Here is a 56,947-nt window from a genome sequence, read left to right as displayed (position 1 = left end):
TCTTCTACAAAAAAATTAAAACGCTGCATCTGGATTTTACCCCGCGCACGGCCATTAACACCGATGGAGCACAGATCCCGCTGGCAACGATGGTGCGGGTTTATCAGCTCAGGGATCGTAAAGCGGTTGATGCCGCTGATTACCAGACGTTGCTGCGCAGGGCCGATACGGTACTTAAGGACGACGTACTGGCGTCAAAGGAGCTGCTGGTGATGCCCAGTGGTAGCGTGACGCTCAATATGCCCATGGATGAAGAGGCGCAGTTCGTGGCTGTGGTGGGGCTGTTTAACCGCCCCGATCAGCAGGACAACCGCGGGCGCCTGGTACTGACCCGTGACGATCTTGACCCGGACAAACCGTTCACGATTGAGCTAGTGTAAAGATCCTAGTGAAAAGATCCTAGTGGTCCTGTTTCAATGATTATGGCTGCATATGGGAATACTATTATCCCAAAACACATGGATGGCTTATGGCTATTGAAGCAAATGATATTTTAATGAATGAGGTTTAAAGGGGAGAACTATATGCAATATAGTCTACTATTAAGTTTATGTACTTTATTATATACAGCTATCTCTATAGCAGAGAGACCTAAAATAGCAGAGAATGATTTTTTTACCATTAGTGTTAGTTGTAACGGTCAGAGAGAGTGTATCTACAATCGTCAGAGTGAAATACCTGTCGTTGTGAGCCTTCGAAATATTTATTCTAAAGGTTTCTATATATCTTTGGGGTATATTGAAAAGACAGGGCCTAGTGTCAAGTTAACTGACCGCGACAATAAAAAAACATGCCACTAAAGCCAAATCTTGTCAGTTGGGATTTAAAGAAAAGAATGGTTTATATCCCTGAAGGAAAAATGTTGAATTTACCTGGGCTCTATTGGATAGAGATATTTCACCATTTATAAATGATGGTGCCGTTAATGTTGATGCTGATTTTAAGATCAGAACTAAAATATATGACATCGAGGAAAATGAAATGGGTGAGTTTATTTCGTTATCAAGAATAATAATAAAGGGAAGTGATTTGAATGAAAATAAACGCTGAGCAATTCGCATTGTTAGATTCGTACTCTACATGATTTTTATGTTCGTAAACTAGTGGGATATTGCAAATCTATTTTTTCGTGGATATATTTGTCCTTGCGTGAAAAAAATCAAGAAATTATTTCTTAAGCAGATATGCTGAAAGATTGGCTAGGGAATTAGGTATTAAAACGCGTTATCTAAGTGTTATTGACTAAACTTTTTACTCTATCGGTTTGATGCGCTTCTTCCGAACAGTGAGCTATCGGGTCTGTTCGATAGTGCGGCATAATCGGTCCGTGGGGACGGACCCGGCACAACATTGCCACCGTGACCACACAGGATTACAACTACCAGAACGCCACCACACCGATGGGTGCCTCAGTATTTGTGCGTCATTATGCGGTCACCACAGAAGTCGTGGTTGCGTACAGCAACAGTAATATTGACCTGCCGTACATCGCGTATGCACTGCACGACTCTCCGGCGTAATGGATATCCTGACCACGTTAACCGGAATAACCACACCCGCCATGTCCTGCGCACACCGGCCACCAATAAGCTGAAAACGGAAGAAGTGATAATTTATCTGTCAGTTAATCATTGCGTATTCTCTGGCGAATCAGTTAATAACTGACAGGGAACAGAACCCCAAATAACGAAATACAACACGGATATGGAAATGAAAAAATTAATTCTTCTCTTGCTTTCAGGCATTTTGTTGACCACTCAGGCTGACGCTGCTCGTGGAAGAAAGCCCTGCTCCGGTTCAAAAGGCGGGATAGCGCATTGTACATCCGATGGCCGGTTTGTCTTTGTCTGTAATGACGGAAGCCTGAGTCAATCAAAGCGATTTTGCGCTGGATATGGTGATTCTGTAACTCGCGAGCGGGTTAAACCTTCCACCCCCTCCCATAAAACACGAATCAAAAAGGCGACAACAGCGAAAAAGCAAGAGCCACAACGCGTTATTGAAAGCGATGAGCCGGTCGAAACACCAGCCCGCCAGCCCACCTGTGCACCTCTTTATATGGCCAGTAAGCCCGGCTTTACCCATTTACCGATTTGTTCCGGAAATCAGTATTAACAGGGAGCGGAGCATCATTTTTCTGTTATTCCGCGTAATTCATCAAGATTAAAATAAAACAGGAAGTAAATATGGCACGAAGAAAAAAGGATGATAATGTTGCAATTCTCATTTTGGTCATTATAGGCGTGATGGTCTGGGGAGTTTATGTTGCGGTAAATGCATTAATCAATCTTAATGAGCGATTCATTGAATCCGTATCGAATCCGGCAGGCGTTATTGGTTTGTTCTTTGGGTTACTGCTAGCCATTGCACTGATAATACGGATTATTATTTATCGCGGCTTTAGAAAAAAAGCCGCAGACCTGGCAAAAAAAGAGAAAGCCTTTGACGAAGTCGTCAGTACCGAAGTGGCTTGCAAGCTGTATCAGGAAAAGCAACAGCTTGCCGGTCAGTGGGATGAATTTCGCAATGCCAGAAATAAAGCCTCCAGGGCATTGCAGCGTATTGTGGACTCCGCGTATAAATTCAAAGTCAAAACACTACTTTCCGGCACCACGGTAAATAACTGGCAAAGCAAATACGACCAGCTCAGGAAGGAGAGAGACGCTTACGCGGCCATTAGCGAGAAAATCACCTTTCTGGAACTTGAAGATAACGCCGACTGGGAAGGTGTAAAGCAGCAGTTTCTGGATAAGGTCGCCCTGCTGGAAAAAGCGCAGGAAGAAAAAGAGTATCAGGCTGAGCTTAAGCGTCAGATGCGGGAAGAAAAACAGCGTCAGGATGAACTGGAGCAGCAGCAGCGCGAAGCGGAAGAAGAGGAGCAACGCCTTGCTGAGCAGCAGCGTTTATTGGAGGAAGCCCTTCTCGCCGCTGAAGGCACACACCGGGAAGAGCTGGAAAGACAGCGTCTGGAGCTGGAGCAGAAAATCCAGGAAGTACATCAGCAGTATGAACGCGCCAAATCCATGGCCCAGCTCACCAGACAGGGACATGTGTATGTGATTTCGAATATCGGCTCCTTCGGTGAAAATGTCTTCAAAATTGGTATGACCCGACGGCTGGAACCTATGGAGCGAGTGAAAGAGCTAAGTGGAGCGGCGGTACCTTTTGATTTTGACGTCCATGCCATGATTTCCTGCGACGATGCCCCCGCACTGGAAAGAACGCTGCACGATCGCTTGGAAAATTATCGCATTAATAAAGTTAATCTGCGCAAGGAGTTTTTTCGGGTTGAGCTTAGTCGGATTATTGATGAAGTTGAGCGCCATCATGGTCAGGTTGAATATGTTGCCGACCCGATAGCATTGCAATATCTGCAGAGTCTTGAATATGCAGAAAGCGAAGCTGCATAAAATAGGAGGCTGGATAGTTACACGTGTGTGAAAGCGCTTTTGGCAGTGATGATATCATTTCCCGTAGCGACCGACTTGGCGTGGGAAGCAAAATGAACCCCATGAAAACACCGCTGTCTTAACCAGATAAGAGCGGAAAAAGGGCGAGGCGGAAGGACGATTGTAGATTGCAGGTAATGGCGATGTAACGCAACGGATGTCGATCGAGAGAGAAGATTATTGCGGCTGGGCATGGTGTCCCCTGCAGGAATCGAACCTGCAACTAGCCCTTAGGAGGGGCTCGTTATATCCATTTAACTAAGGGGACAAGGCGGTGCGAGTATAGCGTTTTTTGCCCGCCTGAGTAAGAGCCATACCGTCTGACTGCTTAAACCCTCGCCACTCACGGCGCTTTTTTTATGCCCGGTCGGCGTTTTTGGCTTTCTCCGCGGCCTGGGCGCGGGCTTCCGCTTTTCGCTTGCTGCTCATATCGTTACGGATCTGCGCATGGCTCAGCAGCGCGAAGATGAAGGTCCCGCCGCAGATATTTCCCGCCAGCGTCGGCAGGGCGAACGGCCAGATAAAGTCGCTCCAGGGCAGGCTTCCGTTAAACACCAGATAAAGGATCTCGACCGATCCCACCACGATATGAGTCGTATCCGCCAGGGCGATAAGCCAGGTCATGAGAATAATCACCACGATCTTGGCCGCACCGGCGACAGGAAACATCCAGACCATGGTGGCGACCAGCCATCCGGAAATAATCGCATTAGCGAACATCTCCGTCGGGCTGTTTTTCATTACATCTTCGGCGATGCTGACAAAGGCCTGACGAGTTGGTTCATCAAAGACGGGCATAAAATTGAAGGCCCATGCGGCCACTGCGGTACCGATGAGGTTGCCAGCCAGCACCACCGACCACAACCGCATCAGCAAACCGATGTTACCTGGGGTGGGATTGTGCATCACCGGCAGAACGGCGGTAACCGTATTTTCCGTGAACAGCTGCTGGCGGGCCATGATCACGATAATAAAGCCGAAGGTATACCCGAGATTTTCCAGTAAAAACCCGCCCGGGATCCCCTCCAGTTTGACGTGAAAAATCCCTTTTGCCAGCAGGGAGGCGCCCATCGACAGACCGGCCGCAATGGCTGACCACAGCAAGGCCAGCGCATCGCGTTCCATCTCTTTTTCCCCTTCCTGGCGAATATGTTCATGGATGGCCATCGCCCGCGAGGGCAGGCGATCTTCATCCACTTCTATTTCCTCTCCGCGCTGTTTTTCTTCACTTTCGACTTCTCGCTCGTCATCCGCTGGTTTTAATTTGTTATTGTCTAGTTCATCCATTTCGTGGCCCTCGCTATCAATCTATATAGATATAGCGTAGCGGCTTTCCCTGCCGTCTGGCTGGGCATACTCTGAAATCGCAAAAATGGTAACGTCAGATTTTTGTTGCTCCGGTAGAATAGGAGTCCCGCGATCTCGTTATTCCCAGGCTATGATCAAATCAACAACTTGGGTGATATAGACATCGTTCAACGTGCTGTTACAATCGCTCACATCTATACGGGCGGAAACGTTGTCTTTCCGTCATGGATGGCAACTCGCGATAGCCATAAAAACCAGGGAGACACCTATGAATTATCGCCTGTCGGCGCTTGCGCTTGGCGCCACATTGCTGGTGGGATGTGCCAGTTCCAGCTCTGGCGATCAGCCGCAGGGGCGTTCAGACCCGTTAGAAGGGTTTAACCGCACGATGTTCAATTTCAACTTTAACGTGGTTGATCCTTACGTGCTTCGCCCGGTGGCGGTGGCATGGCGTGACTACGTCCCGCAGCCGGCGCGCAATGGTTTGAGCAACTTCACCAGCAACCTTGAAGAGCCGGCGGTAATGGTGAACTCCTTCCTGCAGGGCGACCCCTATAAAGGTATGGTGCACTTTACCCGTTTCTTCCTGAACACCATCCTCGGGATGGGCGGTCTGATCGATGTCGCGGGCATGGCGAATCCGCAGCTGCAGCGCGTTGAACCGCATCGTTTCGGCAGCACGCTCGGCCATTATGGCGTCGGCTATGGTCCATATGTGCAACTGCCATTCTACGGTAGCTTTACGCTGCGCGATGAAGGCGGTGATATGGCCGATGGCCTCTACCCGGTACTCTCCTGGTTGACCTGGCCGATGTCGATTGGTAAATGGGCTGTCGAAGGGATTGAAACGCGTGCTCAACTGCTGGATTCCGACGGCCTGCTCCGTCAGTCTTCCGATCCTTACATTTTGGTGCGTGAAGCTTATTTCCAGCGCCATGACTTTATCGCCAACGGCGGTAAGCTGACCCCGGCGGACAACCCGAATGCCCAGGCTATTCAGGATGAGCTGAAGGATATTGATTCACAGTAATCTGCGAATGATAAAAAAAGGGTGAACATGTTGTTCACCCTTTTTTGTTGCGTGCGGCTTATCAGAAGCGGTAGTTGAAGTTGGCGCCGTACAGCCAGGCGGTCCCTTCGGAACGGAAGGTATACGGTCCTTCCTTAATTTCAACGTGCTGGCCGTGCATATAGGAAAGACCGACGTCAACCGACGCATCCTTGTTGAACGCGTAAGTGGTACCCGCGCTCAGCCACAGGCGATCCTGGTCAGGAATGGAGATGGAGCGGTTGTTGGCCGGCACCGGGCTGTCATCGAAAGCGATACCGGTGCGGAAGGTCCAGTTATCGTCGTAATAATACGTGGTCCCCAGCGCAAGACGGTAGGCGTCCTTAAAGCCTTCCTCTTTATAGAACAGCGTCTGGCCGTTGCTGCCGGTGGCTTTCAGCTCCTGGAACTGACTCCAGCTGGTGTAGGTCAGGCTATAGTGGACCGCCCACTGCGGCGCCACGCGGTTATAGCCAGACAGCTCCCACATTTCCGGCAGGTTAAGGGTCAGAGAACCGCCAGTGGTCTGGCCGTTAGTGCCCGCTGGCAGACCGAAGTTGCCGAGGATTTGGTTATAGGCCGCCGGCAGGCTGCTGCGGTAGTTACCGTCGAAGTCGATCTTCACCTCGGAACGGTAGGTAAAACCGTAGCGGTTGTTCTTATCCAGCTCATAGAGGATACCGGCATTCCAGCCAAAGCCCCAGGCGTTGCCGTTAAGATGGGCGATCTGCGTGTCGGCAGGGATCTTCGCCACCTGGCCTGCCAGCGCCGGCGGCAGTGCGCCAGAACCAGCGACAATCTGACCCAGGTCACCCGCATAGCGCTCGATCTTCGCCTTGGCGTAGACCGCGTCAAAACCTAAGCCAAAGCTCCAGTTGCTGTCGAGACGGTAGGCGCCGCTCAGGTTGAAGTTCGCGGTGGTCAGGTCGGTTTTACCGCCCATGCTGCCAGCCGCATAGTCATCGTTGTATTCCGTTGCCAGGCCGTAGTTAGAGGTAATGGATGCCCCCCAACCGAATTGATCGTTAATCGGCGCGACAAAGTGGAAGTTGGGAACCCACGCCGTCGGGGCGATATTGTCCGCATTCAGGCTCTTGCCGGTGGGAGAGGTGCCGGAGACATTGACACCCGGGTCAACAAAAACGGCGCCCGCCGACATAGTTGGACGGTCAAACATCATAATTAATGCCGGGTTACGACTGGCATTGCCTGCATCGTCTGCGATAGCCCCTTCACCGGAATAGGCCCGACCCAGCCCTGATGAAGAGAATTCGTTGAGCTGGAAGCCTGCTGACCAGGCCTGGGTGGAAACAAGTGCTACAGCCACTGCAAGGGCAGATTGGGTAAAGCGGGTTTTCTGGCTCATGCCCATAACCTCATTGAGTTATTTTTTTTTAAACTATGTTACATGCCGTAACAGAAGCGCGGAAGTGTAGGGTCTGTGGTACAACAGAGAAATCAGACCAGTGCGCTGAGTATAGGTCTGACCAGATGAGTTGTTGCAAGTTTGTTTATGAAGTTTTTCAATTGTGATAACAGAAACGCGATCCAGCTGGCAAAATTGTCGGGGGGAGTAAGAGGCAGAAAAGCTGATTTTTGTTTTAGATCATTTTTAAGTGTGATTTCTGTCACTTAACGCGGTGATGGCGATTCTCGGCTGGAGGCTCACCGGGGGCAGGGCGTAAAATAGGCACATTATTTGTCTGGCACCGAAGGTGCCTATACAGAGGAAATCTACGATGAGTAAATGTAGCGCTGATGAAACCCCGGTATGCTGCTGTATGGATGTTGGCACCATTGTGGACAACACCGACTGCACCGCCTCATACAGCCGCGTGTTCGCCAACCGCGCTGAAGCGGAGCAAACGCTCGCTGCGCTGAGCGAGAAAGCGCGTAATGTGCAATCTGAACCGTGCAAAATCAACCCGGCCTTCACCGACGTTGACGGCGGCGTACAGCTGGATATCGATTTTATTTTTAGCTGCGAAGCCGAATCGCTGATCTTCCAGTTAGGATTACGTTAATCCCTTCGTTTAACGCCCCGTAGAAGGGGCGTTACCTTTCTGTTCAATGTGTTTTGGCTCGCAATTTTTCGCTTCCCCGATTGGCTTAATGTAAAAAATTAGTTAAGACTGTTATCAGGTCAGACCACTTGGTTGTTTTGCTTAACAGGGGAGCGTTATGAGTCAGGCATTACCGCTTATCACCCGTCAGGGCGATCGCATTGCCATTGTCAGGGGTTTACGCACGCCATTTGCGCGCCAGGCGACGGTTTTTCATGGCGTTCCGGCCGTTGATTTAGGGAAAATGGTGGTTGGCGAAATGCTCGCCCGGAGTGACATTCCCGCGGACGTCATTGAGCAACTGGTTTTTGGCCAGGTGGTGCAGATGCCGGAGGCGCCGAATATCGCCCGGGAAATCGTGCTCGGCACTGGAATGAGCGTGCACACCGATGCCTATAGCGTCAGTCGCGCCTGCGCCACCAGCTTCCAGGCCGTGGCGAATGTTGCTGAAAGCCTGATGGCCGGCAGCATCCGCGCCGGTATCGCCGGCGGCGCCGACTCCTCTTCTGTATTGCCCATTGGGGTCAGTAAAACACTGGCCCGCACGCTGGTGGATGCCAATAAAGCCCGCACGCTGAGCCAAAAGCTGAAGCTGTTTTCCCGTCTGCGGCCGCGCGACCTGCTGCCGGTCCCCCCCGCGGTGGCGGAATATTCAACCGGTTTGCGGATGGGCGATACCGCGGAACAGATGGCGAAAAGTTGGGGCATCACCCGGGAACAACAGGATGCGCTGGCGCATCGTTCGCACCAGCTGGCGGCCAAAGCCTGGGAAGAGGGAAAGTTGTCAGCTGAGGTGATGACGGCCTACGCGCCCCCTTTCCGCGAGCCGCTGGAGCAGGACAACAATATTCGTAAAAATTCAACCCTCGCAGATTACCAAAAGTTACGCCCTGCCTTTGACCGCAAACATGGCACCGTCACCGCAGCCAACAGCACGCCGCTGACGGACGGCGCGGCGGCGGTGATCCTGATGACCGAGTCCAGGGCCAAAGAGCTGGGTCTGACGCCGCTGGGTTATCTGCGCAGCTATGCCTTTACCGCCATCGACGTCTGGCAGGATATGCTGCTGGGTCCCGCATGGTCCACGCCGCTGGCGCTGGAGCGGGCAGGTCTGACGCTGGCGGATCTGACGCTTATTGATATGCACGAAGCTTTTGCTGCGCAGACGCTGGCCAATCTCCAGTGTCTGGCAAGCGAGCGCTTTGCCCGTGAAGTGCTGGGACGCTCGCAGGCCACCGGTGAGGTGGATGAGAGCAAGTTTAACGTCCTCGGCGGATCTATTGCTTATGGCCATCCTTTTGCTGCCACCGGCGCGCGGATGATCACCCAGACGCTGCATGAGCTACGGCGACGGGGCGGGGGATTCGGTCTGGTGACGGCCTGCGCGGCAGGTGGTCTGGGTGCGGCGATGATCGTGGAGGCTGAATAATGGATGCTGTTTCCGCTTTTAAGCTTGAGGTCCGTGCGGACAAGATCGCGGTGATCACCATCGATGCCCCGGGTGAGAAAATGAATACCCTGAAAGCTGAGTTCGGCAATCAGGTGCGGGGGCTGATACGTCGGGTTCGTGATGATAAGTCGGTGCGCGGCGTGGTGTTTATCTCCGCCAAAGCGGATAACTTTATCGCCGGCGCAGACATTAACATGATTGCCCGCTGCCGCAGCGCGCAGGAAGCGGAAGCGCTGGCGCGCCAGGGACAGCAGATTATGGCTGAGATCCATGGCTTGTCGATCCCGGTGATTGCCGCCATCCACGGCGCCTGCCTTGGCGGCGGTCTGGAACTGGCGCTGGCCTGCCATGGCCGTATCTGTAGCGATGACGAAAAAACCCGTCTAGGTTTGCCGGAAGTGCAGCTTGGCCTGCTGCCGGGCTCCGGGGGAACGCAGCGTTTACCGCGGCTGATTGGCGTCAGTACAGCGCTGGATATGATGCTTACCGGCAGGCAGCTGCGTGCGCGCCAGGCGCTGAAGGCCGGTCTGGTAGACGAGGTGGTTCCGCAGGCGATTTTATTGCAGGCGGCGGTGGAGCTGGCGCTGAAGGGGCGACCGGCCAGTCGGGATATGCCCGTACGCGAACGCGTGCTGGCGGGGCCTTTGGGCCGCCATCTGTTATTCCATTTCGTCGGCAAACAAACGCAGCGCAAGACCCAGGGGAACTATCCGGCGGTGAAGCGAATTCTGCAGGTTGTCGAGAATGGCCTGGCCCACGGTTGCAGCAGCGGTTACGCCGAAGAAGCTCGCGCGTTTGGCGAACTGGCGATGACCCCGCAGTCGCAAGCGCTGCGATCGATCTTCTTTGCCAGTACCGATCTGAAAAAAGACCGTGGCGCCGAAGCCGAGCCCGGACCGCTGACAAGCATTGCGGTGCTGGGCGGCGGCCTGATGGGCGGGGGGATCGCCTATGTGACCGCCTGTAAGGGCGGGCTGCCGGTGCGCATTAAAGATATCCAGCCGCGCGGGATTAACCATGCCTTAAAGTACAGCTGGGATCTACAGAATAAACAGGTCCGCCAGCGTCGTCTGCGCCCCAGCGAGCGCGATCGCCAGATGATGCTGATCTCCGGCGCCACCGACTATCAGGGCTTTGCTCATCGCGACGTGGTGATCGAGGCGGTATTTGAGGACCTGGCCCTGAAGCAGCGGATGGTCAGCGAAGTGGAGCAATATTGCGGGCCGCAGACCATCTTTGCGTCGAACACCTCATCGTTACCGATAGGCGATATTGCCGCCCAGGCCCGTCGCCCCGGGCGGGTGATCGGCCTGCATTTCTTCAGTCCGGTGGAAAAAATGCCGCTGGTTGAAGTGATCCCGCATAAGGGAACCGATCCGCAGGCTATCGCCACCGTGGTGCAACTGGCTAAACGTCAGGGGAAAACGCCGATTGTGGTGGCGGATAAAGCGGGCTTCTATGTGAACCGCATCCTCGCGCCCTATATCAATGAAGCGATGCGCCTGCTGGTGGAGGGCGAACCGGTTGAAGAGATTGATAAGGCCCTGGTTAAATTCGGTTTCCCGGTAGGGCCAATCCAGCTACTGGATGAGGTTGGCATCGATACCGGCACCAAAATTATCCCCGTGCTGGAGAGCGCGTTTGGAGAACGTTTTAGCCCACCTGCAAACATCATTGACGCGATTTTGAAGGACGATCGCAAAGGTAGAAAAAATAATCATGGTTTCTATCTTTATGAGACAAAAGGGCGTAAAAGCAAAAAACGGCCCGACCCGGCAGTCTATCCGCTGCTCGGCATCGACCGCCCCCAGTCGCGGCTCTCCGCGCAGCAGGTGGCGGAACGCTGTGTGATGATGATGCTTAACGAGGCGGCGCGCTGCTTTGATGAGCAGATTATCCGTAGCGCGCGCGATGGCGATATCGGCGCCGTCTTTGGTATAGGGTTTCCGCCATTTCTTGGCGGCCCGTTCCGGTATATGGATACTATCGGCGCGGGTGAAGTTGCCGCGATCCTGCAGCGCCTGGCCGCCCAGTACGGCCCACGTTTTACACCCTGTGACACTTTATTACGCATGGCCGAACAGGGGACAACCTTTTGGCCAGCGGATGAACGGCTGACCTAAGTTGTGGTCAAAGAAGATAAATCCGGCTGCGGATGACGCTGTTGATTGGCTATTTTGTAAACAATGATTGACTATACTTACGCCATTGAGGTAAAAAACAGCGTTTCATTCGTTGAATGGATCAGGCACAATGCCCGGCCACCGGGTCACCTGCGTATTGTCTTCGCAGGCCAAACTACGGTGCTTCTGGTTAACAAAAGCGGTGCAATATGCAAGTTTTTATTATGCGTCACGGCGACGCTGCCCTCGATGCAGCCAGCGACTCAGTTCGTCCATTAACCGTATGCGGTTGTGATGAGTCTCGTCAGATGGCAACCTGGCTGAAAGGTCAAAAAGTGGATATTGAGCGCGTTCTTGTCAGTCCCTATCTGCGTGCAGAACAGACGCTGGATATTGTTGGGGAGTGCATGAACCTGCCGAAACATGTCGACGTGATGCCGGAACTCACGCCGTGCGGCGACGTAGGCCTGGTTAGCGCCTATCTGCAGGCGCTGGCGAATGAAGGCGTGGCGACGGCGCTGGTCGTCTCCCACCTGCCGCTGGTGGGGTACCTGGTCTCAGAGCTGTGTCCGGGGGAAACGCCTCCGATGTTCACCACCTCGGCTATCGCCTGCGTGACGCTGGACGCCGACGGCAAGGGTGAATACCTCTGGCAGAAAAGCCCCTGCAATCTCAAGATGGCCAACGCCATCTGACGGCCCCGGAGCCCGCCGTTAAGGCAGCTCCGGCGGTTGCCACTCCTCTACCTCAATCAGTATCAGCAGTGCGGCGTCACCGCCGTACTCTTTTGGTGCCTGGTGAAACGCCATAATATGCGGGTGTTGCGCCAGCCACAGCGGGGTTTGCTGTTTGAGAATATGTTTGCCGTGCCCGTGCATCACACAGGCGCAAAACACATGTTCGCGGCGGCAGGCGGCAATCAGCGCGCCCAGTTCCTGTTTGGCCTGCTGCTGGGTGAGCCCATGCAGATCGAGAAACAGTTCCGGCGAATAATCCCCACGGCGCAGCTTTTTCAGCTCAAAATGGCTGACGTCGGCGCGGACATATTTCGTCGAGCCTTCAGTATTCAGTAGCGGCTGAAACTCATCAGAGAAATAGTGGCTGTTATCGGCCTGTTCCTGCAGCAAACGCTTCGGAGCAACCTCAGTGACTTTCTTGCGCTGCGGACGGTGAACGATGGTGTCCTGCTTGATCTTCCGCGTGCCGGTCATTAACTGACGGAACAGCGCCTGATCCTCCTCGCTTAGCGATGTCTTCTTTTTCATTGTCCACTCTCATTAATACTTTGCGCTAGTTTACCCGACTCAATATCCCTTCGGGCAAGGAAAACCTGTTTTTTCCCCGGTCACCCCACGCAAGAATGCTGATTTATCGCCGTCTTCATGGCACACTAGCCGCCGAATTTATAGCAGAGTGTGCCCTGGAGGTTGTCGTGGATAAAATTTTTGTTGATGAGGCAGTCAATGAGCTGCATACCATTCAGGACATGCTGCGCTGGGCGGTAAGCCGTTTCAGTGCTGCTAATATCTGGTACGGTCACGGGACTGATAACCCGTGGGACGAGGCAGTACAGCTGGTGCTGCCGTCGCTCTACCTACCGCTGGATATCCCGGAAGATATGCGGACTGCGCGTCTGACCTCCAGCGAGAAACACCGCATCGTTGAGCGGGTGATCCGCCGCGTGAACGAGCGCATTCCCGTCGCCTATCTGACCAACAAAGCGTGGTTCTGCGGGCATGAGTTTTACGTCGATGAGCGGGTGCTGGTGCCGCGCTCCCCGATTGGCGAACTGATCAACAACCAGTTTGCCGGGCTGATTAACCATAAGCCGCAGCATATCCTTGATATGTGCACCGGCAGCGGCTGCATCGCCATCGCCTGCGCCTATGCTTTCCCGGAAGCCGAAGTCGACGCCGTGGATATTTCCCCGGACGCGCTGGCCGTCGCCGAGCACAACGTGGAGTCCCATGGCTTGATCCATCACGTGACGCCGATCCGCTCCGACCTGTTCCGCGATCTGCCGAAGCTGCAGTACGATCTGATCGTCACCAATCCGCCGTATGTCGATGAAGAGGACATGGCCGATCTGCCGGAAGAGTATGAGCATGAGCCGGTGCTGGGTCTGGCCTCCGGTAGCGACGGCCTGAAGCTGACGCGCCGCATCCTCGGCAACGCGCCGGATTATCTCAGCGATGACGGGATTCTGATTTGTGAAGTCGGTAACAGCATGGTACATCTGATGGAGCAATATCCGGACGTGCCGTTTACCTGGCTTGAGTTTGATAACGGCGGCGACGGTGTCTTCATGCTGACCAAACAGCAGCTGATTGACGCCCGCGCGCACTTCGGTATTTATAAAGACTAAAAAAACAACACGCCAACATAACGAAAAAGATTGGAGCCGTGATGGCAGGAAATACAATTGGACAACTCTTTCGCGTCACTACCTTCGGCGAATCGCACGGCCTGGCGCTGGGCTGCATCGTCGACGGCGTGCCGCCGGGCATCCCGCTGACCGAAGCCGACCTGCAGCACGACCTCGATCGTCGTCGCCCGGGCACCTCGCGTTACACCACGCAGCGTCGCGAGCCGGATCAGGTCAAAATTCTTTCCGGCGTCTTCGAAGGCGTTACTACCGGGACCAGTATCGGCCTGCTGATTGAGAACACCGATCAGCGTTCGCAGGATTACGGCGCGATCAAAGATCTGTTCCGTCCGGGCCACGCCGATTACACCTACGAGCAAAAGTATGGTCTGCGCGACTATCGCGGCGGCGGTCGTTCTTCTGCGCGCGAAACCGCGATGCGCGTAGCGGCCGGGGCGATTGCCAAAAAATACCTTGCCGCGAAGTTCGGCATCGTCATTCGCGGCTGCCTGACGCAGATGGGCGATATTCCGCTGGCCATCAAAGACTGGGATCAGGTCGAGCAAAACCCGTTCTTCTGCCCGGACCCGGATAAAATCGACGCTCTGGATGAACTGATGCGCGGCCTGAAAAAAGAGGGTGACTCCATTGGCGCGAAAGTGACGGTGGTGGCTGACGGCGTACCGCCGGGCCTCGGCGAGCCGGTCTTCGACCGCCTGGATGCCGATATCGCCCACGCGCTGATGAGCATCAACGCCGTGAAAGGGGTGGAAATTGGCGACGGCTTTGAAGTGGTGAAACTGCGCGGCAGCGAAAACCGCGATGAAATCACCAAAGACGGATTCCAGAGCAACCACGCCGGCGGCATTCTTGGCGGTATCAGCAGTGGACAGCAGATCGTTGCCCATATTGCGCTGAAACCGACCTCCAGTATTACCGTTCCCGGTCATACGATTAACCGCTTTGGCGAAGAAGTGGAGATGATCACCAAAGGGCGTCACGATCCGTGCGTCGGCATTCGCGCCGTACCGATCGCTGAGGCGATGCTGGCGATCGTCCTGATGGATCACTTTATGCGTCAGCGCGCGCAGAATGGCGATGTGACGACGACAATTCCACGCTGGTAACCATGAAAAACACCGTTATCGCACTGCTCGCGCTGCTGGCCAGCGCCGGTAGCCTGGCCGCGACGCCGTGGCAGAAAATATCCCAGCCGATCGGCGGCAGTGCCCAGTCAATCGGCGCATTTTCCAATGGCTGTATCGTGGGCGCCGAGGCGCTCCCTCTGAGCGCCACCGGCTATCAGGTGATGCGTACCGATCAGCGTCGCTACTTCGGTCATCCGGATCTGGTTCAGTTTATTCAGCGCCTGAGTAATCAGGTGCACAATAAAGGAATGGGAACCGTGCTGATTGGCGACATGGGGATGCCGGCGGGCGGGCGCTTTAACGGCGGTCACGCCAGTCACCAGACGGGCCTGGATGTCGATATTTTCCTCCAGCTGCCGCAAACGCGCTGGACATCGTCTCAGTTGTTGAAGCCGCAGGCGCTGGATCTGGTCGCCAGCGACGGCAAGCACGTGGTGCCGTCGCTGTGGAGCCCGCAAATCAGCCAACTGATCAAGCTGGCGGCGGAAGATAGCGAGGTCACCCGTATTTTCGTCAACCCGGCGATTAAACAGCAACTGTGCCTGGACGCGGGCAGCGACCGCCAGTGGCTGCGTAAAGTCCGTCCCTGGTTCCAGCATCGCGCTCATATGCACGTCCGACTGCGTTGCCCGGCGGGAAGTCTGGAGTGCGAGGATCAGGCGCCACCGCCGCCCGGCGATGGCTGCGGAGCGGAGCTGCAGAGCTGGTTCGAACCACCTAAACCCGGGTCTACCCCCCCTGTGAAGAAGACGCCGCCGCCGCTGCCGCCTTCCTGCCAGGCGCTACTGGATGAGCATGTGCTGTAATGGATAGTTTTATCGAGTTGTTTGCCGTATCGCCGTTGGTGCTGGTGGTACTCTTCTTTGTCGCCATCCTGGCCGGTTTTATTGACTCACTGGCGGGAGGCGGGGGCTTATTGACTGTCCCTGCGCTGATGGCGGCCGGAATGCCGCCGGCGCAGGCGCTGGCGACCAATAAGCTGCAGGCCTGCGGCGGGTCGCTATCGGCGACCCTCTATTTTGTCCGCCGTAAGGTGGTCAGCCTCGCCGATCAGAAGCTGAATATTCTGATGACCTTTATTGGCTCAACCGCTGGTGCGCTGCTGGTCCAGCACGTCCAGTCCGATATTCTTAAGCAGATCCTGCCGTTGCTGGTGATCGGCATCGGTCTCTATTTTCTGCTGATGCCGAAACTGGGTGAAGCGGACCGGCAGCGTCGGCTGTACGGTCTGCCGTTTGCGCTGGTTGCTGGCGGCAGCGTAGGATTCTACGACGGCTTTTTTGGCCCCGGCGCCGGTTCGTTTTATGCACTGGCTTTTGTCACCCTGGCCGGATTTAACCTGGCGAAGTCGACGGCCCATGCCAAGCTGCTGAACGCGACCTCAAACGTCGGCGGTCTGCTGCTGTTTATCATCGGCGGGAAGGTCATCTGGGCCACCGGCTTTGTGATGATGGCCGGCCAGTTTATTGGCGCTCGCGCCGGCTCCCGGCTGGTGCTGAGTAAAGGACAGTCGCTGATCCGGCCGATGATCGTTATCGTCTCGGCGGTGATGAGCGCGAAGCTTCTCTATGACAGCCACGGGGCTGAGATTTTGCAGTGGTTGGGAATTCATTAATGCAACAGCAACACCATTATCAGCAGCTGATTGACCTTTTCGACAGCTGCTTTGCCGAAGAATTTAATACTCGCCTGGTAAAAGGCGACGATGAGCCGATCTACCTTCCGGCCGATGACGACACGCCCTATCACCGTATCGTGTTTGCGCACGGGTTTTTTGCCAGCGCCCTGCACGAGATTTCTCACTGGTGTGTCGCCGGCAAAGCGCGCCGCGAACGAGTCGATTTTGGCTACTGGTACTGCCCGGATGGCCGCGATGCGATGACTCAAAGCCAGTTTGAGGACGTCGAGGTGAAACCGCAGGCCTATGAGTGGCTGTTCTGCGTGGCGGCGGGATTTCCGTTTAACGTCAGCTGTGACAATCTGGAAGGAGACGTTGAGCCCGATCGCATCGCCTTCCAGCGCCGGGTCCATGCTCGGGTGATGACTTTGCTTGAACAAGGGATCCCCGAACGTCCGGCGCGTTTTATTCGCGCATTGCAACATTATTATCAAACGCCGACATTGACGGCGGAACACTTTCCGTGGCCGGAAGACCTGCACTAAGGCCACACATTACATGACAAGAGGTAAGATGATGATCGCGGAGTTTGAATCACGCATTCTGGCGCTGATTGACAACATGGTAGACCACGCCAGTGATGATGAACTGTTTGCCGGCGGTTATCTGCGCGGCCACCTGACGCTGGCGGTGGCTGAGCTGGAAGGTGAGGGCGAGCATTCTGCTGAAGCGGTAAACAGTAAGGTCAGCCAGAGCCTGGAGAAGGCCATCAGCGCTGGCGAACTGTCGCCGCCGGACCAAATTCTGGTGCAGGGGATGTGGCATAACCTGTATCAACAGGCGAAAAATCAGGCCTGAGCCATATTGTAGCCCGGGTCAGGCGTCAGCCGTACCCGGGAAATTGCCTGCCCTCATGGTTTTATTTCACCGCTTTTCCCTTCAGCAGTTTTCTCACCCACAGCCGATTCGGATTCAGCGCCGCCAGAGTATCGCTATCCAGCGGCAGCGGTTCACCGCTCATCTGCGCCGCCAGCAGCTCAGCGCTTAACGGCGCGGTGCAGAGTCCCCGCGATCCGAGCGCCCCAAGCATAAACAGGTTACGACAGACCGGCGCGCGACCGGCGTGATCCAGCTGTTCGTGGAGGCTGGCGTATTGCGTCAATGTTGCCTCATAGTCTGGCACGTTGCCGACCATTGGCAGGTGATCGCGGGTGGCGCAGCGCACGCCGCAGCGGGCGGCATTGGCGCTGATATCCACGTCCAGCGTCCACTCCGCGTTCGGGAAACAGTCGATCAACCGTTGCCGGTTGTGCTGCTGATCTTCCTCGCTGAAGGTGGTGTCGGTCTTCCCGCGATGGTAGCTGGCGCCAATACAGTGCTGCTGATTTTGCGGATTATGCGGCGTCAGGTAGCCATCGTAGCACAGCACCTGGCGCAGGGCGGAAAGCCGCGGGGTGGTAGGTATATGACTGACCTGGCCGCCAACAGGGTAGACCGGCAGCTGCGCGGTTTGCGCAAAATCCGCGATGCTGTGGCCGTTCGCCAGCACCACCGCCTGATGATTGCGCTGCTGATTGAGCAGCCAGCCATCGCCCTCCGCGCTGAGCGTATCAACGTGATAACCATAGTGCACGTGCAGTCCGCGAGTTGCCGCCAGCGCCAGCAATTCGGCGGTGAGCTGCTGCGGGCACAGCCAGCCGCCGGCCGGATAAGTGATGCCGCCGCAGCCGGTATCGACGCCGGTCAACCCGACAACCTGTTCCGCCGTCACCGCGCAGGCGATGTCCGGGGGTAAATTCAGCGCCAGCATCTGGGCGATTTTGTGCGCGCTTTTTTCATCCCAGCCGAGCTGGGTGACACCGCACCATTGATGATCGAACATCACCGGCAGCGCGTCATACATTCGGCGGGCGAAGGTAAAGGCTGCCGGGAAAAAGCGCGCCAGCGCCGGATCGTGCTGGCTTAACAGCGGATACAGCGCACCCTGGCGATTGCCGGAGGCGCCCTGCGCCGGGGCGTCGTCGGCGCAGTAGAGGGTCACCTGCCAGCCGCGGCGCAGCAGCGCGAGGGAGAGCAGGGCGCTGGCGATCCCGCCGCCGATGATGGCTACCTCGCGGGCATCGCTGCTACTGCGAGCGAACCAGGGGACGCGCGCAGGAAAGCTCAGCGTTTGCGCCATCTCGCCGGTCAGCATCTCCCGCTTGCGGCCGAAGCCTTTGCTTTTACGCATGGTAAAGCCGGCCTCCTGCAGGCCGCGGCGGACAAACCCTGCGGAGGTAAAGGTGGCCAGTGTCCCGTCGGGCCGCGCCAGACGTGCCATGGCATTGAACAGATCCTGGGTCCACATGTCGGGATTTTTGGCCGGGGCAAAGCCGTCAAGAAACCAGGCGTCCACCTGCTGGTTCAGCGAATCATCCAGCTCCCTGGTCAGCTCATTGATATCGCCAAACCACAAATCGAGCGTCACCCGCCCGCCGTCGAGCAGCAGACGATGGCATCCGCCGAAGGCCGACGGCCATTGCGCCTGCAGCTGGTGCGCCCACGGAGCCAGCTCTGGCCAGCGCTGGTGCGCCAGGCGGAGATCCTCAGCCTTTAACGGATATTTTTCAAAACTGATGAAATGTAACCTTTGCAGGGTAACGTCCGGGTTATCACGAACAAAAACGTCAAACGCCTGCCACAGGGTGAGGAAATTGAGTCCGGTACCGAAGCCGCTCTCCGCGACGATCATCAGCGGGCGAGGGTGGCTGGCGAAACGCTCCGGCAGGCGATTTCCACCGAGAAAAACGTAGCGAGTCTCTTCCAGACCGTTGTCATTGGAAAAGTAAACATCGTCGAAATCTCGGGAAACAGGTGTACCCTCAGCGTTGAATTCCAGGTTGGCGGGTTGTATGGCGTTTTGTTTCACGTAAGTTACTCGAATCACAAGGCGTAGCACGATCTTAACGATGTGTGCCTGAGGGCGCAAATTTATACACAAAATGTCTGATCGGACTTGTTCGGCGTACAAGTGTACGCTATTGTGCGACACGAAACTTAAAATAGTGCGACTTACAGAGGTATTTAATGAAACGTGCAGTGATTACTGGCTTGGGCATCGTTTCCAGCATCGGTAATAACCAGCAGGAAGTCCTGGCATCTCTGCGTGAAGGACGTTCAGGGATCACTTTCTCTCAGGAGCTTAAAGATTCAGGGATGCGCAGCCACGTATGGGGCAACGTCAAACTGGATACCACTGGCCTCATTGACCGCAAAGTAGTGCGCTTTATGAGCGACGCTTCTATCTATGCTTACCTGTCCATGGAACAGGCCGTTGCCGACGCAGGTCTGGCGCCGGAAGCATACCAGAGCAACCCGCGTGTTGGCCTGATCGCAGGCTCCGGCGGCGGCTCCCCGAAATTCCAGGTCTTCGGCGCTGATGCCATGCGTAGCCCGCGTGGTCTGAAAGCCGTGGGCCCGTATGTAGTCACTAAAGCGATGGCTTCCGGCGTTTCCGCCTGCCTCGCTACGCCGTTCAAAATCCACGGCGTTAACTACTCCATCAGCTCGGCCTGCGCCACTTCCGCTCATTGTATTGGTAACGCGGTAGAGCAGATCCAGCTGGGCAAACAGGACATCGTCTTTGCCGGCGGCGGCGAAGAGCTGTGCTGGGAAATGGCCTGCGAGTTCGACGCCATGGGCGCACTGTCCACCAAATACAACGACACCCCGGAAAAAGCGTCCCGTACTTATGATGCGAACCGTGATGGCTTCGTTATCGCCGGCGGCGGCGGTATGGTCGTGGTGGAAGAACTGGAACACGCCCTGGCGCGTGGCGCGCACATCTATGCCGAAATCGTCGGTTACGGCGCAACTTCCGATGGCGCTGACATGGTCGCCCCGTCTGGTGAAGGCGCAGTGCGCTGCATGCAGATGGCGATGCACGGTGTTGATACGCCGATCGATTACCTGAACTCCCACGGTACGTCTACTCCGGTCGGCGACGTGAAAGAGCTGGGCGCCATCCGCGAAGTGTTCGGCGACAACAGCCCGGCTATCTCGGCAACCAAAGCGATGACCGGCCACTCGCTGGGCGCGGCGGGCGTACAGGAAGCCATCTACTCCCTGCTGATGCTGGAGCACGGCTTTATCGCGCCGAGCATTAACGTCGAAGAGCTGGACGAGCAGGCTGCCGGCCTGAACATCGTCACCAAACCGACTGACGCTAAGCTGACCACCGTGATGTCCAACAGCTTCGGCTTCGGCGGCACCAACGCCACGCTGGTGATGCGTAAATACAACGCCTAATCAGCATGCGAAGTGCAGAGGGGAGCCACCGGCTCCCCTTTTTCGTTATCTTGACAGGGTAAGGGCCTGCAGGCACACTGCTGGCGGATCCATTAGTCTCTCCACTAATGCGTAAGCGTTTAACGTCAACCAACGCGCCTTAACCCTGATAATCAGGTGGAGGGGGCGTGTCGCTTTGCTCGCCTTACTCTGCGAATCTGGAGTAATGCATGCCCGCAGTTACTGAAACAACATCCCATTCTTCGGCGAACTTTTCGCTCTTCCGTATTACGTTTGCCGTCTTTTTGACCTATATGACCGTTGGTTTGCCGCTGCCGGTGATCCCGCTCTTTGTCCATCAGGAGCTGGGATTTGGTAACACCGTGGTTGGCGTGGCGGTAGGGATCCAGTTCCTCGCCACCGTTCTGACCCGCGGCTACGCCGGGCGCCTGGCAGACCAGTACGGCGCTAAACGCTCCGTCCTGCAAGGGATGCTGGCCTGCGCCCTGGCGGGCGCGGCATGGCTGGCCGCTGCGCTGTTGCCGTTGCCGGTGCTCGCCAGGCTTGGCCTGCTGCTGCTGGGCCGCCTGATCCTCGGGTTTGGCGAAAGCCAGCTGCTGACCGGTAACCTGAGCTGGGGGATGGGGCTGGTGGGGCCGGCCCGCTCCGGCAAAGTGATGTCATGGAATGGCATGGCGATGTACGGTTCGCTGGCGGTGGGCGCCCCGCTGGGATTATTGATCTATAGCCATTTCGGCGTGGCGGTGCTGGCCTGCGTCACCATGGGATTACCGCTCGTTGCCTGGCTTATTAACGGTACCGTGCGCAAAGTGGCGGTTCACGGTGGCGAGCGGCCTTCATTATGGAGCGTCATCGGCATGATCTGGCGGCCAGGCATTGGCCTGGGCCTGCAGGGCGTTGGTTTTGCGGTGATCGGCACCTTCGTTTCCCTCTATTTCGCCAGCCATAGCTGGCCGATGGCCGGCTTTACCCTGACGGCGTTTGGCGGCGCCTTTGTGCTGATGCGTATTCTGTTTGGCTGGATGCCGGACCGGTTTGGCGGCGTCAGGGTGGCGATGGTTTCGCTGCTGATAGAGGCGGTTGGTCTGACCCTGCTGGGGCTGGCGCCGAATGCCTGGCTGGCGCTGGCCGGTGCGGCGCTAACAGGATGCGGTTGCTCACTGATTTTCCCGTCGCTCGGCGTGGAGGTGGTGAAGCGCGTCCCGGCGCAGGTGCGCGGCACCGCGCTCGGCGGCTATGCGGCCTTTCAGGACATCTCCTATGGCCTGACCGGGCCGCTGACCGGCCTGCTGGCGACCTCGCTGGGCTACTCGTCGGTGTTCCTTGCCGGCGCCCTCTGCGCGGCGCTGGGGATCCTCGTCACCCTCGTCTCTTTTCGCCGCCAGGGTTAAGTTATTGTCCGGTCTTGCTTGCGGGCAGACCGGACGCCGTCTGTCGCGGCAGATAATACTTCACCTGGAATTCAAACATATTGGTATACAGAATGGAATAATCGATAGGCTGGTGGTGTTCATCAATCGCCTGCGTCTGCATGCGGATAATCGGATCTTTAGCGCTGATATGCAGGAGGGTTGCCAGCTCAGGCGTTGGGAGCACCGGCACTATTGATTCGTAACATCCATTTATTCTTACCCCACATTCGTTTTCTATATATGAAAACTTCGATTTCTTCATATGCGCGATGGTCAGATCGGGAAAACGGGTCGCGGAGAGCCAGGTTTCTTCTAATTGCATGGCAATATTATCGATAAAACGTAATCTCTTAGCATAATATACCGCTTCGCCATGCTGCAATTGCAGTCCACGGGCAATTTCCTCCGACGCTGGCTGTAACTCGAATTTGAGGATCTGGCTGGAGGGCGTTTTCCCCTGATTACGGGCAATTTCGGTAAAACTGTCTAAGTGTGTCACCGACGCCTGGAAATGCTTATTTCTAATCCATGTCCCTGAGCCATGTCGGCGTTCGATTAAACCATCCTCTTCCAGGGTTTTCAGCGCCTTACGTAACGTATTGCGCGAAACATCATAAAGTTCTGCCAACTCTTTTTCGGCCGGCAGAAGATCGCCAATGTTGTAGAACGGGCTATTAATTTTGTTTTTAAGCAAATTGACGATATTTTTGTAAACCACTTTTGAACCTCCACAATCCCTTTGGAAACATGGGCTTGCTAACGTATGTTGTTAAATACAGGGCAAGACGTTCATTTTTTGCTTTGCTTCTGCACCACTTTGGTATGGCTAACTGTGATCAAAACCGCGGTTAAGAAAATTAACAATTATTAAAGTGCTCGTCAATTGAGGTCATAAATAAAACAGGAAGGGGTAATGCAAAATATATTATTAGTGTGTGCGGCGGGAATGTCGACCAGTATGCTGGTGAAACGCATGCTGGAGCAGACTGAAAATATTAAGGCTCAGGTTAATATCAATGCGCTGGCCATTTCTGAAGCTAAAGAAAAAATTAAGAACAATGAAGTAGATGTCGTCCTTTTGGGACCACAGGTCCGCTTTCAAAAAAGGAAATAGAAGAGGTGGCTCAGGGAAAAATACCCGTGGCGGTGATTGATATGAAATATTATGGGCAAATGGACGGTAAAGCTGTTCTGGAAAGTGCGCTGGCATTATTGGCAAACCAATAGTTTTCTCATTTATCCCCGTTATCGTGTGGGTACTTTCGTTGCTGCCCTGGGCTGCTGCGGCTAAAAAACACGATGACGTTAATAAATTATTATGAATAAGGGTTCGTCATGAGTTTCATGGATACCTTTGAGCGCGGCATGGAAAAAATCCTCGTGCCTGTCGCGATTAAGTTAAATTCTCAGATCCACGTTTCAGCGATTCGCGATGCGTTTATTCTTTCGTTTCCCATCGTCATGGCCAGTTCGCTGATTATTCTTATCAACTTTGCTATTTTGTCGCCTGACGGATTTATCGCCAGTATTCTGCATTTAGGGGCGATATTCCCCCACCTCGCGGAGGCGCAGCAGATTTTCACCCCGGTAATGAACGGTTCGGTCAATATTATGGCGATATTGATCACCTTTCTGGTGGCGCGCAATATGGCGATCAGCTATCAGCAGGACGATCTCCTGTGCGGCCTGACGGCGATCGGCGCCTTTTTTGTGGTGTACACGCCTTATACCATCATTGATGGCCAGGCCTATCTGGCGACCAAATATCTTGGCCCGCAGGGGTTGTTTGTGGCGATTATCGTCGCGCTGATTTCCAGCGAACTCTTTTGCCGCCTGGCGCGCAACCCAAGGGTGACCATCACGATGCCGGCTGCGGTGCCGCCGGCGGTGGCGCGTTCCTTTAAGGTGTTGTTGCCGATCTTCTTCGTGATGATCTTCTTTTCGATCCTCAACTATTTGTTGACGCGTATTTCGCCTAACGGCCTTAACGATCTGATCTATACCCTTATTCAGGCGCCGCTGAAGGATATGGGGACCAACATCGTGACGGTTCTGGTGCTGGGGCTGGTAGCGAATTTCCTGTGGGTGCTGGGGATCCATGGTCCGAACACCGTGGCCGCCATCCGCGAGACCATCTTCTCGGAAGCCAACCTCGAAAACCTCTCCTATGCCGCCTCGCATGGCAGCACCTGGGGGGCACCGTACCCCATTACCTGGACTGGCATCAACGATGCGTTTGCCAACTGCGGCGGGTCGGGTATGACGCTGGGCCTGTTACTGGCCATCTTTATTGCCTCACGGCGCAAAGATTATCGTGACCTGGCAAAAATGGCCTTCGTGCCGGGCCTGTTTAACATCAATGAACCGGTGATGTTTGGCCTGCCGATTGTGCTTAACCCTATCCTGGTGATCCCGTTTATTCTGGTGCCGTTTGTGAATTCATTGATCGGTTATTTCTTTATTAGCATGGAGTTTATTCCGCCGATTGCTTACGCCGTACCCTGGACCACGCCCGGGCCGCTTATCGCCTTCTTTGGCACCGGCGGCAACTGGCTGGCGCTGTTTGTCGGCATTCTGTGCCTCGCGGTTTCAACACTCATTTACTTACCGTTTGTGATTGCCGCCAACAAGGTCAATACCGCGGCGGCGACCGACCAGGAGGATGGCGATGTTTGCAGATGAAAGTACGGTCATGGAGTTGCTGATTTATGCTGGTCAGGCGCGATCAGACGCCATGGAGGCGATTGCCGCCTCCCGGCAGCGGGAATGGGGGCGGGCAGCGGATTTGATGGCCAGCTCGGAAGCGGCCTGTCGGGCAGCGCATAAGATCCAAACGGCGTTGATAGGTCAGGACGAAGGCTGCGGAAAAATCACCGTTAACCTTATTCTGGTGCACGCCCAGGATCACTTAATGACCGCGATGCTGTGCCAGGATTTAGCCAAAGAAATTATTGCCCTGCGCCAGGAGCGCTCTGCCTGATTTACCCGCCTTCAGCCGTTCTGGCTGAAGGCCAATTATAACAATATGTAAAGGTACCCTATGTATTCAAGTCAATTGAAGGTGAGCTTATTGTCTTTATCGGTACTGCTGGCTATTTCGACAAGTGATGTGATGGCGGCTAAATTAACCATTGAACAGCGTCTGGAATTACTGGAGTCTGAACTTTCGGCGAATAAAAAAGAGCTACAAAAAACGCAATCACAATTATCGACCTATAAAGGTAAGGTGGCCGAATTACAAAAAAGTATTAAGGAGAATGAAAAACGTCATGTCACGACGGGTTATCCAACAGCAACGTCGCCGGTGGCGGAAAATATAGCCAATGAAAATAATGAACTGAGTAAAAAAGCGGCCCCGGTGCAGGTGAAAGCCACTCAGCAGGTGGCGGTTATTGATACCGAAGGCCAGAAGCCGAAACTGGAAAGCGTCACCCTGAAGGACATCAGTAAATTTGTTAAAGATGATATTGGCTTTAGCTACCAGGGGTACTTCCGTTCCGGCTGGGGAACATCAAATCACGGATCGTCGCAGACCTACGCCCCCGGCTCGCTGGGTCGTTTCGGTAATGAAATGAGTGGCTGGTTCGACTTAACATTGAATCAGCGGGTCTATAACCAGGATGGCAAAACGGCGAATGCCGTTGTGACGTACGACGGTAACGTCGGCGAGCAGTATAACGACGCCTGGTTTGCTGGCCAGGATACCGACAGCATTTTGCAGTTTAGTGATATTTACCTGACCACCAAAGGTTTTCTGCCGTTCGCGCCAGAGGCGGATTTCTGGGTCGGCAAACATAAACTGCCCGAGTATGAAATTCAGATGCTGGACTGGAAGTCACTGACCACCGACGTTGCGGCCGGGGTCGGGATCCAGAACTGGGCGCTGGGGGTTGGCCAGCTGGATGCGTCCGTCAGCAGGAACGACGTCGACGTATATTCACGAGATTTCACGCAAACCACTCAGATGAACACCAACTCAGTCGACCTGCGCTATCGCAATATTCCCCTGTGGCAGTCGGGGTCTCTGTCGCTAATGGGCAAATATGCGTTCGCGAATAAAAATGACGAGCAGGAGAGAAACGAAGATAACAACAGCTACTTCCGGTTCAAAGATACCTGGATGGCCACCGCCATTATTCGTCAGGAGCTGGAGCGCAAGGGCTTTAACGAATTTACGCTGCAGGTGGCGAACAACTCGTACGCCAGCAGTTTCGCCAACTTCTCCGGCGCCAGTAACTCCATGGCCAGCGGACGCTATTACTATGGTGATCATACCAACGGCGTGGCCTGGCGTCTGATCTCGCAGGGGGAAATGTATCTCGCCGATCGCATTATCATGGCCAATTCGCTGGTGTGGGCCCATGGCAATGATGTGTATAGCTATGAAAGCGGAGCGCACAGCGATTTCGACAGCCTGCGCGCGGTGATCCGCCCGGCGTGGATATGGGACACCTGGAACCAGACCGGGGTCGAGCTGGGGTGGTTTACCCAGAAAAACAACACCCGTCAGGGCGACGATCTGCAGGAGTCAGCGTATAAAACGACGCTGTACCATGCGCTGAAGGTTGGGCCGAGCCTGCTGGGGTCACGTCCTGAAATTCGCTTTTATGGTACGTATATCAATATTCTCGATAACCAGTTGTCGCAGTTTGCGTTCAACGACGACAGCAAAGATGAGTTTATGGTTGGCGTTCAGGCCGAGGTGTGGTGGTAACCGGCAAATCACTTAACGGGCGCCCGCATGAGGCGGGCGCGCTTTCCTACGGTGTGGGCTACAGCAGGAGCCAAAGCAGGAGGAGCAGGATCAGCACACCGCCCAGCGCCAGCGACCACGGCTTAGCGGCCCATGCTCGCGTCGGCGCGGGCTCTTCCTGCGGGATGGCCAGCGTCTCCTGGGCGCGGGCTACCCGCAGCACAAACACCTTGTTCAACAGCGCCAGGATCTGCGCTGGGCTCAGCGTCGTCTGCGGGGTGACCTGCCAGCTGCGACGGGCAAAGTCGACAATCTTTTGCCATTCTGCGGCCTCCAGCGGCTGCTTGAGCGCACCCTGCAGCGAGGTGAGCGTGGGCGCGCTTTGCGCACTCAGCGTTTGCCGCGCCTGCAGCCAGTATGAAAGCGGCGTGAAGTGCGTCGCCGGGATAAGCTCTCCGGATTTGACGCCGCAAAGTTCCAGCATGGATTGCCAAATCAGCTTGCTCGGCTCGCCGGTGGCGGCCGCCAGCTTAGTCACCAGCTGATTGAGCGTGTTGTGCTCGGCCGGCAACAGCGGGCGCAGGGTCGGCGGGCGCTGCTGCGGCTGCGGGATCGACAGCTGGCCGCGCTGCAGCAGGTGCAGAATGTTCTCCAGCTGCGGCTGGCTTAGCGCATGCAGCGCCGTTTGCCCATAATGTTGACGAATATAATCGCTGACCGCCTGACGGTTATTGCCCTGACCCAGCAGATCGCTGAGCTGCGCCAGCGTCTGGCGATGATGATGATTATCCTGAGCGGCGGCTAAGCGCTGGTTGAGACTGGCCTCCGCGGCGCTGAAATGGCAGGCCAGCAGCGGCGTGTCGCCTTTCAGTCCGAGATCATGCTTGACGCAGGCCCACACTTCCGCATTCTGCTGCGAGGTCAGCGCCACCAGGCGCGTGATCAGTCGCTCCAGGACGGTGCGTTGCTGCATGGAAAGCGAAGGTTCGCCGGTGGCGGCAGTGCCTGATGGACCTCGCCCCGGAGGGCGGTCTGGCATATCTGCAAGGGGGTGCGTCATGATTCATCCTTTCGATATCGCAGTGCTGGAACCAGGTGATGAGTATGCCTGGCGGCCAGATTATGGCACACTTCCCCGGTTAACTCTCGTTCTCAGACAGGTACTGAACTGTGAAAATCCTCGTTGATGAAAATATGCCCTATGCCCGTGAGCTTTTTAGCCGTTTAGGCGATGTGCAAGCGGTTCCGGGGCGTCCGGTCCCGGCTGAGGCCCTGACCGATGCGGATGCCTTAATGGTACGCTCGGTCACCCGGGTCAATGAAGCATTGCTCTCCGGTAAGGCCGTTAAGTTCGTCGGCACCGCTACCGCTGGCACCGATCACGTCGATCAGGCGTGGCTGCAGCAGGCAGGGATTGGTTTCTCCGCGGCGCCCGGCTGCAACGCCATTGCGGTGGTGGAGTATGTCTTTTCATCGCTACTGATGTTGGCCGAACGCGATGGTTTCGCGCTGCGCGATCGTACCGTCGGGATCGTTGGCGTCGGCAACGTCGGTGGACGACTGCAAAAACGGCTGGAAGCGCTGGGGATCAAAACGCTGCTCTGCGATCCGCCGCGCGCCGATCGCGGAGACGAAGGCGATTTCCGCTCCCTCGATGCGCTGGTTCAGGAAGCTGATATTCTCACCTTCCATACCCCACTGTATAAAGAAGGGCCATATAAAACCCTGCATCTGGCGGATGAGTCGCTGATTAGCCGTCTGAAGCCAGGAACGATTTTGATCAACGCCTGCCGCGGACCGGTGGTAGATAACGCTGCGCTGCTGAAACGGCTGGAAGCTGGACAGCCGCTGAGCGTAGTGCTGGACGTCTGGGAGCCGGAGCCGGATCTTAACGTTGAGCTTCTTAAGCGAGTGGATATCGGTACCGCGCATATCGCCGGCTACACCCTCGAAGGGAAAGCGCGCGGGACGACGCAGGTTTTTGAAGCCTACAGCGCCTTTATCGGCCATCCGCAGCAGGTGGCGCTGGATACCCTGTTGCCAGCGCCGGAATTTGGCCGCATCACCCTGCATGGGCCGCTCGATCAGCCGACGCTGAAAAGGCTGGTCCACTTGGTGTATGATGTGCGCCGCGATGATGCGCCGCTGCGGAAGGTGGCCGGCGTCGCCGGTGAATTTGACAAGCTGCGTAAAAACTATCAGGAACGCCGCGAATGGTCTTCGCTGTACGTACAGTGCAGCGATGCGCAGGCGGCGACGCTATTGCGCCAGCTCGGTTTTAACGCTGTGCATCATCCTGTTCGTTAATGTCTTCTTAATGCCCCTGCCGGATACTCCGGCAGGGCCGCTTTATTTCTGGAGTAAACCACCATGTCTGAAGGCTGGAATATTGCCGTACTGGGCGCAACGGGCGCCGTAGGCGAAGCCCTGCTCGAAACTCTTGCTGAACGCCAGTTCCCGGTGGGGGAGATTTTTGCTCTGGCGCGCAATGAAAGCGCGGGCGAACATCTGCGTTTTGGTGGCAAGTCAGTGATCGTCAAAGACGCTGCCGAGTTTGACTGGACCCAGGCCCAGTTGGCTTTCTTCGCCGCCGGCGTCGAAGCCAGCGCGGCGTATATTGAAGACGCCACCAACGCCGGGTGTCTGGTTATCGATCTCAGCGGCCTGTTTGCGCTGGAGCCAGACGTACCGCTGGTGGTGCCGGACGTGAATCCGTTCGTGTTAGGCGATTACCGCAACCGCAATCTGATTGCAGTGCCCAATAGCCTGACCAGCCAGCTGCTGACGGCGCTCAAGCCGCTTATCGACCAGGGCGGGCTGTCGCGGATCAGTGTCACCAACCTGCTCTCCGCCTCGGGGCAGGGGAAAAAAGCGGTGGATGCGCTGGCAGGGCAGAGCGCCAAGCTGCTGAACGGCATCCCCATCGATGAAGACGATTTCTTTGGCCGCCAGCTGGCGTTCAACATGCTGCCGCTGCTGCCGGATCGGGAAGGTAGCGTGCGCGAAGAGCGCCGTATCGTCGATGAAGCGCGCAAAATTCTTCAGGATGACGGGCTGATGATCTCCGCCAACGTGGTCCAGTCGCCGGTCTTCTACGGCCATGCGCAGATGGTGAACTTTGAAGCGATGCGTCCGCTGGCGGCGGAAGAGGCGCGTGACGCCTTTACCCGCGGCGAGGATATCGAACTTTCTGAAGAGGGAGAATTCCCGACCCAGGTTGGCGATGCCTCCGGCAACGCTCGTCTCTCCATCGGCTGCGTGCATAACGATTACGGCATGCCGGAGCAGATTCAGTTCTGGTCCGTCGCGGATAACGTGCGCTTCGGCGGGGCGCTGATGGCGGTGAAAATCGCCGAGAAGCTGATTGAGGAGTACCTGTACTGATGTCTGAGATGGAGCAACAGCCGATCTTTAAAATCGCGCTGGGCATCGAGTACGACGGTAGCAAATATTACGGCTGGCAACGGCAAAACGAAGTGCGCAGTGTGCAGGAGAAGCTGGAAAAGGCGCTCTCGCAGGTGGCGAACGAACCGATTACCGTCTTTTGCGCTGGCCGCACCGACGCCGGTGTCCATGGCACCGGCCAGGTGGTGCATTTCGAAACCCGGGCGCAGCGTAAAGATGCCGCCTGGACGCTGGGGGTAAATGCGAATTTACCTGGTGACATCGCGGTGCGTTGGGTTAAACATGTGCCGGCGGATTTTCACGCCCGGTTCAGCGCCACGGCGCGCCGTTATCGCTACGTCATCTATAATCATCGCCTGCGCCCGGCGGTGCTAAGTCATGGCGTGACGCATTTTCACCAGCCGCTCGACGCCGAGCGCATGCAGCGCGCTGCGCAGTGTCTGCTGGGCGAGAATGACTTTACCTCGTTTCGCGCGGTACAGTGCCAGTCGCGTACCCCGTGGCGGAATGTGATGCATATTAACGTTACCCGCTACGGCGCGTATGTGGTGGTGGATATCAAAGCGAATGCCTTTGTACATCATATGGTCAGGAATATTGTGGGCAGCCTGATGGAAGTCGGGGCCGGAAACCAGCCAGAGAGCTGGATGGCAGAACTGCTGGCAGCAAAAGACAGGACGCTCGCTGCGGCAACGGCAAAAGCGGAAGGGTTGTATCTGGTGTCGGTGGATTACCCGGCCCACTATGATTTACCGGTGCTGCCAATGGGCCCGCTGTTTCTGGCGGACTAATAGAGTCATTAAGGGTAAAGACAAACATGGACTTGATTCACTTTTTAATTGATTTCATCCTGCATATTGATGTGCACCTTGCCGAACTGGTTGCCCAGTACGGCGTCTGGGTTTATGCCATTCTGTTTTTGATTCTGTTCTGCGAAACCGGGCTGGTGGTGACGCCATTCCTGCCGGGCGATTCCTTGCTGTTCGTCGCGGGCGCGCTCTCGGCGCTGCCGACGAACGATCTCAATGTTCACCTGATGGTACTGCTGATGGTCATCGCGGCCATCGTCGGCGATGCGGTCAACTACACCATTGGCCGACTGTTCGGCGAGAAGCTGTTTAGTAATCCGAACTCGAAGATTTTCCGTCGTAGCTATCTGGATAAAACCCATAGCTTCTATGAACGTCACGGCGGAAAAACCATTATCCTGGCGCGCTTTGTGCCGATAGTCCGAACCTTCGCGCCGTTTGTGGCGGGAATGGGGCATATGTCCTATCGTCATTTTGCAGCCTATAACGTGGTCGGGGCGCTGCTGTGGGTGCTGCTGTTCACCTACGCCGGCTATCTGTTTGGCGATCTGCCGGTGGTGCAGGAGAACCTGAAGCTGCTGATCGTGGCGATCATTGTCCTCTCCGTCCTGCCGGGTGTGATTGAGATCATCCGCCATAAGCGGGCGGCGTCAAAGCAGGCGAAGTAGTTCGCCCTGCGCTGCGCGTGACCGAACATGATCGTCGCGCGCAGCGGTTTGACCACTTTTTTATCCCATGTTCCGGGATGATATGATTTAATGTGCAACATTCATGGTCTGTAAGAGGCAAAAATGGCATTATGCGCCCCTTACGACAAAACTGGCATCGACCAGGTTCAGGCAGAAAGGTTATCAATGAGCTGGATTGAACGAATTAAAAGCAACATCACTCCCACCCGCAAGGCGAGCATTCCTGAGGGTGTATGGACCAAGTGCGATAGCTGCGGTCAGGTACTCTACCGCGCCGAGCTGGAGCGCAACCTGGAGGTTTGTCCTAAGTGCGATCACCATATGCGCATGTCGGCGCGTAATCGCCTGCATAGCCTGTTGGATGAAGGTTCTCTGGTAGAACTGGGTAGCGAACTTGAGCCAAAAGATGTGCTGAAGTTCCGCGATTCAAAAAAATACAAAGACCGCCTGGCGTCCGCTCAGAAAGAGACGGGCGAGAAAGACGCGCTGGTGGTAATGAAAGGTACGCTCTACGCGATGCCGGTGGTTGCCGCCGCCTTTGAGTTCTCCTTTATGGGGGGCTCAATGGGTTCCGTCGTCGGCGCACGCTTTGTGCGCGCCGTGGAGCAGGCGCTGGAAGACAACTGCCCGCTGATCTGCTTCTCCGCCTCCGGCGGCGCCCGTATGCAGGAAGCGCTGATGTCGCTGATGCAGATGGCGAAAACCTCCGCCGCACTGGCGAAAATGCAGGAGCGCGGGCTGCCGTACATCTCCGTGCTGACCGACCCGACCATGGGCGGCGTATCGGCGAGCTTTGCGATGCTGGGCGATCTGAACATTGCCGAGCCGAAAGCGCTGATCGGCTTTGCCGGTCCTCGCGTAATTGAGCAGACCGTACGCGAGAAGCTGCCGCCGGGATTCCAGCGCAGCGAGTTTCTGATTGAAAAAGGGGCGATCGATATGATCGTTCGCCGCCCGGAAATGCGTCTCAAGCTGGCCAGCATTCTGGCGAAGCTGATGAACCTGCCGGCGCCGGTTGCCGTTTCGGAAGCGCCTCATGAAGGCGTGGTGGTGCCGCCGGCACCGGATCAGGAACCTGAGGCCTGATAAAGCAGAGGGCAGGGCCTGGCGGCGCTGCCCTTTTTTATTCATACGCGTTAACCGTCAATTCTTACGGGCATCATGGAAAAAGATCCTATTCCTCAGGCCACGTCGCCCCTGGCTACGTGGCTTTCTTATCTGGAACATCTGCACAGTAAAACCATCGACCTGGGGCTGGCACGCGTCAGCGAGGTCGCCGGGCAGATGGATATCGTTAAACCGGCGCCATTTGTTTTTACCGTCGCGGGCACCAATGGCAAAGGCACCACCTGCCGCACGCTGGAAACCGTCCTGATGGCGGCCGGCTATAAAGTGGGGGTCTACAGCTCCCCGCATCTGGTGCGCTACACCGAACGTGTGCGCATTCAGGGAGCGGAACTGCCGGAGGCCGCGCATACGGCCTCGTTTGCTGAAATCGAAGCCGCGCGCGGTGACATCTCGTTGACCTATTTTGAGTACGGCACGCTCTCGGCGCTATGGCTGTTTAAGCAGGCGCAGCTGGATGTGGTGATCCTTGAGGTCGGGCTGGGTGGCCGTCTCGACGCCACCAATATCGTAGATGCCGACGTCGCGGTGGTCACCAGCATCGCCCTCGATCATACCGACTGGCTGGGGCCGGATCGCGAAAGTATCGGCCGGGAAAAAGCGGGTATCTTTCGCGCCGGTAAACCGGCGGTGGTGGGTGAGCCGGATATGCCGCACACCATTGCCGACGTGGCCAGCGAGAAGGGCGCGCTGCTCCAGCGCCGCGGCGTCGACTGGTGCTATGAGGTGGAGGACGAGACTTGGTCCTTCCGCGACGCGGCCGGGGCGTTAAGCCGCCTGCCGTTGCCTCAGGTGCCGTTGCCGAATGCGGCGACGGCCGTGGCGGCGCTGCGCGCCAGCGGGCTTGCCGTGGATGACGCCATCCTACGCGATGGGATCCGCGACGCGATGCTGCCGGGCCGTTTTCAGATAATCAGCGATGCCCCGCGGGTGATCCTCGATGTAGCGCATAACCCGCACGCGGCGGCCTATCTCGCCGGGCGTCTCAAAACGTTAGCGAAAACGGGACGCGTGCTGGCGGTTATTGGTATGCTGCATGATAAGGACATTGCCGGTACGCTGGCCAATCTGGCCCCGGAAGTCGACGCCTGGTACTGCGCGCCGCTGGAAGGCCCGCGCGGCGCGACGGCGGAGCAGCTGTTGGAACATTTGCGTGGCGGCACAGTCTATACCAGCGTGGCGCAGGCGTGGCATGCGGCCATGGCTGACGCTAAAGTGGAAGATACCGTGCTGGTGTGTGGTTCGTTTCACACCGTAGCGCAGGTTATGGAAGAGATAGACGCGGGGAGAATCGGTGGCGAGTAAGTTTCAGAACCGTTTAGTCGGGACAATCGTGCTGGTGGCGCTGGGGGTGATTATCCTGCCAGGGCTGCTGGACGGGCAGAAAAAGCATTACCAGGATGAGTTTGCCGCGATCCCGCTGGTGCCGAAACCGGGCGATCGCGATGAACCGGATATGTTGCCAGCGGCGACCCAGGCGTTGCCTTCGCAACCGCCGGAAGGAGCGGCGGAAGAGGTGCGGGCGGGCGATGCCGCCGCGCCATCGTTAGATCCATCGCGTATTCCGGTGAACAGCAACAGCTTCGACGACGTTCAGGAGCCGGTGGTGGCCGCGAAACCGCAGCCCAAGCCGCAGCCGAAACCACAGCCGCAGCCGCAACAGCAGGCCGCGACGCCAACGCCGCCGCCGGCTAAGCCACAGCAGCAACAGCCACCGCAGCAGCAGGCGGCCCTGCCGGCGCCGACCGGGAAAGCCTATGTGGTTCAGCTGGGCGCGTTGAAGAACGCCGATAAGGTGAATGAGATTGTGGGTAAACTGCGGGCCTCGGGGTTCAAAGTCTATACGTCGCCTTCGACGCCGGTACAGGGTAAAATTACCCGCATCCTCGTCGGCCCGGATGCGTCAAAAGACAAGCTGAAAGGCCAGCTGGGCGATCTACAGCAGATCTCCGGGCTTAGTGGGGTCGTGATGGGCTTCACCCCAAACTGATTGTTTTTTCCGCCATGCGGAGAGAACGTGGCGGGGAGAAACGCCCCGCAAACCCTGTCTCAGCCGCCCTCAAGAGGCGAAAGGCAGTCTGGCGTTGAATGTTTTTTCAGCGCCATTTTTATTTCTGTAGGGCATGGAAATCCCTACGCAAACGTTTTCTTTTTCTGTTAGAATGCGCCCCGAACTGGACGACAGGGCGTAAATCGTGGGACGTATATGGTCTGGATTGATTACGCCATTATGGCGGTGCTGGGTCTTTCTTGCCTGGTCAGCCTGATCCGCGGCTTTGTTCGCGAAGCTTTATCGTTAGTGACGTGGGGTTGCGCGTTTTATGTCGCCAGCCATTACTACGCTGACCTGTCTGTCTGGTTTACGGGCTTTGAGGATGAACGGGTTCGAAATGGGATTGCTATTGCGGCGCTGTTTATCGTGACGCTCATCGTTGGCGCTATCGTGAACTATGTGATAGGCCAGCTGGTGGAGAAGACCGGTTTGTCAGGAACCGACAGGGTATTGGGGATCTGCTTCGGCGCGCTACGTGGGGTGCTGATCATCGCCGCTATCTTGTTCTTCCTGGACACCTTTACCGGGATGGCGAAGAGCGATGACTGGCATCAGTCGCAGTTTATTCCCTATTTTACCCCTGTCATCAGATGGTTTTTTGAATACCTGCAAAGCTCGTCAAGTTTCTTGCCTAAAGTATAGACTTTGGGTCGTTGCTGAACGAGGAAAAGACGTATGTGCGGTATTGTCGGTATCGCCGGTGTTATGCCGGTTAACCAGTCGATTTATGATGCGCTAACGGTGCTCCAGCACCGTGGACAGGATGCCGCTGGCATCATCACCATTGATGCCAACAACTGCTTCCGGTTGCGTAAGGCTAACGGGCTGGTAAGCGACGTATTCGAAGCCCGCCACATGCAGCGTATGCAGGGCAATATGGGTATTGGCCACGTGCGTTATCCTACGGCGGGCAGCTCCAGCGCCTCCGAGGCGCAGCCGTTTTACGTTAACTCGCCGTATGGCATCACATTGGCGCATAACGGCAACCTGACCAATGCGCACGAGCTGCGTAAAAAGCTGTTTGAAGAAAAACGCCGCCATATCAATACCACCTCTGATTCCGAAATCCTCCTCAATATTTTCGCCAGTGAGCTGGATAACTTCCGTCACTACCCGCTGGAAGCGGACAACATCTTCGCTGCGATTGCGGCGACCAACCGCCTGATCCGCGGCGCGTACGCGTGCGTCGCGATGATCATCGGTCATGGCATGGTGGCCTTCCGCGACCCTAACGGCATTCGTCCGCTGGTGCTGGGTAAACGTGACGTTGGCGACGGTCGCACTGAGTATATGGTGGCCTCGGAAAGCGTGGCGCTTGATACGCTTGGTTTTGAATTCCTGCGCGATGTCGCGCCGGGCGAAGCGGTCTATATTACTGAGAAAGGCCAGCTGTATACCCGTCAGTGTGCCGATAATCCGGTCAGCAACCCATGCTTGTTCGAGTACGTCTATTTTGCCCGTCCGGACTCGTTTATTGACAAAATTTCCGTCTACAGCGCCCGCGTCAACATGGGGACTAAGCTGGGCGAAAAGATTGCCCGCGAGTGGGAAGATCTGGATATTGACGTCGTTATCCCGATCCCGGAGACCTCCTGCGACATCGCTCTGGAAATCGCCCGCATTCTCGACAAACCTTATCGTCAGGGCTTTGTGAAGAACCGCTACGTCGGCCGGACGTTTATCATGCCCGGTCAGCAGCTGCGTCGTAAATCTGTTCGTCGTAAGCTCAACGCCAACCGTGCGGAATTCCGCGATAAGAACGTGCTGCTGGTCGATGATTCCATTGTACGCGGCACCACCTCGGAGCAGATCATTGAGATGGCGCGCGAAGCGGGGGCGAAAAAAGTGTATCTGGCCTCCGCTGCGCCGGAAATTCGTTTCCCGAACGTGTATGGTATCGATATGCCGACCGCCAACGAACTGATCGCCCATGGCCGCGAAGTGGATGAGATCCGCCAGATCATCGGCGCCGATGGCCTGATTTTCCAGGATCTCAACGATCTGATCGACGCAGTGCGCGCGGAGAACCCGGATATTCAACAGTTTGAATGTTCTGTCTTCAACGGCGTATATGTGACCCGGGATGTCGACCAGCAGTACCTCGACTATCTTGACTCCCTGCGTAACGATGATGCCAAAGCGGTCCAGCTGCAGAACGAAGTCGAAAACCTCGAGATGCACAACGAGGGTTAACCCGTTCGCGCATCGCGGCCCGCCGTTCCTGAGGGACGGCGGGCTTTTTTTCGCCCATCAACTGCGCGTCAATAGTTGCGCCACAGGCTATAATCCGGCAAAGTCTGCGGCACACGCGCAAGGGGTAACAGAACGTGAAACGACTGATTATTGGCATTTCTGGCGCCAGCGGCGCTATCTATGGCGTGCGGATGCTGCAGGTGTTGCGGGATGTGCCGGAGATTGAGACCCATCTGATCCTCAGCCAGGCGGCACGGCAAACGCTGGCCCTCGAGACCGACTTCAGCGTGCGCGACGTGCAGGCGCTGGCCGATGTGGTGCATGACGCCCGCGATATCGCCGCCAGTATCTCTTCCGGTTCGTTCAAAACCGCCGGGATGGTGATTTTACCCTGCTCAATGAAAACGCTCTCTGGCATTGTCCATAGCTATACGGATGGCCTATTGACGCGGGCGGCCGATGTTGTGCTGAAGGAGCGTCGTCCGCTGGTGCTCTGCGTGCGGGAGACCCCGTTCCATCTCGGCCATCTGCGACTACTGGTTCAGGCCGCGGAGCTCGGGGCGGTGATAATGCCGCCGGTGCCGGCCTTTTATCATCGGCCGCAAAGCCTGGATGATGTCATCAACCAAACCGTCAACCGGGTGCTCGATCAGTTCGATATTAGCCTGTCTCAAGACTTGTTTACTCGCTGGCTGGGGGCACAGGATTGCACTAAATAAGTGCAGTCAATGTACGCTTGCGCCGCAGTGGTGCAAATTTGTCGTCCCGATCAAATCCTCGACATTTATTTCGTCTTTTTGCGCTGAGGCACTGCGGTTTCGCCAGTAATGCTGGTATCTTCCCTTCCAAGACAATCCTGCAACTTTATTTTAACAAATTTAACCCTGTTCCCGGCACGCACCGGGAAGATGGCACAAAAACTGCAGGATTGATCGGCAATCACCATAACAAGCAACGCACCACATCACGACACGACACTTAAGGGTACTGTATGAAGAAGACGATTCTGGCTCTCTCTTTACTCGTGGGAATGAGCAGCACGGCCAGCGTGTTTGCTGCTCTGCCGCAGAGCATTCGCATTGGCACTGACGCGACCTATGCGCCATTTTCGTCGAAAGACGCAAAAGGGGACTTTGTTGGTTTTGATATCGATTTAGGCAACGAACTGTGCTCCCGAATTAAGGTGAAATGTACCTGGGTCGGCAGTGATTTTGACTCTCTGATCCCCTCCCTCAAGGCGAAGAAAATTGACGCCATCATCTCTTCGCTCTCCATTACCGAGAAGCGTCAGCAAGAGATCGCTTTCTCTGACAAGCTTTATGCCGCTGACTCGCGTCTGATCGCCGCCAAAGGGTCGCCGATCCAGCCGACGCTGGAGGCGCTGAAAGGCAAGCACGTCGGGGTGCTGCAAGGTTCGACTCAGGAAGCCTATGCTAACGACCGCTGGCGCAGCCAGGGCGTTGACGTGGTGGCTTACCAGAACCAGGACCTGATCTATTCAGATCTCGCAGCTGGCCGTCTGGATGCGGCGCTGCAGGATGAAGTCGCCGCCAGCGAAGGCTTCCTGAAACAGCCTGCCGGGAAAGATTTCGCCTTCGCCGGCCCGTCCGTTAAAGACAAAAAGTACTTTGGCGACGGCACCGGTATCGGCCTGCGTAAGGACGACGCCGAGCTGAAAGCCGCGTTTGATAAAGCGCTGGGCGAGATGCGCAAAGACGGCACCTACGACAAAATGGCGAAGAAATACTTCGATTTTAACGTGTACGGCGACTAAGACTGCTGCAGGCCCGCACAATAGGGTGGGCCTGCCGCCAGGTTCGTATCCATGCCCCAAAATGGTGCATCCAAACACGCTGCGGATCATTTCAGTGCAAAAGCAGCCATTTTTTTGGCTAAAAAATGCATAGTTAAGCGTTTCTGATGCAAAAAATCGGCCTTTCTGGTGCATAAATCTTTGCCCTTAAGGGGCGAATAATGGCACGATAACTGGCGTAAATAGTTCTAATAAACCCGTTAGAATGACAGTCTGTCGAGGATAGTTATGAAAAAACTGGCGTTGTCTCTCTCTTTAGCGCTGGCCCTTTCCAGCGTTTCCACAGTCTTTGCCGCCATTCCGCAAAAAATTCGTATTGGCACCGATCCGACTTATGCCCCCTTCGAATCGAAGAATGCGCAGGGAGAATTGGTCGGTTTTGATATCGATCTGGCAAAAGAGCTGTGTAAGCGTATTAATACCCAATGTACCTTTGTTGAAAACCCGCTGGATGCGCTGATCCCCTCCTTAAAAGCGAAGAAAATCGACGCGATTATGTCTTCGCTGTCGATTACCGAAAAGCGCCAGCAGGAAATTGCCTTCACCGACAAGCTGTACGCGGCAGATTCGCGTCTGGTGGTGAAAAAGGGCAGCCCGGTAACGCCGGATCTCGCCACCCTGAAGGGTAAGCGCGTGGGCGTGCTGCAGGGGACGACTCAGGAAACCTATGGCAATGAGCACTGGGCGCCGAAAGGTATCGAAATTGTCTCCTATCAGGGGCAGGACAATATCTATTCCGACCTGACCGCCGGCCGTATCGACGCCGCGTTCCAGGATGAGGTTGCGGCCAGCGAAGGGTTCCTGAAACAGCCAATCGGTAAAGATTACCAGTTTGGCGGCCCGTCAATTAAAGACGAGAAGCTGTTCGGCGTCGGTACCGGTATGGGGCTGCGTAAGGAAGACAACGAACTGCGTGAAGCGCTGAATAAGGCGTTTGCAGAGATGCGTAAGGACGGCACCTACGACAAACTGGCGAAAAAATACTTCGATTTTAACGTATACGGCGAATAATTCTCACGCCTCACCATTGCGTGCGTTTCGCGCGCAATGGTGAATGACAGACAGGGTAGGCAGCATGCTGTATGGGTTTTCACAGGTTATTTTGCAGGGTGCGCTCGTCACCCTGGAGCTTGCGCTCAGCTCGGTCGTTCTCGCCGTCCTGATAGGGCTGGCGGGCGCTGGCGCAAAGTTATCGAGCAACCGTCCTCTGGCGCTGGTATTTGAAGGCTATACCACACTGATTCGCGGCGTGCCCGATCTGGTGCTGATGCTGCTGATTTTCTATGGCCTGCAGATTGCGCTGAACAGCGTCACCGATGCGCTGGGCATGGCGCAGTTTGATATCGATCCGATGATCGCCGGGATTATTACCCTCGGCTTTATCTATGGCGCCTATTTTACGGAAACTTTCCGCGGCGCCTACCTTGCGGTGCCGAAGGGGCATATCGAAGCGGCTACCGCCTTTGGCTTTAGCGGCGGGCAGACGTTCCGGCGTATTCTGTTCCCGGCGATGATGCGCTACGCGCTGCCGGGGATCGGCAACAACTGGCAGGTTATTCTCAAGGCAACGGCGCTGGTCTCGCTGCTGGGGCTGGAGGATGTGGTCAAAGCCACGCAGCTGGCTGGGAAAAGCACCTGGCAGCCGTTCTATTTCGCCATCGTCTGCGGCCTGATTTATCTGGTGTTTACCACCCTTTCTAATGGCGTACTGCTGCTGCTCGAACGCCGCTATACCGTTGGCGTGAAGAGGGCTGACCTGTGATTGAAATTATTCAGGAGTACTGGAAATCACTGCTGTGGACCGACGGCTATCGCTTTACCGGCGTGGCGATTACCCTGTGGTTGCTGATCTCTTCGGTGGTGATGGGCGGCATTCTGGCGGTGTTTCTGGCCATTGGCCGCGTCTCGAGCAATAAATTTATCCAGTTCCCCATCTGGTTGTTCACTTACATCTTTCGCGGCACGCCGCTGTATGTACAACTGCTGGTTTTTTACTCCGGCATGTATACCCTGGAAATCGTCAAAGGCACGGAGCTGCTGAACGCTTTTTTCCGCAGCGGGCTAAACTGCACGGTGCTGGCGTTAACCCTGAATACCTGCGCCTATACCACTGAAATTTTCGCCGGGGCGATCCGCTCAGTACCTGCCGGAGAAATTGAAGCGGCACGGGCCTACGGCTTCTCGTCCGTCAAACTGTACCGCTGCATTATTCTGCCTTCCGCGCTGCGCATTGCGCTACCGGCCTACAGTAACGAAGTGATCCTGATGCTGCACTCCACCGCGCTGGCGTTTACCGCTACGGTGCCGGATCTGCTGAAAATCGCTCGCGATATTAACTCCGCGACCTATCAGCCGTTCACCGCCTTTGGCATCGCCGCGGTGCTCTATTTAATTATCTCGTATGTGCTGATTAGCTTGTTCCGTAAAGCGGAAAAGCGCTGGTTGCAGCATATCAAACCTTCTTCGACGCATTGAGAACGCCATGTCCGACAATAAATTAAACGTTATCGATCTGCACAAACGCTATGGGGAACACGAGGTGCTGAAGGGCGTCTCCCTGCAGGCGAAAGCCGGGGACGTTATCAGTATCATCGGTTCATCGGGTTCCGGAAAAAGTACCTTTTTGCGCTGCATTAACTTCCTTGAAAAACCGAGCGAAGGCACGATCGTCGTCAGTGGCCAGAATATTGGCCTGGTGCGGGATAAGGACGGCCAGCTGAAGGTGGCTGATAAGAACCAGCTGCGCCTGCTGCGCACCCGCCTGACCATGGTGTTCCAGCATTTCAATCTGTGGAGCCATATGACGGTGCTGGAGAACGTCATGGAGGCGCCGATTCAGGTGCTGGGCTTAAGCAAACAGGAAGCGCGCGATCGCGCGGTAAAATACCTGGCCAAGGTCGGGATTGACGAACGTCAGCAGGCGAAATACCCGGTGCATCTCTCCGGCGGCCAGCAGCAGCGTGTCTCGATTGCCCGCGCGCTGGCGATGGAGCCGGAAGTGCTGCTGTTTGATGAGCCAACGTCCGCTCTGGATCCGGAACTGGTGGGCGAAGTGTTGCGTATCATGCAGCAGCTGGCGGAAGAGGGAAAAACCATGGTGGTGGTGACCCACGAAATGGGCTTTGCCCGCCACGTCTCTTCGCATGTTATTTTCCTGCATCAGGGCAAAATTGAAGAAGAAGGCCATCCGGACGCGCTGTTTGGCGCGCCGAAAAGCCCGCGCCTGCAGCAGTTTCTGAAAGGGTCGCTGAAATAACCGGCTCACCCGGCGTCTGTAGGCGTCGGGTGAGCTTCCCGCTCCAGCCGATAGATCCAGTCATCGTAATCGATGCCGTTCAGATGATAGGCTTTCTCCAGCACCTGGGTGCGCACAAAGCCTTGTTTCTCCAGCAGGCGCGATGAGCCATGATTTTCACTCAGCACCCAGGCATTGATGGCCTGCACCCCCAGCGTGCTGAAACCATAATCGCAGATCGCGCGCAGCGCTTCGCTGGCATAGCCTCTTCCCTGAGCCTGCGGTAACAGGGCGTAGCCGACGTCAGCCTCGTGCGGATTTTTCGGACTGATGCGGAGCCCAATATCGCCCAGCGCGTCGCCGCGTTTATCACGCAAAACAAACACCCCGGGATCGGCACAGCGGCTGGCAAACACGCTGCGTAGCGCCGTCTCGCTTAACACTTCCCCCATAAAACGCATCACCAGCGGATCCTGGCGCAGGCGCAGAAAAAAGGGCCAGTCATCGGTAACAAAGCGGGTAAGCGAAAGGCGTGGTGTGGTGATGGTTGTCATAAAGCAGTCAATACGCAGAAAGAAAAGCCTACCTTAGCACTTTGCTTCGCCAGGTAACATCGGCAAACCGGCCGGCTGGCGGTGAATTCAGGCGATTAAGGGCGCTGGTTGTCCTGAATATGGCGATGCTGCAGCGCCAGGGGGAGGCCATCCAGGCGTGGAGCATGAGCCAGCAGAATGGAATCAGGAGGGCCAATGCTCCCCTGTGTCAGCCATTAACTCAGCACATCCTTTAGCGCTTCTTCCAGATCGTACCAGCGGAAGGCGAAGCCAGCGGCTTCCAGTCGCTTAGGCAGCGCGCGCTGGCCACCGAGTACCAGGACGGCAGACTCACCCATCAGCAGGCGAATAGCAGCGGCAGGAACGCGGAAAATGGCTGGTCGATTGAGCGCATGACCCAAGGCGTGGGCGAACTGTTCGTTATGCACCGGGTAGGGAGAAACCATATTGAACGGACCGCGTAGATCGTTATCCAGCAGCCACAGAATGCCGTTAACCATATCGTCGATATGGATCCAGGCCAGATACTGTCTGCCGCTGCCGATAGGCCCACCGAGGCCGAGCTTAAAGGCGGGCGTCATTTTGCCGAGAATACCGCCCCGCGGGGCCAGTACCACGCCGGTGCGCAGCAGGCAGACGCGGGTACGTTCGCTTTGCGCTTCGCAGGCAATTTGCTCCCAGCGGGCGCAAAGCTTATGGGTAAACTCATTGTGCGGTGGTTCTTCTTCGGTCACCACCACCTCGCCGAGATCGCCGTAGTAGCCGGTGGCAGACCCGCTGATCAGCACGGAGGGAGGCGTGTCGCTGGCGTGGATCAGGCCCACCAGCCGCTGAGTGAGATCCCAGCGGCTATGGCACAAGCGTTGTTTCTGCTCGGCCGTCCAGCGTTTATCAGCTATGGGCTCACCTGCCAGATTAATAACGGCATCAATATCATTGAGGTGGTGATGGCCTTCGAAATCGCGCCACAGCGTGACGCGCGGATCGAGGCGGGCGCGGGCGCTATCCGGGTGCCGCGTGGAAACCGTGACGCTATGCCCCAGCTCCAGCAACCGGGGTATCAGATGTCGGCCAATCAGGCCGGTGCCACCCGTAAGCAGGATCTTCATACCACCTCCCTGACATCGTTATCGCCGCCAGCTCATGGTCATCGACACCGAGTCGGCATAGCGTAGCGCATGAAGTTTATCGATCTCCACTTCAGCATATGTGACCCAGTGATGTTCGCATGCGATATTCAGCACATCCTGAGTTAATTTTTCCAGCAACGAGAAACGGCCATTCTCAAGATGGCTGATGATGCGCTTGGTAATGGTGCGGTAGTTCAACGCATCATTGATGTCTTCGCTATCGCGCGCCTTATCGGCGGGATAGTGAATCGCCACATTCACCACCACGTCCTGGCGGTTGGCGATCTCTTCCTCTTTAATTCCAATAAAAGTACGCAGGCGCAGGTTCTTAATACGAATAATGGCGTCTGGTTGAGACATTGCAGGCTTCCTCCGTGTTGTAAGTTCTGCAATCATACAACAAAGCGCGACGGGCGAGCAGGGGGTTAATAAGGCTGAATTTTTAGCATCGCTTCAATGGTCGCCGGTCGCTGCTTAATGCGCTCATACCAGTTATGCACCGCCGGGTAGTTCGCCAGATCGATACGCTGTCGGACATGGTTGTTGACCCAGGGCCAGGCGGCAATATCGGCGATGCTGTAATGGTCGCCGCCAAGCCACGGACTGGCTTCGAGGCGGTGGTTGAGAACCCCGTACAGTCGCTGGGTTTCCACCTGAAAACGTTCAATGGCATAGGGCACCGTTTGCGGCGCCGAGTGGGCAAAATGCTGATTTTGTCCCAGCATCGGCCCAAGACCGCCGACCTGCCAGAATAGCCATTGCAGAGTAATATAGCGCTCCCGCAGCTCACCGCTCAGCAGCTTGCCGCTTTTCTCCGCCAGATAGAGCAGGATGGCGCCGGACTCGAAGACGCTCAACGGCGCCCCGCCATCGACAGGCATATGGTCGACAATCGCCGGGATTTTGTTATTCGGCGAAATCGCCAGAAACTGTGGATGAAACTGCTCCCCTTTGCCGATATCGACCCGAATTAGCCGATAGGCCAGCTGCGCCTCTTCGAGAAACAGGGTGATTTTGTGGCCGTTTGGGGTGGGTGCATAGTAGAGATCGATCATAATATTTCCCGCCGTCGTGGGTCGCAAACTGTTCGAGTATAGGTGAAGCTGCGCAACCCGGGTGGAAATCCGCGAGCGGCGCATCGGTCTGGAGGCAGCCACGTGATGCTGACGCGCGGACGAGCAGTGACATCCCCGGCAAGCCAGGCTATGTTGGCTTATTGTCCTGTCTACCATCCTTGAGGAAGCCATGAGCCAGCCTGTGATTACCCTGTGGTCCGATGCCGATTTTTTCTCACCGTATGTGATGTCTGTCTATGTCGCCCTGCAGGAAAAGAGCCTGCCTTTTAGCCTTAAAACCGTCGACCTGAACCGCGGCGAACATCTGCAGGCCGGCTGGACGGGCTATACCGCCACCCGTCGCGTACCGCTGCTGGAGGTTGATGATTTCGCGCTGAGCGAGTCCTCGGCGATTACCGAGTATCTGGATGAGCGTTTCGCCCCGCCGGAGTGGGAGCGCATTTACCCGCATGATCTGCAAAAACGCGCCCGCGCCCGGCAGATCCAGGCCTGGCTGCGCAGCGATCTGGTGCCGATTCGTGAAGAGCGATCGACCGCCGTGGTGTTTGGCGGGGCGAAAATGCCGGCCCTCAGCGAGGCAGGCAAGCAATCTGCGGAAAAACTGTTTACCACCGCCGCCATGCTACTGGCCCACGGCGGGCAAAATTTATTTGGCGAATGGTCCATTGCCGACGCCGACCTGGCGCTGATGCTCAATCGTCTGGTTCTCAATGGCGATGAGGTGCCGGAGACGCTGGCCGATTATGCGACTTTTCAGTGGCAACGGGCCTCAATCCAGCGTTACGCCGCGCTTTCCGCCAAACGCGCAGGCTGATCGCCCGCCGCGCTTCCGCTATCATAGTGGCATTGTAACCAGTGGAGATGGAATCTATGAAACTGATGTTTGCCTCCGATATTCACGGTTCGCTGCCCGCTACGGAACGCGTGCTTGAACGGTTCGCGCAAAGCGGCGCCAGGTGGCTTATTATTCTCGGCGATGTGCTCAATCACGGGCCACGCAATGCGCTGCCGGAAGGGTATGCGCCGGCGGAGGTGGCCGAGCGGCTTAACAGCGTGGCGGAGCGCATTATTGCCGTTCGCGGCAATTGCGACAGCGAAGTGGATCAGATGCTACTTCGTTTTCCCATGACCGCGCCCTGGCAACAGGTGCTCAGCGAACGCTACCGCCTGTTTCTGACCCATGGCCATCTTTATAGCCCGGAAAATTTGCCGCCGCTGGACGCTGGCGATGTTCTGGCTTACGGCCATACTCATATTCCGGTTGCGGAAAAACGCGGTGCGATCTACCTGTTTAACCCTGGCTCAGTGAGTATCCCGAAAGGGGGATATTCCGCCAGCTATGGGCTGCTGGATCAGGGGCGTCTGCAGGTTTTAGCACTCAATGATAATCAGGTTATTGCAGAGGTCGCAATTTACCCGTAATTTAGCCCTCAATCATAAAGACGCGCCGCGAGAGCGCTTTCAAAGTAAGGTTTCCTGATGGCGGAACAGAATCATTTGGCAAGCACAGAATGGGTCGATATTGTTAATGAAAACAATGAGGTGATAGCACAATCCAGCCGCGAGCAGATGCGCGCGCAGTGCCTGCGTCACCGGGCGACCTATATCGTCGTTCACGACGGAATGGGAAAAATTCTGGTGCAGCGACGCACCGAGACAAAAGACTTTCATCCGGGCATGCTGGATGCCACCGCCGGAGGCGTCGTTCAGGCCGATGAGCAACTGCTGGAGTCTGCCCGTCGCGAGGCCGAAGAAGAGTTAGGCATCGCGGGAGTACCGTTTGCCGATCACGGTCAGTTTTACTACGAAGATAAGTTCTGTCGCGTCTGGGGAAGCCTGTTCAGCTGCGTCTCGCATGGGCCATTTGCGCTGCAGGAAGAAGAGGTCAGCGAGGTGTGTTGGTTAACGCCGGAAGAGATCACCGCCCGCTGCGATGAATTCACGCCGGACTCGCTGAAAGCGCTGGCGCTGTGGATGACCCGTAACGCGGGTAATGAGTATGATGACGCGGAAGAGGGCGAGTAATACCGCAATCGCGCAGCAGCAACAGCTGCTCGCCTCCTGACGAAAAAAGGCAGCCATCTGGCTGCCTTTTGCTTTTATCTCAGCGGGGAATTACTTCTGCTGCTGAGCTGACTGGATCGCGGTCAGAGCGATGGTATAGACGATATCGTCAACCAGGGCGCCACGAGACAGGTCGTTGACCGGCTTGCGCATACCCTGCAGCATCGGCCCGATGGAGATCAGGTCGGCAGAGCGCTGTACCGCTTTGTACGTGGTGTTACCGGTGTTCAGATCCGGGAAGATGAACACGGTCGCGCGGCCAGCAACCGGCGAATTCGGCGCTTTGGATTTCGCCACGTCAGCCATGACGGCGGCGTCGTACTGCAGCGGGCCATCGATCATCAGGTCAGGACGTTTTTCCTGCGCCAGACGGGTCGCTTCGCGGACTTTCTCAACATCGCTACCCGCGCCGGAGGTACCGGTGGAGTAGGAGAGCATCGCTACGCGCGGTTCGATACCGAAAGCAATGGCGGAGTCAGCGGACTGAATGGCGATTTCCGCCAGCTGTTCTGCCGTCGGATCCGGGTTGATCGCGCAGTCGCCGTAGACATAAACCTGTTCCGGCAGCAGCATGAAGAATACGGAAGAGACCAGCGAGCTGCCCGGTGCGGTTTTGATCAGCTGCAGCGGCGGACGAATGGTGTTGGCGGTGGTGTGAACCGCGCCGGACACCAGGCCGTCGACTTCGTCTTGTTCCAGCATCAGGGTGCCGAGAACCACGTTGTCTTCCAGCTGCTCGCGAGCGACGGCTTCGGTCATGCCCTTGCTCTTACGCAGTTCGACCAGGCGAGCCACGTAGCTTTCGCGAACCACTTCCGGGTCGACGATTTCGATACCCGCGCCCAGCTCAACGCCCTGCGCTGCGGCAACGCGGTTGATCTCATCCGGGTTACCCAGCAGCACACAGGTGGCGATGCCACGTTCCGCACAGATAGCGGCGGCTTTCACGGTACGCGGTTCGTCGCCTTCCGGCAGGACAACGCGTTTGCCGGCTTTGCGCGCCAGCTCGGTCAGCTGGTAGCGGAAGGCTGGCGGGGAGAGACGGCGGCTGCGCTCGGAGGTCGCGGTCAGCGATTCGATCCAGTCGGCGTTGATGTAGTTGGCCACGTATTCCTGAACTTTCTCGATGCGCTCGTGATCGTCAACCGGTACTTCGAGGTTGAAGCTCTGCAGGCTCAGGGAGGTCTGCCAGGTATTGGTATTGACCATAAACACCGGCAGGCCGGTGGCGAAGGCACGTTCGCACAGCTTGCTGATGCGCGCGTCCATTTCATAGCCGCCGGTCAGCAGGATGGCGCCGATTTCCACGCCGTTCATCGCGGCCAGGCAGGCAGCGACCAGCACGTCAGGACGATCTGCCGAGGTGACCAGCAGCGAGCCTGCACGGAAGTGCTCCAGCATGTGTGGGATGCTGCGCGCGCAGAAGGTCACGGATTTCACGCGGCGGGTGTTGATATCGCCTTCGTTGATGATGGTGGCATTCAGGTGATGCGCCATGTCGATCGCGCGGGTGGCGATCAGATCGAAGCTCCACGGCACCGCGCCCAGTACTGGCAGGGAGCTGCCTTTCTGCAGCTGAGCCGGGTCGATCTTCACGACTTTCGCTTTCGACGAGTCGTCGAAGATTTCGGACAGGTCAGGACGGGTACGGCCCTGCTCGTCGACCGGTGCATTCAGTTTGTTGACGATAACGCCGGTAATGCTGGTGTTTTTCGCGCCGCCAAAGCTGTTGCGGGTCAGTTCAATACGCTCGTTCAGCTGCTCTGGCGTATCGGTGCCCTGCGACATCACGAAGACGATTTCCGCGTTCAGCGTTTTGGCGATTTCAAAGTTCAGCGCCTGCGCGAACTGATGCTTACGGGTCGGCACCAGGCCTTCCACCAGTACTACTTCCGCATCCTGAGTGTTCGCGTGATAGTTGGCGATGATCTCTTCCATCAGCACATCTTTCTGATTGCTGGAGAGCAGAGATTCAACGTGGTTCATCTTCAGCGGTTCAGCGGCGGTGGTCGTGGAGGAGCTGGCGCGAACGATGGTGGTGGTCTGGTCTGGCGCATCGCCACCGGAGCGCGGTTGGGCGATTGGTTTAAAGACGCTCAGACGAACGCCTTTGCGTTCCATAGCACGGATCACACCGAGGCTGACGCTGGTCAGGCCTACGCTGGTACCGGTAGGAATTAACATGATAGTACGGGACACGGTATATCCTCTTTCGTTACCGCCAGTATCAGGCGGGATACAAAACAGCACCACCAGCTACCCGTCATACTTCAAGTTGCATGCGCGTTGGCTCTACTTGCTCACCCCGGTCGCGTACGCTGTGTACGTGACCGGGGATTTGCTGCGTCGCCGCCTTCCTGCAGCTCGAATTATTGAAGGTTATGGCTGGCGGTGTGGAATTAAGCGGTCAGACGGCTGGCGTCTTGCGCGATGACCAGTTCTTCGTTGGTCGGGATAACCACGGCAGGACGGGTGCCTTCTTTGTTGATGAAGCCAGACTTGCCGAAACGGGCAGCCAGGTTACGTTCGTGGTCAACTTCGAAGCCCAGGACGCCCAGTTTGCCCAGCGACAGTTCACGCACCATCGCGGCGTTTTCACCGATACCGCCGGTGAAGATAACGGCGTCGAGACGACCGTCCATCAGCGCGGTGTAGGAGCCGATGTATTTCGCCAGGCGGTGGCAGTAGACGTCCATCGCGCGTTTAGCGTCGGCTTTTTCCTGGTAGTTGTCTTCCACGTAGCGGCAGTCGCTGGTGACTTCGGTCAGACCCAGCAGGCCGGACTCTTTGGTCAGCATTTTGTTGATCGCGTCAACGCTCATGCCCAGGGTGTCGTGCAGATGGAAGATGATTGCCGGGTCGATGTCGCCGGAGCGGGTACCCATCACCAGACCTTCCAGCGGCGTCAGCCCCATAGAGGTATCAACGCATTTACCGTTACGGATAGCGGAAACAGAACCACCGTTGCCGAGGTGGCAGGTGATGATGTTCAGCTCTTCCACCGGCTTGTTCAGGATCTTAGCGGCTTCCTGAGTCACATAGAAGTGGCTGGTGCCGTGCGCGCCGTAACGACGAACGCCATGCTCTTTGTACAGGCTGTACGGCAGGGCGTAGAGATAGGATTCTTCCGGCATGGTCTGGTGGAACGCCGTATCGAATACGGCCACGTTTTTGTCTTTCAGATGCGGGAAGGATTTCAGCGCTTCAGCGATGCCGATCAGGTGTGCCGGGTTGTGCAGCGGTGCGAAAGACGCTGCGTCTTTAATACCCTGAATCACAGACTCGTCGATCACCACGGAGCTGGTGTATTTTTCACCGCCGTGTACGATACGGTGGCCGATTGCGGTCAGCTGAGCAGACAGTTCTGGTTTTTGTGCCAGAATAGTGTTAACGATAAAGTTCAGTGCTTCACTGTGCGCGGCACCGGCGCCTAATTCAGCTTCTTGCTTGCCGCCGTCAATTTTCCATTTGATACGGGCTTCCGGCAGGTGGAAGCATTCCGCTAAACCGGACAGATATTCGTCGCCGTTAACGGCATCAAGGATAGCAAATTTCAGAGAGGAGCTACCGCAGTTCAGAACCAGTACTAACTTACTCGACATGGAAGTACCTTTTTATGATACGTGGCTAAAAAAACGTCAGTGTGTCATTAGCGTAGCGCAGGATGACCTCGACATTTATGATTAACATCATGCCTTGTTCTGTTTTCGGGCACGATGAGAGAAGTACATTTGATTTTATGCCATTTTGCATAATTTTCAGCCAATGGCAGAATATGCGATAATTTGACTAGCCTGGCAAAAGAGTCTATCCGCCCTTTCAGGCGGGCACAGGATACCTGATTGCGGCATCCTTTGCCAAAATCTTTTGAACGATGTCATGCATAGTTGGTGTTTTGCACGAATTTTTTAAGTTTTATATGTAAAGTTGAGGTAAAGCCATGTCGACCCCTGAGAAACGCCCCGTTAGCTTCTTTAGCTTGTTCAACCGCGGGCAGCATTACGCAAAGACCTGGCCTCTCGACAAGCGCCTCGCGCCGGTGTTTATCGAAAACCGCATTATTCGTGCCACCCGCTATGCTATCCGTATCATGCCGCCGATCGCCATTTTTACGCTGTGCTGGCAGATAGCCCTGGGCGGCCAGCTGGGTCCCGCTGTCGCCACCGCGCTGTTTGCCCTGAGCCTGCCGATGCAGGGATTATGGTGGTTGGGTAAGCGTTCGGTGACGCCGCTGCCGCCCTCCATTCTTAACTGGTTTTACGAAGTGCGCGGCAAACTGCAGGAGGCGGGGCAGGCGCTGGCGCCGGTCGAAGGCAAGCCCGATTATCAGGCGCTGGCTGACACGCTTAAGCGCGCCTTCAAACAACTGGATAAAACTTTCCTTGATGATTTGTAATTCACTACGGAAAACGCATATAAAAGAAGGCGCATGATTTATGCGCCTTCTTTATTTCACGCCCTACCGTGCTACAGGAGTCACAACATGGAAATGACCAATGCGCAGCGTCTGATTTTATCCAATCAGTACAAAATGATGACGATGCTCGACCCGGACAATGCGGAACGCTACCGTCGTCTGCAGACCATCATTGAGCGTGGGTATGGGCTGCAGATGCGCGAACTGGACCGCGAGTTTGGCCAGCTGACGGAAGAAACCTGCCGTACCGTTATCGATATCATGGAGATGTACCACGCGCTACATGTCTCCTGGACCAACCTGAAAGACGCGGCGGGTATCGACGAGCGTCGGGTTACCTTCCTCGGATTTGATGCCGCCACCGAAGCGCGTTTTCTCGGCTATGTACGCTTTATGGTCAATATTGAAGGCCGCTACAGCCATTTTGACGCCGGCACTCATGGCTTTAACTCGCAGACCCCGATGTGGGAGAAATATCAGCGGATGCTGAGCGTCTGGCACGCCTGTCCGCGCCAGTATCACCTGAGCAGTAATGAAATTAACCAAATTATCAATGCCTGAGGGAGGTGCCCGTGCAGTGTAAAGGTTTCCTGTTCGATTTAGACGGGACGCTGGTGGATTCCTTGCCGGTGGTGGAGCGTTCATGGTGTAAGTGGGGCGATCGTTTCGCCATTGACCATGATGAAATTCTCAGTTTTATTCACGGCAAGCAGGCCATTACCTCTATTCGCCATTTTATGCCGGGTCGTAGCGAGGAGGATATCCAGGCCGAATTCCGCTTCCTCGAGCAGATTGAAGCCACTGATATCGAGGGCATTGTCGCTCTGCCGGGGGCGTTAACCCTGCTGAGTACCCTCAATGAGGCTGGGATCCCATGGGCGATTGTCACTTCCGGGTCGGTGCCGGTTGCCCACGCGCGTCATCGCGCGGCAGGCCTGCCGATGCCGGAGGTCTTCATCACCGCTGAGCAGGTAAAACACGGAAAACCGGCGCCGGACGCCTATCTGCTGGGCGCCGAGCGGCTGGGACTACCGGCCGATCAGTGCGCGGTGGTAGAAGATGCGCCGGCGGGGTTGCTCTCCGGCCTGGCGGCGGGGTGTCGCACCATCGCGGTCAACGTGCCTGCCGATGCCCCTCGACTGGATGAAGCCGACCTCGTGCTGAGTAGCCTGGACGATCTGGTGATCGAACGCCAGGCGGACGGCTATGTTAATGTGCGTCTTAAAGCGTAAACGTATGATTTCGCCCCGCGTTGCCGGGGCTTTTTTATGCCACTATGTCGACTCCCACTTGTGACAAGGAAACGTTGTGAACGGTGAATTGATTTGGGTTTTATCCCTTCTGGCTATCGCGGTTGTGCTGTTTGCTACCGGCAAGGTGCGCATGGATGCTATCGCCCTGATGGTCATTGTCGCCTTCGTCCTCAGCGGCACGCTGACGCTGAATGAAGCCTTTTCCGGGTTCAGCGATCCTAACGTGATCCTGATTGCCGCCCTGTTTATTATCGGTGATGGCCTGGTGCGTACCGGGGTGGCCACCAAGATGGGGGCGTGGCTGGTGAGTGTGGCGGGCAACAGCGAAACCAAGATGCTGGTTTACCTGATGCTCACCGTCGCCGGGCTGGGTGCGTTTATGAGTTCAACCGGGGTGGTCGCCATTTTCATTCCGGTAGTGCTCAGCGTGTCGGCGCGGATGAATACCTCTCCCTCGCGGCTGATGATGCCGCTGAGCTTTGCCGGACTTATCAGCGGGATGATGACCCTGGTCGCAACGCCCCCCAACCTGGTCGTCAACAGTGAACTGCTGCGCGAAGGGCTGCACGGCTTCAGTTTTTTCAGCGTCACGCCGATTGGCCTGGTGGTGCTGATCCTGGGCATCGTCTATATGCTGGCGGTGCGCTTTATGCTGAAGACAGAGAATGGCGAATCCGCGCGTGATGGCCGTAAAAGAAGCACCTTCCGCGATCTGATCCGCGAATATCACCTCACTGGCCGCGCCCGCCGGCTGGCGATCCGTCCTGGTTCGCCGATGATCGGCCAGCGTCTTGATGATTTAAAACTGCGTGAGCGGTACTGTGCCAACGTCATCGGCGTCGAACGCTGGCGGCGGTTCCGTCGGGTGATTGTTAACGTCAACGGGGTATCGGAATTCCGCGCCCGCGACGTCCTGCTGATCGATATGTCCGCCTCCGATGTCGACTTACGCCAGTTCTGTGGTGAGCAGATGCTCGAGCCGATGGTGCTGCGCGGCGAGTATTTTGCCGATCAGGCGCTGGATGTGGGCATGGCGGAGGTGTCGCTGATCCCGGATTCGGAGATGATTGGGAAAACGGTGCGTGAGATAGCGTTCCGCACCCGGTTTGGTCTCAATATCGTCGGCATGAAGCGCGATGGCGAGGCGATGGATGGTTCCGTGGTCGATGAGCCGCTGCAGCTCGGCGATATCCTGCTGGTGGTCGGCAACTGGCGGCAAATTGCCCTGCTGGCGAAGCGTGGGCGTGATTTCGTGGTGCTCAATATGCCGGTTGAAGTGGATGACGCTTCGCCGGCACACAGCCAGGCTCCGCACGCGATTTTCTGTCTGGTGTTGATGGTAGCCCTGATGCTCACTGATGAAATTCCCAACCCGATTGCCGCGATCATCGCCTGCCTGCTGATGGGCAAATTCCGCTGCATCAACGCCGAAAGCGCCTATAAGGCGATCCACTGGCCAAGCATTATTTTGATTGTCGGGATGATGCCGTTTGCCCTGGCGTTGCAGAAAACCGGCGGGGTAGATCTGGTGGTCAAGGGACTGATGGACGTCGCCGGAAGCGAGGGGCCTTATCTGATGCTCGGCTGCCTGTTTGTAATGTGCGCAGCGATAGGCCTGTTCATCTCTAATACCGCGACCGCGGTCCTGATGGCGCCTATAGCCCTGGCAGCAGCGAAGTCAATGGGGGTGTCGCCCTATCCCTTCGCCATGGTGGTGGCGATGGCGGCTTCGGCGGCGTTTATGACTCCGGTTTCCTCGCCGGTCAACACCCTGGTGCTTGGCCCGGGTAAGTATTCCTTCAGCGACTTTGTGAAGATTGGCGTGCCCTTCACCGTACTGGTGATGGTGGTCTGCGTGCTGCTGATCCCGGTACTGTTTCCGTTCTAAGGGGGTCAGGCCGGGTAGGGCGCAACCGCTGCCCGGCCTGAAAAATTACAGCGGCGAATCCTGGCTTATTTCATCCAGCGACAGCTGGAAGCTCGGGACAAACACCTGCATAAAGTAATCCATCTCCGCGCTACGCCGCGACGCCAGCGTCTTTTCCAGACGGCCTTTGGCCAGCAGAAATTCGTTGTTACCCGCAGACAGCTCTTCGAGGCACTTCAGGTAGGCGCAGAGGGCGTCAGCCTGTTTAACGATCGACTGCTCTTCCTCACTGTAGTGATGCTCATCAATCAGCGGCTCGAAAATATCGCGCAGCTCGTCAGGGACCATATCCACCAGCTTTTGCTGAGCAATTTTCTCAATCGCCTTATATTCCTGGGCAATCTGGGAGTTGAAATATTTCACCGGGGTAGGGAGGTCGCCAGTTAATACTTCGGAGGCGTCATGGTACATCGCCAGCAGGGCGATACGTTCGGCGTTGACCTGGCCGCCAAATTTACGGTTTTTAATTGCCGCCAGCGCATGGGCGACCATCGCCACCTGCAGACTGTGTTCGGAGACATTTTCGGTGCGCACGTTGCGCATCAGCGGCCAGCGGTTAATCAGTTTCAGGCGGGAGAGGTGGGCAAAGAAATGACTCTGACTCATAGGAACCCTTAATCAGTGACAACATCGGGTTCCATTGTGCGCAGGGATCGCCGCCGGATGCAAATGCCGGCGGCGTAGCGATTAAAGCTGGTGGTAGCCGGAGAGGAAGCGGCCAAAGCGGGAGATCGCCATCTCCAGGTCGTCTTCACGAGGCAGCGTCACAATGCGCACATGATCCGGCCACGGCCAGTTGAACGCGGTACCCTGCACCAGCAGGACTTTCTCCTGCAACAGGAAGTCGAGCACCATTTTCTGGTCGTCGTGAATATTGAAGCGTTTGGCATCGATTTTCGGGAACATATACAACGCGCCTTTTGGCTTCATGCAGGAGACACCCGGAATATCGTTGATCAGCTCCCAGGCGCGGTTGCGTTGTTCATACAGGCGCCCGCCGGGAATGATGAATTCGCTGATACTCTGGTAGCCGCCCAGCGCCGTCTGGATAGCATGTTGTGCCGGCACGTTGGCGCACAGACGCATCGACGCCAGCATCTCCAGGCCTTCGATATAGCCCTTCGCGTGTTTTTTCGGGCCATTCAGCACCATCCACCCCTGACGGAAACCGGCAACACGGTAGGTTTTCGACAGTCCGTTGAAGGTCACGGTCAGCAGATCTGGCGCCAGAGCAGCAATCGAGTGATGCTGGGCTTCGTCGTAGAGGATCTTATCGTAGATCTCATCGGCGAAAATAATCAGGTTATGCTGCCGGGCGATCTCGACGATCTCCTGCAGCAGTTCTTTGGAATAGACCGCGCCGGTGGGGTTGTTGGGGTTAATGATCACGATCCCGCGGGTGCGCGGCGTGATTTTTGCGCGGATATCGTCAAGATCCGGGAACCAGTCAGCGGATTCGTCACACAGATAGTGGACCGCTTTGCCACTGGAAAGCGACACCGCCGCCGTCCACAGTGGGTAGTCCGGCGCGGGAACCAGCATCTCATCGCCGCTGTTTAACAGCGCCTGCATCGCCTGCACAATCAGTTCGGACACGCCGTTGCCGATGTAAATATCTTCTACCGTGACATCACGCATTCCCCGGGCCTGGTAATGCTGCATGATGGCTTTGCGCGCCGAATACAACCCTTTCGAATCGCAGTAACCCTGGGCAGTAGGCAGATTGCGGATGACGTCGACGAGGATCTCGTCAGGGGCCTCGAAGCCGAATGGCGCCGGGTTGCCGATGTTCAGTTTCAGAACTTTATTGCCTTCTTCCTCAAGACGTTTCGCTTCTTTCAGAACCGGGCCACGGATGTCGTAACAGACGTTCTCTAACTTGCTGGATTTTTCGATGGGGGACATGAATCTTGACCTTTTAGCTGTTATCGCCACTCCCTGCCGTGGAAGTCAGCACGGAACAATGTACTCCGCATCCCCGCTGTTTTGAAGGCTTTGCAGGAGAAGATTTTGCTAACGCAGGATTTTAAGCGTAATTGATTTATCTGCCGCTTACGGTTTTAGGTTGTAGGTTATACCTGCTTATGATGCTTTTTTTGGTCGTATATGTAGACCATATGCCTTTTTTGCCATCATTTATCTGGTTTGTTTGTGTGACGAAGGGGCGAACGAAGAATGTTGGCAGACTAAACAACGCTATCCTTAATACAATAGGGACTGATTTGTAATTTTGATGTTAA

The 56,947-nt window shown here is 56.1% G+C and carries 58 protein-coding genes, 1 tRNA gene and 1 pseudogene; 44 read left to right on the top strand and 16 right to left on the bottom strand.

The annotated features are described in order from the left end of the window. The 4 genes from tssJ to AS136_RS07965 all read left to right on the top strand — a co-directional run. The coding region (tssJ, locus tag AS136_RS07970) for a type VI secretion system lipoprotein TssJ (protein WP_063266739.1) at positions 1-380 on the top strand (380 nt) is incomplete at its 5' end. A gap of 502 nt (positions 381-882) precedes the next feature. Then, a complete protein-coding gene (locus AS136_RS28460) occupies positions 883-1,050 on the top strand; it encodes a hypothetical protein (RefSeq protein ID WP_158512113.1) in 168 nt (55 codons plus the stop codon). A gap of 660 nt (positions 1,051-1,710) precedes the next feature. Further along, positions 1,711-2,115 carry a YdcA family protein gene (locus AS136_RS29330; RefSeq protein ID WP_071787635.1) on the top strand — a complete coding sequence of 135 codons (405 nt, stop codon included), beginning with the start codon at positions 1,711-1,713 and terminating at the stop codon, positions 2,113-2,115. A gap of 71 nt (positions 2,116-2,186) precedes the next feature. Continuing rightward, entirely contained in the window at positions 2,187-3,410 is a 1,224-nt protein-coding gene (locus tag AS136_RS07965; RefSeq protein ID WP_023323065.1) for a GIY-YIG nuclease family protein, read from the top strand. A 232-nt stretch (positions 3,411-3,642) separates the two neighbouring features. Here the strand turns inward: AS136_RS07965 and AS136_RS07960 are convergent. After that, a tRNA-Arg gene (locus AS136_RS07960) sits at positions 3,643-3,717 on the bottom strand. An 89-nt stretch (positions 3,718-3,806) separates the two neighbouring features. Beyond that, on the bottom strand, positions 3,807-4,736 hold the full coding sequence (locus tag AS136_RS07955) for a formate/nitrite transporter family protein (protein ID WP_008803900.1): 930 nt from the start codon (positions 4,734-4,736) through the stop codon (positions 3,807-3,809). 289 nt (positions 4,737-5,025) lie between these two features. On the opposite strand from AS136_RS07955, the gene mlaA reads away from it, so the two are divergent. Next, a complete protein-coding gene (gene mlaA, locus AS136_RS07950) occupies positions 5,026-5,787 on the top strand; it encodes a phospholipid-binding lipoprotein MlaA (RefSeq protein ID WP_008803901.1) in 762 nt (253 codons plus the stop codon). 61 nt (positions 5,788-5,848) lie between these two features. Here mlaA and fadL read toward each other — a convergent pair whose 3' ends face one another. Continuing rightward, positions 5,849-7,171: a long-chain fatty acid transporter FadL gene (gene fadL / locus AS136_RS07945; protein WP_012967490.1), complete on the bottom strand. Its 1,323-nt coding sequence runs from the start codon at positions 7,169-7,171 to the stop codon at positions 5,849-5,851. Between the two features lie 373 nt (positions 7,172-7,544). Here fadL and AS136_RS07940 point away from each other — a divergent pair, with 373 nt between their 5' ends. The 4 genes from AS136_RS07940 (at position 7,545) to sixA (ending at position 12,136) form a co-directional block, all read left to right on the top strand. Then, positions 7,545-7,829 (top strand): YfcZ/YiiS family protein, encoded by a 285-nt coding sequence (locus tag AS136_RS07940; RefSeq protein ID WP_023323064.1) that lies wholly within the window; start codon positions 7,545-7,547, stop codon positions 7,827-7,829. A 157-nt stretch (positions 7,830-7,986) separates the two neighbouring features. Then, entirely contained in the window at positions 7,987-9,297 is a 1,311-nt protein-coding gene (gene fadI / locus AS136_RS07935) for an acetyl-CoA C-acyltransferase FadI (protein WP_016161604.1), read from the top strand. Next, entirely contained in the window at positions 9,297-11,441 is a 2,145-nt protein-coding gene (gene fadJ, locus AS136_RS07930) for a fatty acid oxidation complex subunit alpha FadJ (protein WP_063266738.1), read from the top strand. The genes fadI and fadJ overlap by 1 nt, the downstream gene beginning before the upstream one ends. A gap of 209 nt (positions 11,442-11,650) precedes the next feature. Further along, the gene (gene sixA / locus AS136_RS07925) at positions 11,651-12,136 is read left to right on the top strand and encodes a phosphohistidine phosphatase SixA (protein WP_008803906.1); all 486 of its coding nucleotides are present in this window, start codon (positions 11,651-11,653) and stop codon (positions 12,134-12,136) included. Positions 12,137-12,154: 18 nt separating this feature from the next. Here sixA and smrB read toward each other — a convergent pair whose 3' ends face one another. Next, positions 12,155-12,706 carry an endonuclease SmrB gene (smrB, locus tag AS136_RS07920; RefSeq protein ID WP_023323062.1) on the bottom strand — a complete coding sequence of 184 codons (552 nt, stop codon included), beginning with the start codon at positions 12,704-12,706 and terminating at the stop codon, positions 12,155-12,157. Between the two features lie 167 nt (positions 12,707-12,873). Here smrB and prmB point away from each other — a divergent pair, with 167 nt between their 5' ends. Genes prmB through AS136_RS07890 form a run of 6 tightly spaced genes read left to right on the top strand, consistent with a single transcriptional unit; the run spans position 12,874 to position 17,430 of the window. Beyond that, positions 12,874-13,806, top strand: a complete 933-nt coding sequence (gene prmB, locus AS136_RS07915; protein ID WP_002913346.1) for a 50S ribosomal protein L3 N(5)-glutamine methyltransferase — start codon at positions 12,874-12,876, stop codon at positions 13,804-13,806. Positions 13,807-13,847: 41 nt separating this feature from the next. Beyond that, positions 13,848-14,933: a chorismate synthase gene (aroC, locus tag AS136_RS07910; RefSeq protein WP_023323061.1), complete on the top strand. Its 1,086-nt coding sequence runs from the start codon at positions 13,848-13,850 to the stop codon at positions 14,931-14,933. A 2-nt stretch (positions 14,934-14,935) separates the two neighbouring features. Continuing rightward, positions 14,936-15,760 carry a penicillin-insensitive murein endopeptidase gene (gene mepA / locus AS136_RS07905; protein WP_008803910.1) on the top strand — a complete coding sequence of 275 codons (825 nt, stop codon included), beginning with the start codon at positions 14,936-14,938 and terminating at the stop codon, positions 15,758-15,760. Next, positions 15,760-16,569, top strand: a complete 810-nt coding sequence (locus tag AS136_RS07900) for a sulfite exporter TauE/SafE family protein (RefSeq protein WP_008803911.1) — start codon at positions 15,760-15,762, stop codon at positions 16,567-16,569. Before mepA ends, AS136_RS07900 begins: the two co-directional genes overlap by 1 nt. After that, the gene (locus AS136_RS07895; protein ID WP_012540963.1) at positions 16,569-17,117 is read left to right on the top strand and encodes an elongation factor P hydroxylase; all 549 of its coding nucleotides are present in this window, start codon (positions 16,569-16,571) and stop codon (positions 17,115-17,117) included. Before AS136_RS07900 ends, AS136_RS07895 begins: the two co-directional genes overlap by 1 nt. 31 nt (positions 17,118-17,148) lie before the next feature. Continuing rightward, complete coding sequence (locus AS136_RS07890; protein ID WP_008803913.1) at positions 17,149-17,430, top strand: YfcL family protein; 282 nt, start codon at positions 17,149-17,151, stop codon at positions 17,428-17,430. A gap of 61 nt (positions 17,431-17,491) precedes the next feature. Here AS136_RS07890 and mnmC read toward each other — a convergent pair whose 3' ends face one another. Then, on the bottom strand, positions 17,492-19,480 hold the full coding sequence (gene mnmC, locus AS136_RS07885; RefSeq protein ID WP_063266744.1) for a bifunctional tRNA (5-methylaminomethyl-2-thiouridine)(34)-methyltransferase MnmC2/FAD-dependent 5-carboxymethylaminomethyl-2-thiouridine(34) oxidoreductase MnmC1: 1,989 nt from the start codon (positions 19,478-19,480) through the stop codon (positions 17,492-17,494). Between the two features lie 158 nt (positions 19,481-19,638). On the opposite strand from mnmC, the gene fabB reads away from it, so the two are divergent. After that, positions 19,639-20,859: a beta-ketoacyl-ACP synthase I gene (gene fabB / locus AS136_RS07880; RefSeq protein WP_008803915.1), complete on the top strand. Its 1,221-nt coding sequence runs from the start codon at positions 19,639-19,641 to the stop codon at positions 20,857-20,859. Positions 20,860-21,068: 209 nt separating this feature from the next. After that, positions 21,069-22,250 carry an MFS transporter gene (locus AS136_RS07875; protein ID WP_063266737.1) on the top strand — a complete coding sequence of 394 codons (1,182 nt, stop codon included), beginning with the start codon at positions 21,069-21,071 and terminating at the stop codon, positions 22,248-22,250. A gap of 1 nt (position 22,251) precedes the next feature. On the opposite strand, the gene AS136_RS07870 is transcribed toward AS136_RS07875, so the two are convergent. Further along, positions 22,252-22,989: a GntR family transcriptional regulator gene (locus AS136_RS07870; protein WP_012540966.1), complete on the bottom strand. Its 738-nt coding sequence runs from the start codon at positions 22,987-22,989 to the stop codon at positions 22,252-22,254. A 195-nt stretch (positions 22,990-23,184) separates the two neighbouring features. Here AS136_RS07870 and AS136_RS07865 point away from each other — a divergent pair. The 4 genes and pseudogenes from AS136_RS07865 to AS136_RS07850 all read left to right on the top strand — a co-directional run bounded on the left by AS136_RS07865 (position 23,185) and on the right by AS136_RS07850 (position 26,985). Then, positions 23,185-23,498, top strand: a pseudogene (locus AS136_RS07865) (PTS sugar transporter subunit IIB). A 108-nt stretch (positions 23,499-23,606) separates the two neighbouring features. Beyond that, entirely contained in the window at positions 23,607-24,953 is a 1,347-nt protein-coding gene (locus AS136_RS07860; protein WP_032730862.1) for a PTS sugar transporter subunit IIC, read from the top strand. After that, positions 24,940-25,251 carry a PTS lactose/cellobiose transporter subunit IIA gene (locus AS136_RS07855; RefSeq protein ID WP_023340577.1) on the top strand — a complete coding sequence of 104 codons (312 nt, stop codon included), beginning with the start codon at positions 24,940-24,942 and terminating at the stop codon, positions 25,249-25,251. Before AS136_RS07860 ends, AS136_RS07855 begins: the two co-directional genes overlap by 14 nt. 60 nt (positions 25,252-25,311) lie before the next feature. Next, positions 25,312-26,985, top strand: coding sequence for a carbohydrate porin (locus AS136_RS07850; protein WP_023340576.1), 1,674 nt, complete (start codon positions 25,312-25,314; stop codon positions 26,983-26,985). Between the two features lie 58 nt (positions 26,986-27,043). Here AS136_RS07850 and flk read toward each other — a convergent pair whose 3' ends face one another. After that, a complete protein-coding gene (flk, locus tag AS136_RS07845) occupies positions 27,044-28,024 on the bottom strand; it encodes a flagella biosynthesis regulator Flk (protein ID WP_008803922.1) in 981 nt (326 codons plus the stop codon). A gap of 110 nt (positions 28,025-28,134) precedes the next feature. Here flk and pdxB point away from each other — a divergent pair, with 110 nt between their 5' ends. The 10 genes from pdxB (at position 28,135) to AS136_RS07795 (ending at position 37,957) form a co-directional block, all read left to right on the top strand. Next, positions 28,135-29,271 carry a 4-phosphoerythronate dehydrogenase PdxB gene (gene pdxB, locus AS136_RS07840; protein WP_063266736.1) on the top strand — a complete coding sequence of 379 codons (1,137 nt, stop codon included), beginning with the start codon at positions 28,135-28,137 and terminating at the stop codon, positions 29,269-29,271. Positions 29,272-29,334: 63 nt separating this feature from the next. Further along, positions 29,335-30,348 (top strand): aspartate-semialdehyde dehydrogenase, encoded by a 1,014-nt coding sequence (locus AS136_RS07835; protein ID WP_012967501.1) that lies wholly within the window; start codon positions 29,335-29,337, stop codon positions 30,346-30,348. Further along, on the top strand, positions 30,348-31,160 hold the full coding sequence (truA, locus tag AS136_RS07830; RefSeq protein WP_008803925.1) for a tRNA pseudouridine(38-40) synthase TruA: 813 nt from the start codon (positions 30,348-30,350) through the stop codon (positions 31,158-31,160). The genes AS136_RS07835 and truA overlap by 1 nt, the downstream gene beginning before the upstream one ends. Before the next feature lie 26 nt (positions 31,161-31,186). After that, positions 31,187-31,846 carry a DedA family protein gene (locus tag AS136_RS07825; protein ID WP_008803926.1) on the top strand — a complete coding sequence of 220 codons (660 nt, stop codon included), beginning with the start codon at positions 31,187-31,189 and terminating at the stop codon, positions 31,844-31,846. A gap of 186 nt (positions 31,847-32,032) precedes the next feature. Beyond that, positions 32,033-32,953 carry an acetyl-CoA carboxylase, carboxyltransferase subunit beta gene (gene accD, locus AS136_RS07820; protein WP_002913220.1) on the top strand — a complete coding sequence of 307 codons (921 nt, stop codon included), beginning with the start codon at positions 32,033-32,035 and terminating at the stop codon, positions 32,951-32,953. Between the two features lie 75 nt (positions 32,954-33,028). Next, positions 33,029-34,297: a bifunctional tetrahydrofolate synthase/dihydrofolate synthase gene (gene folC, locus AS136_RS07815; RefSeq protein ID WP_022066028.1), complete on the top strand. Its 1,269-nt coding sequence runs from the start codon at positions 33,029-33,031 to the stop codon at positions 34,295-34,297. Then, positions 34,287-34,982, top strand: coding sequence for a cell division protein DedD (gene dedD / locus AS136_RS07810; RefSeq protein ID WP_008803928.1), 696 nt, complete (start codon positions 34,287-34,289; stop codon positions 34,980-34,982). Before folC ends, dedD begins: the two co-directional genes overlap by 11 nt. Before the next feature lie 216 nt (positions 34,983-35,198). After that, a complete protein-coding gene (cvpA, locus tag AS136_RS07805) occupies positions 35,199-35,687 on the top strand; it encodes a colicin V production protein (RefSeq protein WP_002913214.1) in 489 nt (162 codons plus the stop codon). A 33-nt stretch (positions 35,688-35,720) separates the two neighbouring features. After that, entirely contained in the window at positions 35,721-37,238 is a 1,518-nt protein-coding gene (gene purF / locus AS136_RS07800; protein WP_002913213.1) for an amidophosphoribosyltransferase, read from the top strand. A gap of 134 nt (positions 37,239-37,372) precedes the next feature. Beyond that, on the top strand, positions 37,373-37,957 hold the full coding sequence (locus AS136_RS07795; protein ID WP_063266735.1) for a UbiX family flavin prenyltransferase: 585 nt from the start codon (positions 37,373-37,375) through the stop codon (positions 37,955-37,957). Positions 37,958-38,022: 65 nt separating this feature from the next. Here the strand turns inward: AS136_RS07795 and AS136_RS28590 are convergent, their stop codons facing one another. Next, the gene (locus AS136_RS28590) at positions 38,023-38,184 is read right to left on the bottom strand and encodes a hypothetical protein (protein WP_012540975.1); all 162 of its coding nucleotides are present in this window, start codon (positions 38,182-38,184) and stop codon (positions 38,023-38,025) included. Positions 38,185-38,229: 45 nt separating this feature from the next. Here AS136_RS28590 and argT point away from each other — a divergent pair, with 45 nt between their 5' ends. From argT to hisP, 5 genes are all read left to right on the top strand, one after another. Beyond that, positions 38,230-39,012, top strand: a complete 783-nt coding sequence (gene argT / locus AS136_RS07790) for a lysine/arginine/ornithine ABC transporter substrate-binding protein ArgT (RefSeq protein WP_002913210.1) — start codon at positions 38,230-38,232, stop codon at positions 39,010-39,012. 267 nt (positions 39,013-39,279) lie between these two features. Continuing rightward, the gene (gene hisJ, locus AS136_RS07785; protein WP_002913209.1) at positions 39,280-40,062 is read left to right on the top strand and encodes a histidine ABC transporter substrate-binding protein HisJ; all 783 of its coding nucleotides are present in this window, start codon (positions 39,280-39,282) and stop codon (positions 40,060-40,062) included. A 64-nt stretch (positions 40,063-40,126) separates the two neighbouring features. Further along, complete coding sequence (locus AS136_RS07780; RefSeq protein ID WP_004201769.1) at positions 40,127-40,813, top strand: histidine ABC transporter permease HisQ; 687 nt, start codon at positions 40,127-40,129, stop codon at positions 40,811-40,813. Further along, positions 40,810-41,526 (top strand): histidine ABC transporter permease HisM, encoded by a 717-nt coding sequence (hisM, locus tag AS136_RS07775; protein WP_002913207.1) that lies wholly within the window; start codon positions 40,810-40,812, stop codon positions 41,524-41,526. Before AS136_RS07780 ends, hisM begins: the two co-directional genes overlap by 4 nt. Before the next feature lie 7 nt (positions 41,527-41,533). Then, complete coding sequence (gene hisP / locus AS136_RS07770; RefSeq protein ID WP_008803931.1) at positions 41,534-42,307, top strand: histidine ABC transporter ATP-binding protein HisP; 774 nt, start codon at positions 41,534-41,536, stop codon at positions 42,305-42,307. 5 nt (positions 42,308-42,312) lie between these two features. On the opposite strand, the gene AS136_RS07765 is transcribed toward hisP, so the two are convergent. Next, positions 42,313-42,840 (bottom strand): GNAT family N-acetyltransferase, encoded by a 528-nt coding sequence (locus AS136_RS07765; protein WP_008803932.1) that lies wholly within the window; start codon positions 42,838-42,840, stop codon positions 42,313-42,315. A 119-nt stretch (positions 42,841-42,959) separates the two neighbouring features. Between AS136_RS07765 and AS136_RS28585 the strand changes: the two genes are divergently transcribed. Next, positions 42,960-43,076, top strand: a complete 117-nt coding sequence (locus tag AS136_RS28585; protein ID WP_162822962.1) for a hypothetical protein — start codon at positions 42,960-42,962, stop codon at positions 43,074-43,076. On the opposite strand, the gene AS136_RS07760 is transcribed toward AS136_RS28585, so the two are convergent. The 3 genes from AS136_RS07760 to yfcG all read right to left on the bottom strand — a co-directional run bounded on the left by AS136_RS07760 (position 43,056) and on the right by yfcG (position 45,025). Next, a complete protein-coding gene (locus AS136_RS07760; RefSeq protein ID WP_022066031.1) occupies positions 43,056-43,949 on the bottom strand; it encodes a TIGR01777 family oxidoreductase in 894 nt (297 codons plus the stop codon). The genes AS136_RS28585 and AS136_RS07760 overlap by 21 nt on opposite strands. Positions 43,950-43,967: 18 nt before the next feature. Beyond that, complete coding sequence (folX, locus tag AS136_RS07755) at positions 43,968-44,330, bottom strand: dihydroneopterin triphosphate 2'-epimerase (protein WP_002913200.1); 363 nt, start codon at positions 44,328-44,330, stop codon at positions 43,968-43,970. A 65-nt stretch (positions 44,331-44,395) separates the two neighbouring features. Next, positions 44,396-45,025: a GSH-dependent disulfide bond oxidoreductase gene (yfcG, locus tag AS136_RS07750; protein WP_012967506.1), complete on the bottom strand. Its 630-nt coding sequence runs from the start codon at positions 45,023-45,025 to the stop codon at positions 44,396-44,398. 190 nt (positions 45,026-45,215) lie between these two features. On the opposite strand from yfcG, the gene yfcF reads away from it, so the two are divergent. From yfcF to yfcD, 3 genes are read left to right on the top strand one after another with little or no spacing between them, the layout of a single operon-like run. Next, positions 45,216-45,860, top strand: a complete 645-nt coding sequence (gene yfcF, locus AS136_RS07745) for a glutathione transferase (protein ID WP_022066032.1) — start codon at positions 45,216-45,218, stop codon at positions 45,858-45,860. A 56-nt stretch (positions 45,861-45,916) separates the two neighbouring features. Then, positions 45,917-46,468: a phosphodiesterase gene (gene yfcE, locus AS136_RS07740; RefSeq protein WP_012967508.1), complete on the top strand. Its 552-nt coding sequence runs from the start codon at positions 45,917-45,919 to the stop codon at positions 46,466-46,468. A 57-nt stretch (positions 46,469-46,525) separates the two neighbouring features. Next, entirely contained in the window at positions 46,526-47,071 is a 546-nt protein-coding gene (gene yfcD / locus AS136_RS07735; protein WP_012540981.1) for an NUDIX hydrolase YfcD, read from the top strand. A 90-nt stretch (positions 47,072-47,161) separates the two neighbouring features. On the opposite strand, the gene pta is transcribed toward yfcD, so the two are convergent. Then, positions 47,162-49,309: a phosphate acetyltransferase gene (gene pta / locus AS136_RS07730; protein WP_012967509.1), complete on the bottom strand. Its 2,148-nt coding sequence runs from the start codon at positions 49,307-49,309 to the stop codon at positions 47,162-47,164. Positions 49,310-49,509: 200 nt separating this feature from the next. Then, on the bottom strand, positions 49,510-50,712 hold the full coding sequence (gene ackA / locus AS136_RS07725) for an acetate kinase (protein ID WP_008803940.1): 1,203 nt from the start codon (positions 50,710-50,712) through the stop codon (positions 49,510-49,512). Between the two features lie 338 nt (positions 50,713-51,050). On the opposite strand from ackA, the gene yfbV reads away from it, so the two are divergent. The 4 genes from yfbV to AS136_RS07705 all read left to right on the top strand — a co-directional run bounded on the left by yfbV (position 51,051) and on the right by AS136_RS07705 (position 54,668). Further along, positions 51,051-51,506 (top strand): terminus macrodomain insulation protein YfbV, encoded by a 456-nt coding sequence (yfbV, locus tag AS136_RS07720; RefSeq protein WP_002913194.1) that lies wholly within the window; start codon positions 51,051-51,053, stop codon positions 51,504-51,506. 87 nt (positions 51,507-51,593) lie between these two features. Further along, positions 51,594-52,088 (top strand): YfbU family protein, encoded by a 495-nt coding sequence (locus AS136_RS07715; RefSeq protein WP_012540982.1) that lies wholly within the window; start codon positions 51,594-51,596, stop codon positions 52,086-52,088. Positions 52,089-52,099: 11 nt separating this feature from the next. After that, positions 52,100-52,759 carry a sugar phosphatase gene (locus AS136_RS07710; RefSeq protein ID WP_008803942.1) on the top strand — a complete coding sequence of 220 codons (660 nt, stop codon included), beginning with the start codon at positions 52,100-52,102 and terminating at the stop codon, positions 52,757-52,759. A gap of 76 nt (positions 52,760-52,835) precedes the next feature. After that, positions 52,836-54,668: an SLC13 family permease gene (locus tag AS136_RS07705; protein WP_008803943.1), complete on the top strand. Its 1,833-nt coding sequence runs from the start codon at positions 52,836-52,838 to the stop codon at positions 54,666-54,668. 45 nt (positions 54,669-54,713) lie between these two features. Here the strand turns inward: AS136_RS07705 and yfbR are convergent, their stop codons facing one another. Then, on the bottom strand, positions 54,714-55,313 hold the full coding sequence (yfbR, locus tag AS136_RS07700; protein WP_002913188.1) for a 5'-deoxynucleotidase: 600 nt from the start codon (positions 55,311-55,313) through the stop codon (positions 54,714-54,716). A gap of 81 nt (positions 55,314-55,394) precedes the next feature. After that, positions 55,395-56,612: an alanine transaminase AlaA gene (gene alaA / locus AS136_RS07695; RefSeq protein ID WP_008803944.1), complete on the bottom strand. Its 1,218-nt coding sequence runs from the start codon at positions 56,610-56,612 to the stop codon at positions 55,395-55,397. Positions 56,613-56,947: the final 335 nt, after the last annotated feature.

The organism is Klebsiella sp. D5A, from assembly GCF_001620885.1.
GTDB lineage: Bacteria > Pseudomonadota > Gammaproteobacteria > Enterobacterales > Enterobacteriaceae > Klebsiella > Klebsiella variicola.
This window is presented reverse-complemented; position numbering and strand designations above follow the sequence as displayed.

Coding starts and splice junctions, on each gene's coding strand:
- folC (WP_022066028.1), top strand. CDS start 33,029: ATGGAAAAAGATCCTATTCCTCAGGCCACGTCGCCCCTGGCTACGTGG.
- mepA (WP_008803910.1), top strand. CDS start 14,936: ATGAAAAACACCGTTATCGCACTGCTCGCGCTGCTGGCCAGCGCCGGT.
- AS136_RS07850 (WP_023340576.1), top strand. CDS start 25,312: ATGTATTCAAGTCAATTGAAGGTGAGCTTATTGTCTTTATCGGTACTG.
- AS136_RS07780 (WP_004201769.1), top strand. CDS start 40,127: ATGCTGTATGGGTTTTCACAGGTTATTTTGCAGGGTGCGCTCGTCACC.
- accD (WP_002913220.1), top strand. CDS start 32,033: ATGAGCTGGATTGAACGAATTAAAAGCAACATCACTCCCACCCGCAAG.
- AS136_RS07860 (WP_032730862.1), top strand. CDS start 23,607: ATGAGTTTCATGGATACCTTTGAGCGCGGCATGGAAAAAATCCTCGTG.
- yfcG (WP_012967506.1), bottom strand. CDS start 45,025: ATGATCGATCTCTACTATGCACCCACCCCAAACGGCCACAAAATCACC.
- AS136_RS07965 (WP_023323065.1), top strand. CDS start 2,187: ATGGCACGAAGAAAAAAGGATGATAATGTTGCAATTCTCATTTTGGTC.
- AS136_RS07765 (WP_008803932.1), bottom strand. CDS start 42,840: ATGACAACCATCACCACACCACGCCTTTCGCTTACCCGCTTTGTTACC.
- AS136_RS07940 (WP_023323064.1), top strand. CDS start 7,545: ATGAGTAAATGTAGCGCTGATGAAACCCCGGTATGCTGCTGTATGGAT.
- AS136_RS28585 (WP_162822962.1), top strand. CDS start 42,960: ATGGCGATGCTGCAGCGCCAGGGGGAGGCCATCCAGGCGTGGAGCATG.
- fadJ (WP_063266738.1), top strand. CDS start 9,297: ATGGATGCTGTTTCCGCTTTTAAGCTTGAGGTCCGTGCGGACAAGATC.
- AS136_RS07900 (WP_008803911.1), top strand. CDS start 15,760: ATGGATAGTTTTATCGAGTTGTTTGCCGTATCGCCGTTGGTGCTGGTG.
- hisJ (WP_002913209.1), top strand. CDS start 39,280: ATGAAAAAACTGGCGTTGTCTCTCTCTTTAGCGCTGGCCCTTTCCAGC.
- AS136_RS07760 (WP_022066031.1), bottom strand. CDS start 43,949: ATGAAGATCCTGCTTACGGGTGGCACCGGCCTGATTGGCCGACATCTG.
- fadI (WP_016161604.1), top strand. CDS start 7,987: ATGAGTCAGGCATTACCGCTTATCACCCGTCAGGGCGATCGCATTGCC.
- purF (WP_002913213.1), top strand. CDS start 35,721: ATGTGCGGTATTGTCGGTATCGCCGGTGTTATGCCGGTTAACCAGTCG.
- AS136_RS29330 (WP_071787635.1), top strand. CDS start 1,711: ATGAAAAAATTAATTCTTCTCTTGCTTTCAGGCATTTTGTTGACCACT.
- AS136_RS07715 (WP_012540982.1), top strand. CDS start 51,594: ATGGAAATGACCAATGCGCAGCGTCTGATTTTATCCAATCAGTACAAA.
- yfcE (WP_012967508.1), top strand. CDS start 45,917: ATGAAACTGATGTTTGCCTCCGATATTCACGGTTCGCTGCCCGCTACG.
- AS136_RS07825 (WP_008803926.1), top strand. CDS start 31,187: ATGGACTTGATTCACTTTTTAATTGATTTCATCCTGCATATTGATGTG.
- truA (WP_008803925.1), top strand. CDS start 30,348: ATGTCTGAGATGGAGCAACAGCCGATCTTTAAAATCGCGCTGGGCATC.
- aroC (WP_023323061.1), top strand. CDS start 13,848: ATGGCAGGAAATACAATTGGACAACTCTTTCGCGTCACTACCTTCGGC.
- AS136_RS07875 (WP_063266737.1), top strand. CDS start 21,069: ATGCCCGCAGTTACTGAAACAACATCCCATTCTTCGGCGAACTTTTCG.
- fadL (WP_012967490.1), bottom strand. CDS start 7,171: ATGAGCCAGAAAACCCGCTTTACCCAATCTGCCCTTGCAGTGGCTGTA.
- AS136_RS28590 (WP_012540975.1), bottom strand. CDS start 38,184: ATGGTGATTGCCGATCAATCCTGCAGTTTTTGTGCCATCTTCCCGGTG.
- folX (WP_002913200.1), bottom strand. CDS start 44,330: ATGTCTCAACCAGACGCCATTATTCGTATTAAGAACCTGCGCCTGCGT.
- argT (WP_002913210.1), top strand. CDS start 38,230: ATGAAGAAGACGATTCTGGCTCTCTCTTTACTCGTGGGAATGAGCAGC.
- AS136_RS07855 (WP_023340577.1), top strand. CDS start 24,940: ATGTTTGCAGATGAAAGTACGGTCATGGAGTTGCTGATTTATGCTGGT.
- yfcF (WP_022066032.1), top strand. CDS start 45,216: ATGAGCCAGCCTGTGATTACCCTGTGGTCCGATGCCGATTTTTTCTCA.
- flk (WP_008803922.1), bottom strand. CDS start 28,024: ATGACGCACCCCCTTGCAGATATGCCAGACCGCCCTCCGGGGCGAGGT.
- fabB (WP_008803915.1), top strand. CDS start 19,639: ATGAAACGTGCAGTGATTACTGGCTTGGGCATCGTTTCCAGCATCGGT.
- ackA (WP_008803940.1), bottom strand. CDS start 50,712: ATGTCGAGTAAGTTAGTACTGGTTCTGAACTGCGGTAGCTCCTCTCTG.
- AS136_RS07955 (WP_008803900.1), bottom strand. CDS start 4,736: ATGGATGAACTAGACAATAACAAATTAAAACCAGCGGATGACGAGCGA.
- yfbR (WP_002913188.1), bottom strand. CDS start 55,313: ATGAGTCAGAGTCATTTCTTTGCCCACCTCTCCCGCCTGAAACTGATT.
- smrB (WP_023323062.1), bottom strand. CDS start 12,706: ATGAAAAAGAAGACATCGCTAAGCGAGGAGGATCAGGCGCTGTTCCGT.
- cvpA (WP_002913214.1), top strand. CDS start 35,199: ATGGTCTGGATTGATTACGCCATTATGGCGGTGCTGGGTCTTTCTTGC.
- AS136_RS07835 (WP_012967501.1), top strand. CDS start 29,335: ATGTCTGAAGGCTGGAATATTGCCGTACTGGGCGCAACGGGCGCCGTA.
- AS136_RS07890 (WP_008803913.1), top strand. CDS start 17,149: ATGATCGCGGAGTTTGAATCACGCATTCTGGCGCTGATTGACAACATG.
- alaA (WP_008803944.1), bottom strand. CDS start 56,612: ATGTCCCCCATCGAAAAATCCAGCAAGTTAGAGAACGTCTGTTACGAC.
- yfbV (WP_002913194.1), top strand. CDS start 51,051: ATGTCGACCCCTGAGAAACGCCCCGTTAGCTTCTTTAGCTTGTTCAAC.
- hisP (WP_008803931.1), top strand. CDS start 41,534: ATGTCCGACAATAAATTAAACGTTATCGATCTGCACAAACGCTATGGG.
- mlaA (WP_008803901.1), top strand. CDS start 5,026: ATGAATTATCGCCTGTCGGCGCTTGCGCTTGGCGCCACATTGCTGGTG.
- yfcD (WP_012540981.1), top strand. CDS start 46,526: ATGGCGGAACAGAATCATTTGGCAAGCACAGAATGGGTCGATATTGTT.
- sixA (WP_008803906.1), top strand. CDS start 11,651: ATGCAAGTTTTTATTATGCGTCACGGCGACGCTGCCCTCGATGCAGCC.
- AS136_RS07895 (WP_012540963.1), top strand. CDS start 16,569: ATGCAACAGCAACACCATTATCAGCAGCTGATTGACCTTTTCGACAGC.